This window comes from Flavobacterium melibiosi (genome assembly GCF_048158545.1).
Taxonomy (GTDB): Bacteria; Bacteroidota; Bacteroidia; order Flavobacteriales; family Flavobacteriaceae; genus Flavobacterium; species Flavobacterium melibiosi.
In genome coordinates this window covers 1-57,671 of the sequence record NZ_JBLNKU010000006.1, presented here as the reverse complement: position 1 = coordinate 57,671, position 57,671 = coordinate 1, and the positions used below count along the sequence as shown (strand labels likewise).

Annotated in this window: 48 protein-coding genes and 1 tRNA gene; 17 read left to right on the top strand and 32 right to left on the bottom strand. The window is 33.8% G+C overall.

The genetic code is table 11. The annotated features are described in order from the left end of the window. Window positions 1-222: 222 nt before the first annotated feature. The 4 genes from ACM55F_RS08890 to truA form a co-directional block, all read right to left on the bottom strand. A complete protein-coding gene (locus tag ACM55F_RS08890) occupies window positions 223-708 on the bottom strand; it encodes a hypothetical protein (RefSeq protein ID WP_416853444.1) in 486 nt (161 codons plus the stop codon). A gap of 231 nt (window positions 709-939) precedes the next feature. Next, entirely contained in the window at window positions 940-2,328 is a 1,389-nt protein-coding gene (gene lpdA, locus ACM55F_RS08885; protein WP_416853443.1) for a dihydrolipoyl dehydrogenase, read from the bottom strand. A 548-nt stretch (window positions 2,329-2,876) separates the two neighbouring features. Beyond that, window positions 2,877-4,631, bottom strand: coding sequence for an ABC transporter ATP-binding protein (locus ACM55F_RS08880; protein ID WP_416853442.1), 1,755 nt, complete (start codon window positions 4,629-4,631; stop codon window positions 2,877-2,879). A gap of 101 nt (window positions 4,632-4,732) precedes the next feature. After that, complete coding sequence (gene truA / locus ACM55F_RS08875; protein WP_416853441.1) at window positions 4,733-5,503, bottom strand: tRNA pseudouridine(38-40) synthase TruA; 771 nt, start codon at window positions 5,501-5,503, stop codon at window positions 4,733-4,735. A 249-nt stretch (window positions 5,504-5,752) separates the two neighbouring features. Here truA and ACM55F_RS08870 point away from each other — a divergent pair, with 249 nt between their 5' ends. After that, window positions 5,753-6,250: a metallophosphoesterase family protein gene (locus tag ACM55F_RS08870; protein WP_416853440.1), complete on the top strand. Its 498-nt coding sequence runs from the start codon at window positions 5,753-5,755 to the stop codon at window positions 6,248-6,250. A gap of 3 nt (window positions 6,251-6,253) precedes the next feature. Here ACM55F_RS08870 and ACM55F_RS08865 read toward each other — a convergent pair whose 3' ends face one another. The 3 genes from ACM55F_RS08865 to ACM55F_RS08855 all read right to left on the bottom strand — a co-directional run bounded on the left by ACM55F_RS08865 (window position 6,254) and on the right by ACM55F_RS08855 (window position 9,190). Then, on the bottom strand, window positions 6,254-7,948 hold the full coding sequence (locus tag ACM55F_RS08865) for a tetratricopeptide repeat-containing sensor histidine kinase (protein ID WP_416853439.1): 1,695 nt from the start codon (window positions 7,946-7,948) through the stop codon (window positions 6,254-6,256). 22 nt (window positions 7,949-7,970) lie between these two features. Continuing rightward, a complete protein-coding gene (locus ACM55F_RS08860; RefSeq protein WP_416853438.1) occupies window positions 7,971-8,633 on the bottom strand; it encodes a response regulator in 663 nt (220 codons plus the stop codon). Window positions 8,634-8,776: 143 nt separating this feature from the next. Then, window positions 8,777-9,190: a DUF4293 domain-containing protein gene (locus ACM55F_RS08855; protein WP_416853437.1), complete on the bottom strand. Its 414-nt coding sequence runs from the start codon at window positions 9,188-9,190 to the stop codon at window positions 8,777-8,779. A 181-nt stretch (window positions 9,191-9,371) separates the two neighbouring features. On the opposite strand from ACM55F_RS08855, the gene rho reads away from it, so the two are divergent. Further along, window positions 9,372-11,195 (top strand): transcription termination factor Rho, encoded by a 1,824-nt coding sequence (rho, locus tag ACM55F_RS08850; RefSeq protein ID WP_416853436.1) that lies wholly within the window; start codon window positions 9,372-9,374, stop codon window positions 11,193-11,195. Between the two features lie 98 nt (window positions 11,196-11,293). On the opposite strand, the gene ACM55F_RS08845 is transcribed toward rho, so the two are convergent. From ACM55F_RS08845 to ACM55F_RS08830, 4 genes are all read right to left on the bottom strand, one after another. After that, window positions 11,294-12,550: an RsmB/NOP family class I SAM-dependent RNA methyltransferase gene (locus ACM55F_RS08845; protein WP_416853435.1), complete on the bottom strand. Its 1,257-nt coding sequence runs from the start codon at window positions 12,548-12,550 to the stop codon at window positions 11,294-11,296. A gap of 181 nt (window positions 12,551-12,731) precedes the next feature. Continuing rightward, complete coding sequence (locus ACM55F_RS08840; RefSeq protein WP_416853434.1) at window positions 12,732-14,717, bottom strand: KUP/HAK/KT family potassium transporter; 1,986 nt, start codon at window positions 14,715-14,717, stop codon at window positions 12,732-12,734. Between the two features lie 118 nt (window positions 14,718-14,835). Next, window positions 14,836-16,797, bottom strand: a complete 1,962-nt coding sequence (locus tag ACM55F_RS08835) for a KUP/HAK/KT family potassium transporter (protein ID WP_416853433.1) — start codon at window positions 16,795-16,797, stop codon at window positions 14,836-14,838. Window positions 16,798-16,914: 117 nt separating this feature from the next. After that, complete coding sequence (locus ACM55F_RS08830; RefSeq protein ID WP_416853432.1) at window positions 16,915-18,306, bottom strand: hypothetical protein; 1,392 nt, start codon at window positions 18,304-18,306, stop codon at window positions 16,915-16,917. A 117-nt stretch (window positions 18,307-18,423) separates the two neighbouring features. Between ACM55F_RS08830 and ACM55F_RS08825 the strand changes: the two genes are divergently transcribed. Continuing rightward, a complete protein-coding gene (locus tag ACM55F_RS08825; RefSeq protein WP_416853431.1) occupies window positions 18,424-19,485 on the top strand; it encodes a sialidase family protein in 1,062 nt (353 codons plus the stop codon). A gap of 70 nt (window positions 19,486-19,555) precedes the next feature. On the opposite strand, the gene ACM55F_RS08820 is transcribed toward ACM55F_RS08825, so the two are convergent. From ACM55F_RS08820 to ACM55F_RS08805, 4 genes are all read right to left on the bottom strand, one after another. Then, window positions 19,556-20,014: a sensor of ECF-type sigma factor gene (locus ACM55F_RS08820; RefSeq protein ID WP_416853430.1), complete on the bottom strand. Its 459-nt coding sequence runs from the start codon at window positions 20,012-20,014 to the stop codon at window positions 19,556-19,558. 31 nt (window positions 20,015-20,045) lie between these two features. After that, complete coding sequence (locus ACM55F_RS08815; RefSeq protein ID WP_416853429.1) at window positions 20,046-20,459, bottom strand: hypothetical protein; 414 nt, start codon at window positions 20,457-20,459, stop codon at window positions 20,046-20,048. Window positions 20,460-20,492: 33 nt separating this feature from the next. Then, window positions 20,493-21,035, bottom strand: coding sequence for an RNA polymerase sigma factor (locus ACM55F_RS08810; RefSeq protein WP_416853428.1), 543 nt, complete (start codon window positions 21,033-21,035; stop codon window positions 20,493-20,495). A 62-nt stretch (window positions 21,036-21,097) separates the two neighbouring features. Further along, entirely contained in the window at window positions 21,098-22,288 is a 1,191-nt protein-coding gene (locus tag ACM55F_RS08805) for an SRPBCC family protein (RefSeq protein ID WP_416853427.1), read from the bottom strand. A gap of 292 nt (window positions 22,289-22,580) precedes the next feature. Between ACM55F_RS08805 and ACM55F_RS08800 the strand changes: the two genes are divergently transcribed. Beyond that, window positions 22,581-24,617 (top strand): dipeptidyl-peptidase 3 family protein, encoded by a 2,037-nt coding sequence (locus ACM55F_RS08800; protein ID WP_143388056.1) that lies wholly within the window; start codon window positions 22,581-22,583, stop codon window positions 24,615-24,617. 91 nt (window positions 24,618-24,708) lie between these two features. Here the strand turns inward: ACM55F_RS08800 and ACM55F_RS08795 are convergent, their stop codons facing one another. Then, complete coding sequence (locus tag ACM55F_RS08795) at window positions 24,709-24,897, bottom strand: hypothetical protein (protein ID WP_143388057.1); 189 nt, start codon at window positions 24,895-24,897, stop codon at window positions 24,709-24,711. Window positions 24,898-24,978: 81 nt separating this feature from the next. On the opposite strand from ACM55F_RS08795, the gene ACM55F_RS08790 reads away from it, so the two are divergent. Further along, entirely contained in the window at window positions 24,979-25,368 is a 390-nt protein-coding gene (locus ACM55F_RS08790) for a pyrophosphohydrolase domain-containing protein (protein WP_143388058.1), read from the top strand. Window positions 25,369-26,031: 663 nt separating this feature from the next. Here the strand turns inward: ACM55F_RS08790 and ACM55F_RS08785 are convergent. Next, window positions 26,032-27,099 carry a branched-chain amino acid aminotransferase gene (locus ACM55F_RS08785; protein ID WP_143388059.1) on the bottom strand — a complete coding sequence of 356 codons (1,068 nt, stop codon included), beginning with the start codon at window positions 27,097-27,099 and terminating at the stop codon, window positions 26,032-26,034. Between the two features lie 307 nt (window positions 27,100-27,406). Here ACM55F_RS08785 and mnmC2 point away from each other — a divergent pair, with 307 nt between their 5' ends. After that, window positions 27,407-28,069: a tRNA (5-methylaminomethyl-2-thiouridine)(34)-methyltransferase MnmC2 gene (gene mnmC2 / locus ACM55F_RS08780; RefSeq protein WP_143388060.1), complete on the top strand. Its 663-nt coding sequence runs from the start codon at window positions 27,407-27,409 to the stop codon at window positions 28,067-28,069. Between the two features lie 147 nt (window positions 28,070-28,216). Beyond that, entirely contained in the window at window positions 28,217-28,414 is a 198-nt protein-coding gene (locus tag ACM55F_RS08775) for a hypothetical protein (protein WP_143388061.1), read from the top strand. 36 nt (window positions 28,415-28,450) lie between these two features. Here the strand turns inward: ACM55F_RS08775 and ACM55F_RS08770 are convergent, their stop codons facing one another. Beyond that, entirely contained in the window at window positions 28,451-29,392 is a 942-nt protein-coding gene (locus tag ACM55F_RS08770; RefSeq protein ID WP_416853426.1) for a LysR substrate-binding domain-containing protein, read from the bottom strand. Window positions 29,393-29,700: 308 nt separating this feature from the next. Between ACM55F_RS08770 and can the strand changes: the two genes are divergently transcribed. Continuing rightward, window positions 29,701-30,336 (top strand): carbonate dehydratase, encoded by a 636-nt coding sequence (gene can, locus ACM55F_RS08765; RefSeq protein ID WP_416853425.1) that lies wholly within the window; start codon window positions 29,701-29,703, stop codon window positions 30,334-30,336. Window positions 30,337-30,364: 28 nt separating this feature from the next. Here the strand turns inward: can and ACM55F_RS08760 are convergent, their stop codons facing one another. The 3 genes from ACM55F_RS08760 to ACM55F_RS08750 form a co-directional block, all read right to left on the bottom strand. After that, window positions 30,365-31,567, bottom strand: a complete 1,203-nt coding sequence (locus ACM55F_RS08760; RefSeq protein WP_416853424.1) for an LETM1-related biofilm-associated protein — start codon at window positions 31,565-31,567, stop codon at window positions 30,365-30,367. A gap of 88 nt (window positions 31,568-31,655) precedes the next feature. Next, the gene (locus tag ACM55F_RS08755) at window positions 31,656-32,225 is read right to left on the bottom strand and encodes a YdeI/OmpD-associated family protein (RefSeq protein WP_416853423.1); all 570 of its coding nucleotides are present in this window, start codon (window positions 32,223-32,225) and stop codon (window positions 31,656-31,658) included. An 18-nt stretch (window positions 32,226-32,243) separates the two neighbouring features. Further along, a complete protein-coding gene (locus tag ACM55F_RS08750) occupies window positions 32,244-32,771 on the bottom strand; it encodes a superoxide dismutase family protein (protein ID WP_416853422.1) in 528 nt (175 codons plus the stop codon). 441 nt (window positions 32,772-33,212) lie between these two features. On the opposite strand from ACM55F_RS08750, the gene ACM55F_RS08745 reads away from it, so the two are divergent. The 3 genes from ACM55F_RS08745 (at window position 33,213) to ACM55F_RS08735 (ending at window position 35,319) form a co-directional block, all read left to right on the top strand. Continuing rightward, window positions 33,213-34,130: a YihY/virulence factor BrkB family protein gene (locus ACM55F_RS08745; protein WP_416853421.1), complete on the top strand. Its 918-nt coding sequence runs from the start codon at window positions 33,213-33,215 to the stop codon at window positions 34,128-34,130. 137 nt (window positions 34,131-34,267) lie between these two features. Then, window positions 34,268-34,696 (top strand): META domain-containing protein, encoded by a 429-nt coding sequence (locus tag ACM55F_RS08740; protein WP_416853420.1) that lies wholly within the window; start codon window positions 34,268-34,270, stop codon window positions 34,694-34,696. Window positions 34,697-34,800: 104 nt separating this feature from the next. After that, window positions 34,801-35,319, top strand: coding sequence for a DUF4251 domain-containing protein (locus ACM55F_RS08735; protein WP_416853419.1), 519 nt, complete (start codon window positions 34,801-34,803; stop codon window positions 35,317-35,319). 85 nt (window positions 35,320-35,404) lie between these two features. On the opposite strand, the gene ACM55F_RS08730 is transcribed toward ACM55F_RS08735, so the two are convergent. The 11 genes from ACM55F_RS08730 to ACM55F_RS08680 all read right to left on the bottom strand — a co-directional run bounded on the left by ACM55F_RS08730 (window position 35,405) and on the right by ACM55F_RS08680 (window position 52,306). Further along, window positions 35,405-37,210, bottom strand: coding sequence for an acyl-CoA dehydrogenase family protein (locus ACM55F_RS08730; protein WP_416853418.1), 1,806 nt, complete (start codon window positions 37,208-37,210; stop codon window positions 35,405-35,407). 66 nt (window positions 37,211-37,276) lie between these two features. Beyond that, window positions 37,277-38,458: an acetyl-CoA C-acyltransferase gene (locus ACM55F_RS08725; protein ID WP_416853417.1), complete on the bottom strand. Its 1,182-nt coding sequence runs from the start codon at window positions 38,456-38,458 to the stop codon at window positions 37,277-37,279. Between the two features lie 80 nt (window positions 38,459-38,538). Further along, window positions 38,539-40,929 carry a 3-hydroxyacyl-CoA dehydrogenase/enoyl-CoA hydratase family protein gene (locus ACM55F_RS08720; RefSeq protein WP_416853416.1) on the bottom strand — a complete coding sequence of 797 codons (2,391 nt, stop codon included), beginning with the start codon at window positions 40,927-40,929 and terminating at the stop codon, window positions 38,539-38,541. Window positions 40,930-41,067: 138 nt separating this feature from the next. Then, window positions 41,068-41,547, bottom strand: coding sequence for a MarR family winged helix-turn-helix transcriptional regulator (locus ACM55F_RS08715; protein WP_416853415.1), 480 nt, complete (start codon window positions 41,545-41,547; stop codon window positions 41,068-41,070). Between the two features lie 137 nt (window positions 41,548-41,684). Further along, window positions 41,685-42,071: a hypothetical protein gene (locus tag ACM55F_RS08710; RefSeq protein ID WP_416853414.1), complete on the bottom strand. Its 387-nt coding sequence runs from the start codon at window positions 42,069-42,071 to the stop codon at window positions 41,685-41,687. 163 nt (window positions 42,072-42,234) lie between these two features. Further along, window positions 42,235-43,287, bottom strand: a complete 1,053-nt coding sequence (locus ACM55F_RS08705; protein ID WP_416853413.1) for a proline iminopeptidase-family hydrolase — start codon at window positions 43,285-43,287, stop codon at window positions 42,235-42,237. Window positions 43,288-43,311: 24 nt separating this feature from the next. Then, window positions 43,312-45,087, bottom strand: a complete 1,776-nt coding sequence (locus tag ACM55F_RS08700) for an AMP-dependent synthetase/ligase (RefSeq protein WP_416853412.1) — start codon at window positions 45,085-45,087, stop codon at window positions 43,312-43,314. 184 nt (window positions 45,088-45,271) lie between these two features. After that, the gene (locus tag ACM55F_RS08695) at window positions 45,272-45,709 is read right to left on the bottom strand and encodes a hypothetical protein (RefSeq protein ID WP_416853411.1); all 438 of its coding nucleotides are present in this window, start codon (window positions 45,707-45,709) and stop codon (window positions 45,272-45,274) included. 85 nt (window positions 45,710-45,794) lie between these two features. After that, the gene (locus ACM55F_RS08690) at window positions 45,795-46,556 is read right to left on the bottom strand and encodes a LuxR C-terminal-related transcriptional regulator (RefSeq protein WP_416853410.1); all 762 of its coding nucleotides are present in this window, start codon (window positions 46,554-46,556) and stop codon (window positions 45,795-45,797) included. A 189-nt stretch (window positions 46,557-46,745) separates the two neighbouring features. After that, window positions 46,746-50,411 (bottom strand): phosphoribosylformylglycinamidine synthase, encoded by a 3,666-nt coding sequence (purL, locus tag ACM55F_RS08685; RefSeq protein WP_416853409.1) that lies wholly within the window; start codon window positions 50,409-50,411, stop codon window positions 46,746-46,748. A 368-nt stretch (window positions 50,412-50,779) separates the two neighbouring features. After that, on the bottom strand, window positions 50,780-52,306 hold the full coding sequence (locus tag ACM55F_RS08680; RefSeq protein ID WP_416853408.1) for a hypothetical protein: 1,527 nt from the start codon (window positions 52,304-52,306) through the stop codon (window positions 50,780-50,782). Window positions 52,307-52,444: 138 nt separating this feature from the next. Between ACM55F_RS08680 and ACM55F_RS08675 the strand changes: the two genes are divergently transcribed. From ACM55F_RS08675 to ACM55F_RS08650, 6 genes are all read left to right on the top strand, one after another. Continuing rightward, the gene (locus ACM55F_RS08675) at window positions 52,445-52,882 is read left to right on the top strand and encodes a PaaI family thioesterase (protein WP_416850524.1); all 438 of its coding nucleotides are present in this window, start codon (window positions 52,445-52,447) and stop codon (window positions 52,880-52,882) included. Further along, window positions 52,882-53,958, top strand: a complete 1,077-nt coding sequence (locus ACM55F_RS08670; RefSeq protein WP_416853407.1) for a chorismate-binding protein — start codon at window positions 52,882-52,884, stop codon at window positions 53,956-53,958. The genes ACM55F_RS08675 and ACM55F_RS08670 overlap by 1 nt, the downstream gene beginning before the upstream one ends. A 47-nt stretch (window positions 53,959-54,005) precedes the next feature. After that, window positions 54,006-54,722, top strand: a complete 717-nt coding sequence (bshB1, locus tag ACM55F_RS08665; protein WP_416853406.1) for a bacillithiol biosynthesis deacetylase BshB1 — start codon at window positions 54,006-54,008, stop codon at window positions 54,720-54,722. Between the two features lie 75 nt (window positions 54,723-54,797). Next, a tRNA-His gene (locus tag ACM55F_RS08660) sits at window positions 54,798-54,871 on the top strand. A gap of 309 nt (window positions 54,872-55,180) precedes the next feature. Next, window positions 55,181-56,377: a PAS domain-containing sensor histidine kinase gene (locus ACM55F_RS08655; protein ID WP_416853405.1), complete on the top strand. Its 1,197-nt coding sequence runs from the start codon at window positions 55,181-55,183 to the stop codon at window positions 56,375-56,377. Between the two features lie 231 nt (window positions 56,378-56,608). After that, window positions 56,609-57,493, top strand: coding sequence for a sulfurtransferase (locus ACM55F_RS08650; protein WP_416853404.1), 885 nt, complete (start codon window positions 56,609-56,611; stop codon window positions 57,491-57,493). Window positions 57,494-57,671 lie beyond the last annotated feature (178 nt).

Genomic DNA, 57,671 nt, shown 5'->3' with positions numbered 1-57,671 from the left:
TTTTACCTTATTTTATTAGAATAAGACAAAACGGATTTAGGATTTTAATTCATACGAACTGAATGCACTCAAAAAATAGCGGACTGATGTTGTTATTTATCAGAATTGAAGCCGAGAATTAAAGTTGGAATCGTATTTATTAAGCATTCAAATAGTTGTTTAAAGTTAGAAATGTCATTTTTTTTAAACTGTTATTTACTTATTTTTTAGTTCAGCAGATTTCTAGTTTTTACAAAATGTTGGGAAGTCTTTTTCACCGATGCCATAAATAACATCTTTTTGAATCGTACCGGAGGATTTGTCAATAATTTCCCAATGATCTATTGTTTCAATAAAATTTAATGGGCAATTAAAAGAGATATCGAATTTTAAATTAGCTAAAGTATCGATATAACCATTATTATCTGTTATTGACCAATTCCCTTTATAAGTATTAATTCCGTCTGAGACAGTTAATAGGTTATTTTCCTCAAAACTAAAATTAACCACTTTGAAATCAATTGTTTCATTGGGACTGGAGTCGCAATAAAGATCTATTTTCAAAGTTCCGTCAGTAACAATAATAGTAACACTATTTTGGTTATCTATTGGAGTTACACCATTTGGGAGATAGCCGGTTTTTAAATTATGCATGCTTGGAGCGTAAGCAGAATTTATTTTAATTATTATCAATACCGGCTTTAAACTGAATTGTCTTAGTGTTTTCATAGCAAATAAATTAAATTATTAAATTTTAACATATTTCCATATAAATATCGTACAATACAATCAAAATTACGAATTAATATTAATTAATTTGTTAAAATATTAAAATATTTTTACTATAAATATCATTATTTTCATTTGCTTTAAAAGCATAAAAAAACCGATTTGCTTTCACAAATCGGATTTTATATAATAGTGTAAAGCGCATTACAATGCGTCTCTACTCGTGTTTATTTACAAATGGATTACTTCTCCATAAGCATCGGCAACAGCTTCCATCACAGCTTCACTCATTGTTGGGTGAGGGTGAATTGATTTTAAGATTTCGTGTCCTGTAGTTTCCAGTTTACGAGCCACAACTGCCTCAGCAATCATATCTGTAACTCCGGCTCCAATCATGTGACAACCCAACCATTCGCCATACTTGGCATCAAAAATTACTTTTACAAAACCATCCGGTGTTCCGGCAGCTTTCGCTTTTCCTGAAGCTGAGAATGGGAATTTACCAATTTTCAATTCGTATCCTTTTTCTTTAGCTTGTTTTTCGGTTAAACCTACTGAAGCAATTTCAGGAGTTGCGTAGGTACAACCCGGTACGTTTCCGTAATCGATAGGCTCTACGTGAAGTCCTGCGATTTTCTCTACACAATTGATTCCTTCAGCAGAAGCTACGTGCGCTAATGCTTGTCCTGGTGTAACATCACCAATAGCGTAATAACCAGGAATGTTCGTTTGGTTGTAAGCATTTACCAAAATTTTATCTCTGTCAGTAGCGATACCAACTTCTTCTAATCCTATGTTTTCAATGTTAGTTTTGATTCCAACAGCTGAAAGTAAAATCTCAGCTTCCAGAACTTCTTCTCCTTTTGCTGTTTTTACAAATGCTTTAACACCTGCTCCGGTAGTATCAATTCGTTCAACAGATGAACTGGTCATGATTTTGATTCCTGCTTTTTTCAAAGAACGCTCCATTTGTTTTGAAATGTCTTCGTCTTCTACAGGAACTACATTTGGCATGAATTCTACAATGGTAACATCAGTTCCCATAGAATTATAGAAATGTGCAAATTCTACTCCAATCGCTCCAGAACCTACAATAATCATTGATTTAGGTTGTGTAGGCAAAGTCATTGCTTGTCTGTAACCAATTACTTTTACACCATCTTGAGGCAAGTTTGGCAATTCACGAGAACGTGCTCCAGTTGCAACAATGATATGATCCGCACTGTATTCCGTAACTTTATTGTCTTTGTCAGTAACATCAACTTTCTTTCCTGGTTTTAATTTTCCAAAACCATCAATAACGTCGATTTTATTTTTTTTCATCAAGAATTGAACACCTTTGCTCATTCCGTCAGCAACACTACGACTGCGTTGTACAACAGCAGGGAAGTCTTTGTCAAATGATGAAACAGTCAATCCATAATCAGAAGCGTGTTTTAGATAATCAAAAACTTGAGCTGATTTTAGTAACGCTTTTGTAGGGATACAACCCCAGTTCAAACATACTCCGCCTAAGTTTTCTTTTTCAATCACGGCTACTTTAAAGCCTAATTGTGATGCTCTAATGGCTGTAACATAACCGCCTGGGCCACTTCCTAAAACTATAATATCGTATTTCATTTTTTTTCTTTTTATTTAATTTTTGTAAAATGAATTCGTAAAAACTCATTTCATTTTTTTTATATTTTTTTTTTTAGTTATAAAAATGAAATTTGCAAAAAGCTCATTTCATTTTATGTATGTTTTTACTAAATTAATTGATTGGGCGAATTTAAGGATTTATTCTGTTTTGAGAAAGTTTCAAAGTAATAAAGTGGTAAACTAACAAATTTTCAAAAAAACACCGTTATTTTAAAAAGGCTTGCAGTATTGTCAATACAAATCATTGCATTTACTAAGCGATGAATCTAATGAAGTTTAATTAGGGTTCTCCTGATTTTTTTAAACAGTAAAAAATATAATTTAAACCAAGAATGTAAGTTCATTTAAGCTAATCTATTAAAATCAAAACTTAAATGAACTTACACTTCTTATAAGGTTAAGAAAACCAATTACTTTTTTCAAGTATTCTGTTTACAATTTCCAAAAAAGAAGCGGAACCAAATTTAAAACTTAGCGCCTTTGCGTCTTAGTGGCAAATAAACTTTACAGTCGTTAAAGTAAAAAAACTAATTCGCCACCGAAAACTGGGAATCATACAAGTTCTTGTAATACCCACTTTCACGGTTGATTAATTCCGGATGCGTTCCTTGTTCTACAATCAGTCCTTTATCCATCACGACAATTTTATCAGCATTGACAATCGTTGCCAAGCGATGCGCAATCACAATGGATGTTCTGCCTTTAGTAATTGTTTCCGTAGCACGCTGAATCAATTCTTCAGAATAGGTGTCAATCGAAGAAGTGGCTTCATCCAAAATTAAAATACTTGGATTACTCACATATGCTCTCAAGAAAGCAATCAATTGACGCTGACCGGAAGAGAGCATAACCCCGCGTTCTTTTACATCAAAATCATAATTATCCGGTAAACTCATGATGAATTCATGGACGCCAATTTTTTTGGCTGCAGCCAAAACCTGTTCCCGACTAATTTCAGGATTATTCAAGGTGATATTGTTAAAAATAGTATCGGCAAAAAGGAAAACATCCTGCAATACAACCGCAATTTGTTTTCGTAAGGAACCCAATGTATAATTCTCAATATTGTGATTGTCTATGTAAATAGAACCGCTGTTGATTTCGTAAAAACGATTCAGCAAGTTAATAATCGTAGATTTTCCGGCACCTGTAGAACCTACAATAGCAATGGTTTGACCCGCATTAACCTCTAAATTGATTCCTTTTATCACTTCTTCATCCGGAATATACCCAAAACGGACGTTTTTAAACTGGATGTCTCCCTTAAAGATTGGTGCTTCGATAATTCCGGTATCCTGAATTTGATCTTCGGTATCCAAAATGTCAAAAACACGGTTTGCAGCAATCATTCCCAGTTGCATCTCGTTGAATTTATCCGCAATTTGACGCAATGGATTGAATAACATTCCAATAAACATCGTATACGAAAATAAATCTCCAAAAGTGGTAAAGTTATCTCCGTTTAATATTTTGATTCCGCCATACAATACAATGAAACCAAGGGTTAAAGACGAAATAATGTCGGCAATAGGGAAGAAGATGGAGTTATAAAGAATGGTTTTTATCCAGGCTTTTTTGTGTTTGTCATTGATGCTTTTGAATTTTTCATACTCAATATCTTCACGATTAAAAAGTTGGACAATCTTCATTCCCGTTACGCGTTCCTGCACAAAGGAATTCATATTGGCAATTTGGGTACGCACTTCCTCAAAAGCCACTTGCATTTTTTTCTGGAAAATTCGAGTGAAATAAACTAAAATTGGCATCGCCACAATCACAATCCAAGTCAGTTTCCAGTTCATGTAGAACATAAAAATTAATACGACAACCATTTTCATCAAGTCACTGATAATCATGAACAATCCCTGACTAAAAATTCGAGCAATGGATTCAATATCTGAAACCGAACGTGTCACAAGTTGTCCCACGGGAACGTGATCAAAATATTTCATTCGGAAACTTAAAATGTGGCGAAATAATTTTGTTCGAATGTCTTTTACAATGTCTTGACCGAGCCAGTTCGCCCAATACACAAAGTAAAATTGAGAAAATACTTCCAGTAAAAGTACAATTCCCATCAGGATTACATACATCAATAATCCCTGTTGGTCTTGGGTTGCAATGTAACCATCCACGGTTTGTTTCAATAAATACGGACGTAATGCCGCAAAAACCGATAGTGAAACGGCGAAAATGATCACCCCATTAAAACGCCATTGATAGGGTTTAGTGAATTTTAATATTCGTTTGAATAATCGGGTATCAAATGCTTTTGCTTTCATATTTTTTGGAGCTGTTCCTGCTATTCGTTGCTATTTTTCACTTCAAATGTTTACATTCACTGAACTCCTATAAAAATAAAAGTTTAGTGAAGTAATCAGGGCTATTGCGTAATGTAATCGTATTCTATTTTGGTTAAATATAAACCATGCGCCGGAACCGAAAAACCAGCTTTATCTCGGTTTTTACTTTCTATGATGGCAGTAAAATCAGCCAGTGTAATCTTGTGTAATCCTATGTTTACTAATGTTCCCACAATAGCACGAACCATATTGCGTAAAAAACGATTGGCGGAAATGGTAAAAATTAAGTTGCCATTTTCTTGTTTGTCTGCGCCCTGTTCGGCTGTGCCTCGAGTCCAATTGGCTTCAAAAATTGTACAGTCAAAAGTATTTACATCCGTATTGACTTTTGAAAAACATTGAAAATCAGTATGATTGAATAATAATTTTGCCGCTTCATTCATCAAATCGACATCTAGTTTTTGATGGAAATACCAACTTTGGTCTTGCGAAAAAACATCTTTAAAGGTGTTGATATGGTATTCGTATGTTCTTTTAGTAGCATCAAAACGAGTATGCGCTTCATCATGAACCGGAATAATAGCATAAATCACAATGTCTTTAGGCAAATAGGAGTTTAGTTTGTGCACTAAACTTGGAATGTCAAATGGTGTTTCAAAATCAAAATGAGCATACATCTCTTTGGCATGAACACCGGTGTCCGTTCTTCCGGCTCCCATAAGATTGATGGTTGAATTCAATAGCACCGAAAACGCTTTATTCATCGTTTCCTGAACGGAAGCAGCATTGGGTTGGTATTGCCAGCCGTGATAATGGGTTCCGTTGTATGCTAATTTGATGAAATATCTCAAGTGAATTTTTTTGAAGTCACAAAGATACTTATTAATTTTTTTGCCACGAAGTCGCTAAGGCGCAAAGTTTGTTAAGTTTCAATTTGATTTTTTATTTGGAATTCGAATGTTTAATTTTACCACAAAATCGTAGCCCAGATAGCAGTGGAAATCCTTTTATGTTCCGCCTTTTTGCGGACATAAAAGATTGAAACGAATAGCTGGAAATAGCTCCTAATTACCTTGTGTATAGTAATGACAATTTAAATAATGAAAAAAATACTCCTGCTTTCTGATACGCACAGTCATATTGACGATACGATTTTGAAATATGTCGCACTGGCTGACGAGGTTTGGCATGCGGGCGATATTGGTGATTTGGCTGTAACCGATGCGATAAAAAAGTTGAAACCGTTGCGTTGTGTGTATGGTAATATTGATGATGCCAAGGCGCGATTAGAATTTCCGTTGCACAATCGTTTTATGTGTGAAGGAGTCGATGTTTGGATTACGCATATTGGCGGTTATCCGGGGAAATACAATTCCAATATCAAAGCAGAAATGGATACAAATCCACCAAAATTATTTATTTGTGGGCATTCGCACATCCTGAAAGTCATGTTTGATAAAAAGCATAATTTATTGCACATGAATCCAGGAGCGGCTGGAAAAAGTGGTTTTCATCAAGTGCGCACGATGTTGCGTTTTGTGATAGATGGCGATAAAATAAAGGATTTGGAAATTATAGAGATGGAGAAAAAAGGGTAACTTTTATTTATGTGCGATAGGCACAACAATATAAATTGATGTTCCAGAGTTTTGCTTGGAATCGATAGAAATACCTCCTTTTAAATTGTTTATCCGCGCCTGAATCTGATTGAGCCCAAAACCTTCAAGGGTATTAAAATGAGCGGGATCAAAACCTTTTCCGTTGTCATAAACATGAATTTGTAATGCTTTGTTGTTTTCCTGAATCGTGATTTTTGCGGTGTTTGCCTGACTGTGTTTGGTTATATTATTCAATAGTTCGCTGATAATAAAATAAATTTTCATTTCAAATTCTTCATTATAACGCGTTTTTGTAGGTACCGGACTTGAATATCTAAATTGAATTACAGAGTTTGAATTTTTTTCACTTAAATCTTCCAGTGCATAAAATAAACCAAAACGGGCCAAAAGTGTAGGCATGAGTTCATGCGATAAATCGCGAACTTTATCATGTGCTTCTGCTAATATCGCTTTAGTTTTTAGTATTTCTTGGGGGGATGATTGATTTTGAGAAGTGAAAACATTTAAATGTAATCCCGCAGAAGACAGTAAAGCGCTGATGTTATCATGTAAAAAAGAAGCAATTTTTTTTCTTTCTTGTTCCTGCCCATTTATAGATGCATTGATTATGTTTTCCTGAATTTTGCTTTGCAGGTCTTTGAGTTTATTGTTTTGCTTTAGTCTTGTATTCTGGAATAAAAAGTAAAAAAGAATGATGATTAAAAGTAATAACGAAATGAGTATAATACTAATTTTTTTATTCTTAGACTGCTTTTCTAATAATAAATATTGCTTGGTTTTGTATTTGGTTTCTATGTTATCAATCTCTCTTTTGTACCTGTCGATTTCGAGATTAATTCCTGCAACATTGGCCTTTTTTAGTTTTTCTTCGTAATTAAGTTTAGCGGTAATGGAGTTGTAAAGAGCCAGATTTTCATATGCTTTTTGAAATTCACCATTTTTTAATAAAAACTTGGAATATTCTTGGTGTGAAAATGACAAATCTGATTTCTCTTCTCCGTCATTTCCTAATCGTATAGCATTTTGGAAAAATATATGGGCTTTTTCGGTGTCATTTTTATAGCCGTAATACATGCCGTTAAGCATGTTAAGTGCAACTAGAGTAGATGCATCTCCATATTTTTTGTGGTGTTGATTGATGTAATTTAGATACGGTAATCCCTTGTCAAAATCGCCAATATCAAAATAAGCCCAAGCAATATTGAGTTTTGTAAAAACAGTTTGACCAAAATCATTCGTTTTTTCACAATACTCCAGTGATTTTTTATAGCAAACAATTCCTTTTTCATATTGTTTTTTATCAAAGCAATAGATGTTTCCTAAATTATTATAGAGCCAATTTTTTAATTGATAATTATTGGTCCTATCAGCATAAATTAAGCCTTTGTTGTAATAAAAAAAAGCTTTGTCAAATTCAGTTAATTCATCAAAATTGGCGCCAATTGTGTTGTAAATTGAAGCTATAAGGTTATCATCCTTAATGGTAATGGCATAATGTAAAGCGATTCTGGCTTTAACCAGAGATTTTTCAAAATGGCCTTCCTTCATGTAATGATTTGCCTCTTTTGCCAATAGTGTGATTTCTTTTTTAGAAGGCGTTTTTTCTTGAGCAAAAAATGCAGTACTTAAAAAAAGTAGCACAAACAAAGACACGATATTAATTCGAAATGGATACATAAAAAAACTTTTACTACTTAATTTATGATTTAATCAAATTATTTTTAAGGGCATATTTCACCAGACTGATAGTGTTTTTTAGATCTAGTTTTTTCATTATGTTTTTACGGTGCGTCTCAACAGTATTTATACTGATAAACAATTGTTCGCTAATTTCCTTGCCACTGTATTCTAATGAAATCAAAGTGATAATTTCCAATTCGCGTCCAGTCAAAATCGAATTTGAAACCGATTCGTATTTGTTTAGTTTTGGATTGTTCTTTGTGAAAGAATTAAAGATTTTTTCTCGAATAGGTTTGCAAAAATATTCTTCTCCTCTCGAAATTGCATCAATGGCTTCGACGATATTTTCACCGGCACATTGTTTTGTTAAATAACCACTAGCGCCCAGTTTCATGATTTCTTTTATCAATTTCAAGTCGTCATAACTGGAAAGAATAATAACCTTACAAGGAAATCCTTTTTCTGCAAATTCTTTAATAACCTCAATTCCATCTTTTTCGGGCATATTGATGTCCAATATGAGAATGTCAGATTTGTTATTCGTGACATCATCGTAAATATTGTTTCCATTTAACGAGAAACCCACCACTTCATAATTAGGAATGGTTTGCAGTAAAGTACTGATTCCGTCAATGAGTATTTGATGGTCGTCCGCTAAATGGATTCTGATTTTTGTTTTCATAATGGAATTACCAGGTCCAAATTTATAAAAATTTAATGAATAATTTAGTAAGATTTTTAGTATTTTTTTAGCAACATGCGTACAAAAAAACCCGAACTGTTACATTCGGGTTCTCTTCGCACTAATAAATTAAGTTTATAGGTTTACCTCAATCTGTCCACAGATTTTACAAGATCTTCATCCTTTTTGATGGCCTTATTAGCCAAGACTAATAATACGATAGCAACTATAGGTAGAAACATCCCAATACCTTTCTCTGAAACAGCCAGTGTTTCTCCAGATAAGTTTAGTGAACGATATACAAACAATCCTAATAAAATTAAATTTAATATGATATTCAATCTGCCAATAACAAATTGATTTTGTCTTTTTTTATACGATACGATACTCAATAAAGTAAGCGTTGTGCTTAAACCAAATAAGATTACATAAACTTGATCTTGCATAAAATAATATTCAGAATCATTACTCATTGTCCATAAAGGAATGAAAAAAGGTAAAATACCTGTCACTACAAAAGCAAGAAATAAATAAATGGTTTGAATTCTTTGTATCATGGTTTGAATTTGTTCTACAAAAATATATTTTCTTTTTTATAAATGCTATTGTATGATTAAATTTTATTCGTATTATTGCATAACAATTCCGTAAGCACTTCATACTGCGGTTGATTCAAAATAAAAAAGTTTACTACCTATCTTTACAATTTTCCAAATTAATTAAACTCAAAGAACATTCATGTTTGATATTTCTGCATTAAAAGAAATGAAGCTATCTGAGCTTCAAGAAATAGCTAAATCAGCTAAAACCATAAAGTTTAACGGTGTAAAAAAAGATACTTTAATTAGTCAGATTTTAGAACATCAAGTGGCTTCTAACGTTGATTCATCATTAGACACTAAAACGGAAAGTAATGTTGAAGACGATAAACCAAAAAGAGCGCGAATTGTTCCTGTTAAAAAAGTAGCGATACAAAAAGCGGTAAAAAATACTCTTTTTGAAAAAGAAGAAACTGCAACAGAAATAAATACTCCAGTTGAAGAAAATATTTCCTCAGTTGAACCAGTACCAAGAGAAGAGGAGATTACTCCAATTGCAGAACAATCGGTAGATGGGGAGAAAAAAGTAGGTAAAATTATTAAATTTAATAAATCAGCCTACGAAAAGAAAATTGCTTTAAAAAAGGATAAGGAAGAAATAAAAGAAGCAACCAAAGAGAATATCGAGGTTGCAGATGCAGCTACTGAAGATAAAACGGAAGTTCCTGCCGCACCGGTAAAAAAGATAAATCCAAATCAATTACATAAGCAGAATCCAAATCAAAATCCTAACCAAAACCTAAATCAAAACGGTAATGGAAACGGTAATGGAAACGGAAATGGAAACGGAAATCCAAATCCAAATTTTAAAAATAAGAAAAGTAATTTTGCTGCTTCCGACTTTGAATTTGACGGAATTATAGAAAGTGAAGGTGTTCTAGAAATGATGCCGGATGGATATGGTTTCTTGCGTTCTTCGGATTACAACTATTTGGCTTCGCCAGATGATATTTATTTATCAACTTCTCAAATTAGATTATTCGGTCTTAAAACCGGAGATACTGTAAAAGGAGTGGTTCGTCCACCAAAAGAAGGGGAGAAATTTTTCCCATTAGTACGCGTTTTAAAAATAAACGGACACGATCCTCAAGTAGTTCGTGATAGAGTTTCATTCGAACATTTAACGCCTGTTTTTCCATCAGAAAAATTCAAATTAGCGGAGAAACAAAGCACGATTTCAACTAGAATTATCGATTTGTTTTCACCAATAGGAAAAGGACAACGTGGAATGATTGTGGCGCAACCTAAAACAGGTAAAACCATGTTGCTTAAGGAAATTGCCAATGCTATTGCGGCGAACCATCCTGAAGTGTATTTAATTGTTTTATTGATTGATGAACGCCCGGAAGAGGTTACCGATATGCAACGTAGTGTGCGTGGAGAAGTAATTGCTTCTACTTTTGACAGAGAGCCACAAGAGCATGTGAAAATTGCGAATATTGTTCTTGAAAAAGCAAAACGTTTGGTAGAATGTGGTCACGATGTAGTGATTCTATTGGATTCCATTACACGTTTAGCGAGAGCTTATAATACGGTTCAGCCTGCTTCAGGTAAAGTATTAAGTGGTGGTGTGGATGCGAATGCATTACAAAAACCAAAACGTTTCTTTGGAGCTGCCCGTAATGTTGAAAATGGTGGTTCATTAAGTATTATTGCTACTGCATTGACAGAAACTGGTTCAAAAATGGATGAAGTTATCTTCGAAGAATTTAAAGGAACTGGTAATATGGAATTGCAATTGGATAGAAAAATTGCTAACAAACGTATTTTTCCAGCTATCGATTTGACTTCTTCAAGTACAAGACGCGATGATATGTTATTGGATCAAAAAACATTGCAAAGAATGTGGATTATGAGAAAATACCTTTCGGATATGAACCCAGTGGAAGCGATGGATTTTATTAATGATCGTTTCAAGAAAACTAAAAATAATGAGGAGTTTTTAATCTCAATGAATGATTAGGAAGATTAAAAGAGAATAGAATAAAGAACATAAAAGCGCAAAAAAAATCCTCGATTCGAGGATTTTTTTTGTGAATTTTGGAGTCTAAAATTCCAATTCTATTCTACTTCTTTCTGTACTCTTTTTTCTTTCTGTTCTGAGTTTTCTTTTCTTTCTAACAACGCCATGTAGAATCCATCAAAACCTGACTCTGAAGCCAAGATTTTTTGGTCTTTTACAAAGTTGAATTGTTTTCCAATGTCTGTAGTCAAGAAACGAGCAATTTGCTCTTGATTTTCTGATGGTAATATAGAACAAGTAGCGTATACTAATTTTCCACCCGGTTTTACAATTTTAGAATAACTTTCTAAAACTTCTGATTGAACTTTACGAATGTTATCAATAAATTCCGGTTTCAATTTCCACTTAGCATCTGGATTTCTTTTCAAAACTCCTAAACCGCTACATGGTGCATCAATTAAAACACGGTCTGCTTTTTCATGTAATTTTTTGATGATTTTTGTTGAGTCGATAATGCGGTATTCAATATTGAAAGCACCGTCTCTTTTAGCTCTGATTTTTAATTGCTTCAGTTTGCTTTCATACAAATCCATTGCAATTAATTGTCCTTTGTTTTCCATCAAAGAAGCAATGTGAAGTGTTTTTCCACCTGCTCCAGCACACGTATCAACAACACGCATTCCTGGTTTTACATCAAGGAAAGCTGCTACTAATTGTGAATTGGCATCCTGAACTTCAAAAAAACCTTGTTTAAAAGCGTCAGTTAAGAAAACATTGGCTCTTTCTTTTAGAACCAAAGCATCCGGTTGATTTTTCAACGTTTCAGTTTCAATGTTTAAATCCATCAAAATAGCGCGTAAAGCTTCTCTTGTTGTCTTAAGTGTATTTACTCTTAGAATAACCTTAGCAGGTTGGTTTTGAGCAGTAATTTCAGTTGCCCAAACTTTTTCGCCTAATTCTTTAACTCCTAATTCATCCATCCAGTCTGGAATAGATTCTTTCAAAGCTCTCACTTTTGAAAGTTCGTCAAAACGCCCTTTTATTTTTCGTTCTGGAGTTCCTTCCAGTTGACGCCAATCCGGAATAGGATATCCTCTTAATACTGCCCAAACAGAAAACATTCTCCAAAGATTGTCTCTGTCAAAAGGTTCTTTTACTTCGGCTATTTCTGCGTATAATCTTTTCCAACGTACGATTTCGTAGATGGTTTCGGCAACAAACTTTCTGTCAGAGCTTCCCCAACGTTTGTCTTTTTTTAAGGATCTTGCTACTACTTTATCTGCATATTCGCCTTCATTAAAAATGGCGTTTAAGGCGTCTATTGTTGTGTAAACTAAATTTCTGTGTAATCTCATTTTGAATAATTGAGGTGCAAAGGTAGGTTTTTTTTATGTGAGTTTTTGTATTTGTAGTTTAGGAGTTTACAAGAGTGTTGCTTGAAAATAGTTGTACTATGCATAAAAACAAAAAAGTTTTTTTCTAATAAAGAAAAAAACTTTTTTTAAATAAGATTTGACGAAAAGAAAATGGTAGGAATTACATATTAGGATTAGACTTTTCTATTCTTTTCATGTTGATAATTTCCGGTGGATGCAGTACCATAGGAAACTGTTCTACTTTTACGGAACTATTGTCTAAACCAAAAGCTTTTCCTTCAGACAAACTGAATTTTTTCAAAACGAAATAGGTATTCATTACAATTTTTTCAAAGAAAGTTAAATCACTATCATTGGAAAGGAATTTTTCGGATAACACAAATTTGAAATCACCTATAATATTATTTTTATTTAAGGATTCATATCGGCTAGAAATGTCCATTTCACCTTTGCTAACCATATCCTTGATTACTTCTTTGAACATTAAGTTTATTTTGGTTGGTTCTCTAAAGCCCAAGTAAAAATCAACTCTGTATAGATCATCTTTTAGTATTTCTGTTACTCGGTATTCTTTTCTATATGGTTCGTTTAACACATGTACATGTATAAACCAGTAGATATCAGCTCTCTTTGGTCTTTTTCGAAGGATTGAATACATTACTTTTTCTTCAATTTCATCTGATCTGGTTGCGTTTGTCATGTATACCAAATGGGTCGCATATTTTGGGATTGTTTCATCATGACTTAACTCACCAAGAACTTTTATATAATCGTCAATTTTAACAATTTGGGTGTAATTTTTACTAATTTTTTTTGCTAAAAACCAAGTGCTCATTATGAAAATCATAAATATTGCTACAAATAATGTTACATATCCACCTTCCATAAATTTAGAAACGTTAGCATACAAAAAGCCAATTTCTATAGTACCATATAATGTTATTAAGGGCGTCATGAAATACCATTTGACTCTTTTCATTATCAAATAGAAATTTAATAGCGTTGTTGTCATCATCATCCCTAAAATTATAGACAGACCATAGGCATGCTCCATGTATTTAGATTCCTTGAAATATAAAATGATACCAACACATCCTAGAAAAAGTAACCAGTTTATCGAGGGAATGTATAGTTGTCCTTTTACATCTGTTGGGTAATTGATTCTTACCTTTGGCCAAAAATTCAAACGCATTGCTTCATTAATCAATGTAAATGAACCACTTATTAAGGCTTGTGAAGCAATAATAGCTGCGAATGTGGCAATTACTATTCCAATGGGTTGAAACCAATCGGCCATGATTAAATAAAATGGATTGTGATTGGAACTTCCTAATTGAGCTAATGTTTTTCCTTCGTGCATCAGTAAAAATGCTCCTTGTCCAAAATAATTCAGGATCAATGTTGTTTTTACAAAAATCCAACTGACTCTGATATTACGTCGGCCACAATGTCCCATATCCGAGTACAATGCTTCTGCTCCTGTTGTACATAAGAATACGGCTCCCAGAATTAGAAATCCTTCACCAGCCTTATCTGAGGTTAATAATTTATAGCCATAATAAGGATTGATAGCTTTGAAGATTTCAACATTTTTAAAAATTTGGATGCATCCTAAAATTCCAAGCATAGAAAACCATACTAACATGGTAGGTGAAAAAAACTTACTTACCAGTTTTGCTCCAAATTGTTGAATGCTAAACAGTATAAAAAGTATCGCAATGACAATGGGAATTGTTGGGATATCGGGTTTAAAGATATGCAATCCTTCAACTGCTGAAGAAACTGAAATAGGAGGCGTTATAATACCTTCGGCTAATAATAAACTTCCCCCAATAATGGCAGGGACAATTAGCCATTGTATTTTAGTTTTTTTTACTAAAGAATATAATGAGAAAATTCCACCTTCGCCATGATTATCTGCATTAAGGGTAATGATTACGTATTTTAGAGTAGTTTGTAAAGTCAACGTCCACAATATACATGATAAACCACCTAATATTAACTGCTTGTTTATGGCATGTTCTCCTATTATGGATTTCATTACATATAGTGGCGAGGTACCAATATCTCCATAAATTATTCCTAAAGTAATCAATAAACCTGCAGCAGAAAGTTGACTGTGTATGTTTTTATGCGAAGTGCTCATGAAAAAAAATTATAAAACTTTTCAAATTTACTCTTTTTAAATACATTAGAGCTTTTTCCACCATAAAAAAACACCGTTGAATACGGTGTTTTTAAATAGATTGTATGTTGAAAATAATTTATTTAACTCTGGTCAAGCCTATGTTTTCAGGTGCGTGAAGTACCATTGGGAATTTCTCTATTTTTACGGAGCTACTGTCTAAGCCAAATGCTCTTTCTTCAGATAAACTTAATTTTTTAATTAAGAAATAAGAGTTCATGATTATTTTTTCATGCCATCTTAAGTCACTGTCATTAGAAAGAAATTTTTCGGATAAAACAAATTTGAAATCACCTATGATATTGTTTTTATTCAAAGATTCATACCTGCTGGTTATATCCATTTCTCCTTTTTGAACCATGTCCTTAATAACTTCCTTAAACATCAAGTTAATTTTTGTAGGTTCTCTAAAACCTAAATTGAAATCTACACGATACAAATCATCTTTGACAATTTCGGTTACTTTATATTCGGTTTTATAAGGTTCAGTCAATATATTTACATGGACAAACCAGTATATATCAGCTCTTTTAGGCCTTTTTTGCAAAATGGAATACATTACTTTTTCTTCTATCTCATCCACTCTTCCTGCATTAGTCATGTAAACTAAATGTGTTGCATATTTTGGGATGGATAAATCAGCACTTAATTCGACAAGTACTTTTTTGTAATCTTCAATTTTAACAATTTTAGTATAACTTTTGTTGATTTTCTTAGCTAAATACCAAATAGTCATGACAGATATCAATGTTATAGCTATAAAAAGCGTTACATAACCACCATCAGCGAACTTAGTAATATTCGCTGCCAGAAAACTAAATTCGATTATTAAATAAATGGTAATCAACGGCACAATAAAATATAATTTTACTCTTTTCATTATTAAATAAAAATTCAGTAAAATAGTGGTCATTATCATACATAAAATAATTGCGAGTCCGTATGCATGTTCCATATTGCTGGATTCTTCAAAGTGCAATACGATTCCGACACATCCAAAAAACAGTAACCAGTTTATCGATGGAATGTACAATTGCCCCTTTAATTCGGTAGGATATTTGATTTTTACTTTTGGCCAAAAATTCAATCGCATCGCCTCATTTATCAAAGTAAAAGATCCGCTAATTAATGCTTGTGAGGCAATTACAGCAGCAAGCGTAGCGATTACAATTCCTATAGGTTGAAACCAGTCAGGCATTATTAGGTAAAATGGGTTTCCGTTTTTCCCACCCAAACTTTGTAATGTTTCTCCTTCGTGATGTATTAAGTAAGCCGCTTGTCCAAAATAATTAAGTACTAAAGCAATTTTTACAAAAATCCAACTGATTCTAATATTTTTTCGTCCGCAATGTCCCATGTCTGAGTACAATGCTTCAGCACCAGTTGTACAAAGGAATACAAATCCTAAAACAAAAAAACCTTCTGGATGAATGGTCAATAAATGATACGCGTAATACGGATTAATGGCTTTTAAAACCTCAGCGTGTTGAGAAATTTGAGTGATTCCAAGAACAGCAAGCATTCCAAACCAAATCAGCATCATGGGTGCGAAAAACTTACCAACTAATTTGGTTCCAAATTGTTGAATGGTAAAAAGTACAAATAGAATACCTATAACAATTGGGATTGTGTTTATTTCAGGATAATAGGTCCTGATTCCCTCAACTGCAGAAGATACTGAGATAGGAGGAGTAATAATTCCGTCAGCAAGTAATGCACTTCCCCCAATTATTGCGGGGACTATTAACCATTGGATTTTTGTCTTTTTGACTAAAGCATATAATGCAAAAATACCACCTTCTCCATGATTGTCAGCACTTAGAGTAATGATGACGTACTTTATGGTGGTTTGTAAAGTAAGTGTCCAAAAAACACATGAGATTCCGCCTAAAACAATATCAGCATTAATGATATGATCCCCAAGTATGGCTTTCATTACGTATAAAGGCGAAGTCCCAATATCACCGTAAATTATTCCTAATGAAATTAATAATCCACCTAATGTCCATTTACTATGGAGGTCTTTGTGTGAAGTGCTCATGAAAAATTTTTAAAAAACTGGTCAAATTTACACTTTTAAAATAAAATAGCGCTTTTTATACAATAAAAAAAAACACGGCCGTATGAGCCGTGTTTTTTAAGTTTCTATGGAAGTCTTTTAAGATCTTCTGTTGTCATTTCTTGATGAATTACCTCTTTGAGATTCATTTCTTTGTGGAGCTGATTCTCTTGAAGAATTACCTCTGTTTTGTGACTCTGCTCTTTGTGGAGCCGCTTGGCTAGAAGGGCTGGTTCTGTTTTGAGAGTAATCTCTTTGAGAATTTCCTCTTTGTGGCGCTGCCTGAGTAGAAGGACTGGTTCTGTTTTGAGAGTAATCTCTTTGAGAATTTCCTCTTTGTGGCGCTGCCTGAGTAGAAGGGCTAGTTCTGTTTTGAGAATAATCTCTTTGGGAGTTTCCTCTTTGTGGAGCCGCTTGAGTAGAAGGACTAGTTCTGTTTTGAGAATAATCTCTTTGAGAATTTCCTCTTTGTGGTGCTGCCTGAGTAGAAGGGCTAGTTCTGTTTTGAGAATAATCTCTTTGTGGCGTTGCCTGACTAGAAGGGCTGGTTCTGTTTTGAGAGTAATCTCTTTGAGAATTTCCTCTTTGTGGCGCTACTTCTCTCGAAGGATTGGTTCTGTTTTGAGAATAATCTCTAGACGAACCTGATCTTTGTGGAGTTGCCGCTCTTGAGGAACTAGTTCTGTTTTGAGAATAATCTCTTTGAGTTCCTGTTCTTCTGTTTGAATAACCCACTTCGTTTCTTGGCCCTCTTCTTTGATCTAATTCATAACGGTTTGTTACGTTAACATTTCTTCTCGAGAAGGAATAATTCGGGTGTTGTCTTTCATAATCATTTGAACGTCTTGAATTGTGAAGAACGATTGCGCGCTCACTTCTTCTATAATTAACATAATTGTAATTGTTGTTGATGTTCAAACTAATGTTGATGTTATTTCTATATCTGAATATTGGGAATGGATTCCATGCATAATAATAAGAAGGATAATACCCCCAATTCCATGTAGAATAATAAGGACGATAATTAGGAGACCAGAATGAAGCATAAATTAGTGGAGTGGTATAATATACAGGCTCATAAATATAATTTTGGCCATACATGTATACATCTCCTACGACTTGAACGTGAATGTTATTGTTTCTGTCTTTTTCAACGTCAATTGTAGCTACATCTTGATATACATCAGTATCTATAACAGATTGAATGATAATTACGTGAGTCCGATTTTCGACAGTTTCAATAACTCTTAAATAATCAACCTCATTGTCATTATTCAAATCTAAATTTGATATTTGTAGTTCGGGGTCATTCAGGCGTCGTTCAAAATCTTGTAGATTTCTTGAGTCACCAAAAATAGAAGCAACAGCTCTCAGATCAAGATTGTCACTGATTTCATTATTCATTGCATTTACTGATGTTCTATCCTGCGCCTGTATTTGTGTTGCGAAAACAGAAGTCAATAGACTCAATAGTAGTAGTTTCGTTTTCATAATTAATTGAATTAAGTTTATTCTTTTTTTGATTATCCAATTACTGTGCCAATTAATTTAATCCTGATTTACTGTTATTATTATTAATTGTAAATTAGCCATAAAAATTTATAAAAAATGAGAACTGTTTTTTTGATTCTATTGATTTCAAATGTTTTAATATCCTGTAAAACGCCCGATTTTGCTGTGAAAAATGATGCTAATGCTGAATTTAAGTCCGTTGTAGTAGACACATTATTTCAGGATAAAATAAGTATCAGAGCCATTTTAATTGATGAAAATAAAATTTGGTTTGCTGCTGATAAAGGGAGATTCGGTTTTTTTAATTTGGAAAATAATCAAAAATTTGAAAGCAAAATTATCAAAGATTCCTTAAAGCTTGAGTTTAGAAGTAATGCCAAAACAAAAAAGCATATTTTTATTCTAAATGTTGGAAATCCAGCTTTGTTATATCAAATTTCAAAAGATGGAAAAGAAACGAAATTAGTGTATCAGGAAAATCATGAAAAAGTGTTTTATGATAGTATGCAATTTTGGAATGATAAGGAAGGAATAGCAATGGGAGACCCAATCGCCGATTGTCTTAATATAATTATTACTCGTGATGGCGGAAATTCATGGAATAAAATCCCGTCTGATAAATTACCAAAAGTGATTGATGGAGAAGCAGCTTTTGCGGCAAGCAACACTAATATTATAATCAAAGGGAACAAGACATGGATTGTTTCCGGTGGAAAAAAATCAAGAGTTTTTTATTCTTCAGACAAGGGAAATTCATGGATAGTGTATGATACTCCAATAGTGCAAGGAAAATCAATGACCGGAATTTTTACAGCAGATTTTTATGATGCTCAAACTGGATTTGTTGCCGGAGGGGATTATGAAGTGCGAAATCAAAATTTTTCTAATAAAGCAATAACTAATGATGGTGGAAAAACATGGAAGCTAATAGCAGAAAATCAAGCTTTTGGATATGCTTCTTGTGTACAATATGTTCCTGAAAGTAACGGTAAAGGGCTGGTTACAGTTGGTTTTTCAGGAATTTACTATTCTTCGGATGGTGGTAATTCATGGAAACAATTATCAACAGATTCCACTCTTAATACCATCAGGTTTATAGATAATCATACGGCAATTGCTGCTGGGCAAAATAAAATGATTCGCATCAGTTTTAAATAATGAAAAACACCTAAGTCTAATATAATTAGAGCTTAGGGTATTTTTTTTGAACTAATAAAAATAAAAAATATTATCTTTTTTGACCTTTGTTGCGATATTGTTGCAGCAATTTTCTATTAAAATCTTCTTCAGCTTTTTTAAGTTTAACTATTTTTACGGCAGGTAAAATTGTTCTCACATTTTGCATGAATTTTTTTCGCAATAAAAACAACTCTTCTTCGGTATCTTCTATTTGGGCCAAAAAGGTATTTGCTTCTTTTTCAGTTATTTTATCCAGTGATCCATCACTCATCCTTCTCATGTACGTTTTCATTTTTTGATGTCTCAATTCAAATTGTTTGTCATCAAATGTATTGTAGATTGGCCAGAATCTTTCGGCTTCATTAGTTGTGAAGTCTAATTCAGCCGTGAAAAAAGCTACTTTTAAAGCTTTTATTTGCTCTTTTTTCTCTTTCATACTTTCGCCTTGAGCGTAAAAGTTGAATGAAACAAAGAGTAGTAGTATTGGTAATAATTTTTTTATGTTCATTTTTTATTTATTTATAGCTTTACTGTCTAGTTTATTCTAAAATGAGATTTTCTAAGTTTGAATTTGTTGACAAATGATCTTCTATTGCTTCATCCTCTAAAACTATACCAGTTTTTATGTTATTAATATCTTCGGTTTCTAATACACTTATCAAATCATATTGATTTACATTAGATTGATACGTAATGTAATTTTCTAAAGCTGCAGCATCTAATTCTTTTGTGTTTGTCGAAGAAGGACTTAAAATTGGAATCATCAAAGCAAGTACTAAAACTGCTGCAGCCATCATAATTAAAGTTTTTCTTTTTTGAAAAATAGAAATTACTTTTGGCTCATTTTTAGGCAATTGCTCCATCATTTTGATTGAAAAATTTTCAAAATAATGGTCTGGAGTTTTAAATCCAGTTTCAATTTTAGGTTCGTTCTCTAATTTAAATGTTTTCATAATACACATTAGACTTAATTAAATATAAAAGGTTTAATTTGCCGTTACAAAGGCTTCAATTTTTTTAACGGCATGATGGTAAGATGCTTTCAAAGCGCCTACTGATGTCCCTAGAATCTCTGATATTTCTTCATATTTTAATTCTTCAAAATATTTCATTTTGAAAACTAATTGTTGCTTTTCGGGTAAAACGGCAATGGCTTTTTGTAATTTTATTTGAATTTCATTTCCATCAAAAAACACATCGGCTTTTAGATTGTCAATGGTTTTGTTTTGTAAAGTTTCTGATGATATTCCGTTAATTTTTGCTTTTTGATTCAAGAAAGTCAGGGCTTCATTAGTGGCAATGCGATATATCCAAGAAAAAAGTTTGCTTTCGCCTTTGAAGTTCTTTAAATGTTGAAATACTTTTATAAAAGTATTTTGCAAAACATCATTGGCATCATCATGGTTCAATACAATATTACGAATGTGATTGTACAGCGGTCTTTGGTAGTCCTGCAAGAGCTGTTGAAACGCTTCATTCTGCGTTTTAGGGTTCAATAGTTTTTGAATGAATTCCTTTTCCTCTTGCAAAGCTATTATTTATGAGTTAGAATGGAATTTATCAATTAGGTTTAATCTGTGATGAAAAAAAATTAAAATTCAGATTCTTCTTCTTCCTTTTTTGGGGCAGTTGGTTTTTTTACTACCGGTTTAGGTTTTGCAACTGGTTCCGTTTTTATAGCTTCATCAGTTTTTACAACCGGTTCTGTTTTTAGTACTTCTTCGGTTTTGATAACAGCTGTTTTGTATATTTTAATAGCTTCGACTTTTGGTTTTATTGGATGATAAATTTCAGTAACCCATTTTGATGGATTTTTTATTTCAGTTTTGCTTGTGGAGTAAATTTCTAGATGTGAAAATGTGGCGTCAGGAGCTAGTCGGTTGGTGTTAAGATACTGGGATGTTTTATCCAAAGCTTTTTGCCTGTGGGAATAATCGCCAGTTAAAACGGTTTTTACCGCTTCGAATGCTTCTAGTTTTCCGGAATAAAGATCACTTCCTTCGCTTGTGAAAATTTGATCTTTAATTGGTACACAAATAGATATTTTGGCAAGTCCGTTTACCACATCATAAGTGTGGTATAGTATAAAGGGTTTTCCTGTGATTGTAAGATTATTTTTTTCACAGAAGAGTATTATTTTTGGAGAAACGATTTTGTAATTTTTAATAACACTAGAAATTTTGCTGGTAAAAGTTTGATGCAAATAAAAAGTCTCGGGTTTTTTTACTAAACCTTCCACTTTTACTGAATAAGTATTTATTTCATAATCAAGAGTTTTGTCTAAGTTGGCTAAGCTTTTTTCATATAGGCCACCGATAATTTTTTCAACACCACCATTGAAAGCAGAATATATTTTAAAAAGAAAGCTCATTTTTCCTTTTGTTCTCCAAGTTACTTTAGTTCCTCCGACAGTGTCTTTAAAACTCCAAAAAACATCAGACATCGTACCATCAGAATTCATTTTTTGAGAAATGCTGTCATTTTCTTTTACAAAAATTGTTTTGATTTCACCACTGCCACTTTTTCCTTCCCATGAATAAGAGGCGCCTTTTCCAATAGTATTTTGAGGATACGTTATTTTTATCTCAGGATCTTCTACGGCCCATGAACCAAAGTCTTCCCAATTTTTAAAATCATTGACAAAATTAAACACTGCTGATTTTGGGGAATTAATGACTTTGCTTCTTTCTACAGTAAAATCTCCTTTTTGTGTTGCAATAAAAATGGATAGTGCAACTAAGCTAAGTAATAGTAAAAGAAATAGATATTTTAAAATCCTCATGGTAATAGGCTGTTTTAACTTGTAAAGTTAAAAATTTTATTAATATAGTTGAATAAGTATCAAAAAATTATAAAAGAGGTTCTTTTAGTTCGTTGTAATTTGAATAATTTTTTTGAAACTTAATTTCCATTTTATAAACTCTGAATTCAAAAAAATATTGGATTGAAAGTATAATGGCTATTTTAGTTGCATCGTAATAACGAAAATTTGGGAGATGGTTTTTTATTATTTATTTAAAGAATCTATATATTTGTTGAATAATAGTTCATTTAACCACTAAATATAATTAATAATGAAATTACTTAAAATTTCAAGTGTTTTAATTACTCTTGCTATTTCTGCTATTTGTAGTGCACAAATAACAAAAAAAGTTGAAGTAAAAATGACAGAAAAGGACTCTTTTGATTATGTTGTAGAGCAATTTGCAGACATTAAAGTGTTACGTTATCAAATTCCAGGTTGGGAAAATCTTACCCTAAAAGAACAAAGATTAGTTTATTATTTGACACAAGCCGGAACTTCGGGTCGCGATATAATGTGGGACCAAAATTATAAATACAATCTAAAAATCAGAAAAGCGTTAGAGAATATTTACAAAAATTATAAAGGGGATAAAACCTCCGAAGACTGGAAAAATTTTGAAATTTACCTTAAAAGGGTTTGGTTCTCAAATGGAATACACCATCATTATTCCAGTGATAAAATTAAGCCAGGTTTTTCTGCAGCCTATTTCGATGGTTTAATGAAAGTGACTAAAACAGCTTTGTCACCAGCTATTGCAGTTATTATCTTTAATGATATTGATGCAAAGAAAGTTAATCTTGATGAATCGAAAGGTTTATTGGAAGGCTCCGCAATTAACTTCTACGGAAAAGGAATTTCATTAAAAGAAACGGAAGATTTCTATGCTAAGAAAAAAAGTCCAGATCCTAAAAAGCCATATTCTTATGGTTTGAATTCTAAATTAGTTCGCAATGCAAAAGGACAATTAGTAGAAAAAGTTTGGAAAAGTGGCGGTATGTATGGAGCGGCTATCGATAAAGTTATTTATTGGTTAGAAAAAGCCAAAATTGTTGCCGAGAATAAAAAACAAGCGGATGCTTTAGGATTACTGATAAGTTATTACAAAACGGGTAGTTTGAAAACTTGGGATGACTATAACATTGCTTGGTTGCATGCAACTGAAGGAAATATTGACTATATCAATGGCTTTATCGAAGTGTACAATGATCCATTAGGATATAGAGGTTCTTATGAAGGAATCGTTCAGATAAAAGATTTTGACATGTCGGCAAAAATGGAAGTAGTGTCCAAAAACGCTCAATGGTTTGAAGATAATTCTCCATTGATGCCAGAACATAAAAAGAAAAATGTAGTAGGGGTTTCTTATAAAACGGTTATTGTAGCAGGAGAATCAGGTGATGCATCACCAAGTACACCTATTGGAGTAAATCTTCCTAACGCAGATTGGATTCGTGCTGAACATGGTTCGAAATCCGTTTCTTTAAGTAATATTATTGATTCGTACGCTAAAGCTGCCGGAAAAGGAAAATTAGAGGAATTTGCAAATGACGAAGAAGAAATTGTCTTGGCAAAAAAATATGGAGAAATAGGAGGTAAGATGCATACTGCTTTACACGAAGTAGTTGGTCATGCCTCAGGACAAATTAATCCGGGAGTGGGAACTCCAAAAGAATCGTTGAAAAGCTATGCCTCAACACTTGAAGAAGGAAGAGCGGATCTAGTGGGATTATATTATTTGTATAACCCAAAATTACAAGAATTAGGATTAGTTGATGATTGGAAAAAACTGGGGATGGAGTCTTATAATAATTATATCAGAAATGGATTAATGATGCAATTGGTACGTTTAGAATTAGGTGCTAATATTGAAGAATCACATATGAGAAATCGCCAGTGGGTTAGTGCCTGGGTTTTTGAAAAAGGAAAAAATGACAATGTTATTGAGAAAATTACTCGCGATGGAAAAACGTATTTCAATATTACGGATTATGAAAAACTACATGATTTATTTGGGCAATTGCTAAGAGAAGTGCAACGAATCAAATCAGAAGGTGATTTTAACGCAGGAAAAGCATTAGTGGAAAATTATGGTGTAAAAGTAGATCAGAAATTGCATGCCGAAGTTTTAGCGCGTAATAAACAATTTGCTTCTGCTGCTTATAGTGGTTTTGTAAATCCAGTATTGGTTCCAAAGTTAGATAAAAAAGGTAGAATTATTTCGATAGAAGTACAGCAACCGAAAACATTTGCGGAACAAATGTTGAAATATTCTAAAACCTTTGGGTTTTTGCCTTCGGAAAACTAGAAGTATAGTGTAAATAAAAAATGCTCATTTTGAATTGACCCCAAAAAGTTAGACGCTATTTGAGGTTATTTTTTATTCCAAAATAAAGATTTTAACGTTTAAAAAATATTTTTATCATAAACAGAATTCCAATAAAAATTAAGAAACCTACTAATATCTTGTAATTACCTTTATAAAACTCTTTATGTATTCTTAAATCTTTTCGGTAGGCATAAATTGCTGCAATAACAAAAGCAACAAAAAAACAGCCTGCAAACACTAATTGTCCTTGACTAAACATATTTTAAATTATTTCAGGCAAATTTAGTTAATTGTTTAGAAATAGTTACTAATTTGCCTTTTCATTTAATAAAATAAAAATATGCAAAAACAAATAAACTCAGTTAAGGAATTTCATACTGCATTTAAAATAGGGCATAGTGAAATTCCTACGGCCGATTTAGGAGAAAGTAAGCACACTCTTCGTTACAACTTGATGAAAGAGGAAAACGAAGAATATCTGGAAGCAGTTCAAAATAATGATTTAGTAGAAATTGCAGACGCACTTGGCGATATGATGTATATTCTGTGTGGAACTATTATTGAACATGGCTTGCAACATAAAATAGAAGAAGTTTTTGACGAAATTCAACGCAGTAATATGAGTAAGTTGGACGAAGATGGAAAACCTATTTACCGAGAAGATGGAAAAGTAATGAAGGGGCCTAATTATTTCAAACCAGATTTTTCTAAAATACTGGATAATATATAGCAGTTTACAGATTGCAGTTATGAAACATTCATATAAATAACCAAGTTATGAGCAAGCTTACCAAAAATGCACAGAAAAACATTATCAAGAAATGAAGCTGATGAAATTTATAAAGTATTTATTGAACTTTGCCGGAGTTTGTTTAATGAGTTGGTTTGTGTTTTTATCTTATGCACTTATTGTCAGATTTCCAGATTGCGATAACATTATGAATTTAATTTGGAATATAATCGTAGAACTCATTCCAATAATGATTTTCTATCTAATTGTAATAACGGGTGTTAATTATGTTGCCGAAAGAAAAATCGAAAAGAAGCAATTCTCAAAAGAATTTTTACTCCTTTTTTTAATTAATTTACTTTTGATAATATTGGCTATGATTTATTTTTCCTATGAATTTTACACACATTGTGGAGAAATCAGCTAAAAGAAATGAATAATGCCAACTCATAAAAGCGGTTTTGCCGGATTTGGGTATTAGTTTTTAATTTGAAGTTGGTCTTGTACTTGAATGAAAAGTGATAAACCGAAATATAAATCTGAATTTAATCCAAAACTCGAGTAAAGACACGAAGACATTAACTTTGATAGTTATGCAAAGCATAAAAAAAGCGATTTTCAGTATGAAAATCGCTTTTTTTATAAATCTAGAAATTAGGAAATTTACACTTTAACAGTCCAACCAAAAGTATCTTCCTCCAATTTATTTTGGATATTGGTCAATTTATCTTTTAATTGTAATGCTATAGCGTTTTCAATTTTTGGTAATTCATGATAAACATCTTTATAAGAGAATCCAGAAATTGGACTTACCACCGCAGCGGTTCCGGCTCCAAATATTTCTTTCAAAGTTCCATTTTCAGAAGCTTCAACAAGTTCTGAAACTAAAACGGGACGAATTTCTACATTTATGCCTTCACTTTTTGCTAAATCAATTAGCGTTTTTCGGGTTACACCATCAAGAATTCTTTCGCTTACAGGAGCAGTTAGTAAAGTGTCGTTTATTCTAAAAAATACATTCATTGTACCTGCTTCTTCAAGTTTGGTATGCGTTGCATCATCAGTCCAAATTACTTGTTGAAATCCTTCTTTATTAGCTAAGTCGGTAGGGTAAAACTGCGCAGCATAATTTCCGGCAGCTTTTGCAGCTCCTATTCCTCCATTTGCAGCTCTACTAAAATGTTCCGCAATAAGTACTTTAACATCACCAGAATAATAAGCTGATACAGGAGACAAAATAATCATGAATTTATAATCATCTGATGGATTTGCAATTACTCCAGTGCCTGTAGCAATCATAAACGGTCTAATATACATGGAATTTCCTTTTCCTTTTTTTATCCAAGCTTCATCTAATTGTAACAATTGATTTAGACCATTCATAAATACATCTTCCGGAACTTCTGGCATAGCCATTCTTACAGCAGATTTATTGAAACGGTTGTAATTTTCATCAGGTCTAAAAAGCCAAATGTCATTATTGTCATCTTTGTATGCTTTCATACCTTCAAAAATAGCTTGGCCATAATGAAAAACTCTTGTAGACGGATCTAACAAAAAAGGAGCGTAAGGCTTAATGACCGGTTTTTGCCATTCCCCATTTTTAAAATCACATTCGAATAAATGATCTGTAAAAACAGAACCAAAGCTTAAGTTTTCAAAATCTACTTCATTTATTTTTGAAGTAGGAGCTTTAATTATTTCAATTTTGCTAGTTTGAGTTGTACTCATAATAAGGTATTGTTTATTTTTATTTTTTATAAGTGATATGCTTGAGTATTAAAATCTTTGGTTTTTTACAAAGCGAACTTTAATGTTTGCAAAATTAAATAAAAATCACTGAAATACTTATGATTATTCCATTAATTATAGCATTTAACTGTGATTTGTTTATATTTTAAAAAATGGAAATAAATAGAGTCAATTTATATGAAATTTATAAAAAATATAGATTTTTTGAGACTATTACGTTTTAGTTTTGATTAAATTTGACCGTCTGATAAAGCTATTAAACTAAGAACAACCTCAAATTATAATTTTGAAAAGAGAAATAATCCAAACACTTGACGGTTCCACAACTATTCATTTACAGGAATGGGATGAATGTTATCATTCTAAACACGGGGCAATACAGGAAGCGCAACACGTTTTTATCAAAAATGGATTGTCTTTATTTCAAAACAGACAAATTTCTATTTTAGAAATTGGTTTTGGAACAGGTTTGAATGCGTTTATCACTTTTCTGGAAGCACGAAAAATGAATCAATCGATCGATTATGTAGGAGTGGAGGCCTATCCGATATCAGCAGAGGAAGTTGTATCTATGAATTATGTTGATGAGCTGAATGCGGGCAGTGAAAGTGCTGTGTTTAAAAAAATGCATGAAAGTAATTGGGGAGAACAGATTGTTTTGAGCAATGATTTTTTATTGACAAAAAGAAAACAATTTTTTGAAGAAATTGATGATTTAGAAAAATTTGATTTAATCTATTTTGACGCTTTTGGATATAGAGTTCAGCCGGAATTATGGAGTACCGAAATTTTTAAAAAAATGTATAATAGCCTTAAACCAAAAGGAGTTTTGGTTACTTATGCAGCTCGAGGTGTTGTAAAAAGGAGTATGATAGAAGTAGGCTTTACTGTCGAGAAACTAGAAGGCCCTCCTGGGAAAAGAGAAATGTTTCGTGCCAAAAAAAAATAATAAAACACGGAGATTTATAGTTTATAAATTGCTTTTTTATAGTTGAAAAAAAAAATAAAAAAGAATGTTAATTAGTCATGTTGTGTATTAAAAAAATGTATTTTTACAATAGTTAATAAAAATTGATAACCCAAATCTTAATTTATTATGTCGAAAATTATGTTCGATTACACAAAATCAGTACTTGAAAGAGTAAGTTTTGACCCGATGCTTTTTTGCAAAGAATTAGAAAAAGCGATTAAAACATTATTGCCATACGAAATGGAACAATTGCGAGAGTGGTTACTAAATTTCACGATTGGAAAGCCAGAATTAAAACAATGTTTACTTATCGTAAATTCATAAAAAAAAAGGAACCTGAAATTGGTTCCTTTTTTTATTTTATTTTTTCTGAAGAGGACTAATAATTTGAACATTTTGAAAAACGATTGCTCCTTTTATGACACCTGCAATTGTATTTCTAAGTGCATCAATTATCTGAATCTTTAATTCGCTTTTTGGGAAAATCAAGCTGACTTCTCGTGCAGGTTTTGGTTCCTTAAAATGGCGTAGTTTTATTTTGTCAGATTCTTTCAAATCTAATGTATGTAAATAAGGTAATAATGTAGTTCCTAAGCCTTCATCGGCTAATTTTATTAAAGTTTCAAAACTTCCGCTTTCTATTTGAAAATGATTAATCTCATTTTTACCTGTATTTTTGCATAAGTTCAAAATTCCATCACGGAAACAATGTCCGTCCTGCAATAGTAGAATCTCATCTAAGTTCAAATCAGAGACTTCTATTTCTTCTTTTTGGAAATTATGATGACTCTCCGGGATATAAGCTACAAAAGGTTCAAAGTACAAGACAATTTCTTTAATTTTTTCTTCCATCAAAGGAGTTGCCGCAATAGCAGCATCAAGATGTCCGTTATTGAGTTTTGTAATAATCTCTTCCGTGTTTAACTCTTCAATTATGAGCTTTACTTTGGGATATTTTTTTATAAAATTACTCAAAAACATAGGTAGTAATGTTGGCATAATAGTAGGAATTATTCCTAATCTGAATTCGCCGCCAATAAAACCTTTTTGTTGCTCTACAATATCTTGAATTCTGTCGGCTTCGTTAACAATGTTCTTAGCTTGATTGACAATTTTTTGTCCAATATCCGTAAGCTGGATTGGCTTTTTTGTTCGGTCAAATATTTGAATACTTAACTCTTCTTCAATTTTTTGAATTTGCATGCTCAAAGTAGGTTGCGTTACAAAACATTTTTCGGCAGCAAGAGTGAAATTTTTATGTTCGGCCACAGCCAAGACATATTTTAATTGAGTGATTGTCATGTTTATAATAATTTCTGATGCAAATTTAGTGAAACTATAATTTTTTGCTATAGTGTTTTCGATTAAAAGTGATGCTAAAGTTTACATTTGAACGAAAAATATATAAAAAAAGTACCTGATAACGAAAATAGCTGTTTTAGAAGTAGCTGTTACAGAATCTGAATTAATTGTAACTTTCTCTTGGGGTAAGAATTATAACAATATTAAAGCGAATGTGAAATAATATGAAAAATGGAAAATGTTTTTTTTTAGGTAAATAAAACGATTAATTTTATTTTACATTTGATTTAACAAAGACAGCATTTCTTATGAGCGATTTTTATAAAAAAATATTAGAAAATAATAAAAAATGGGTCGAAACTTCTTTAGCAAGTGATCCGAATTATTTTCAAGATTTGGCCAAAGGACAAACACCACCATTATTATGGATAGGCTGTTCGGACAGTAGAGTTCCCGCAAACGAAATTGTTGGTGCAAAACCAGGAGAAGTTTTTGTTCATAGAAACATTGCCAATATGGTGGTACATTCTGATATGAATATGTTGAGTGTTCTGGATTATGCAGTAAATGTTTTGAAAGTAAAGCATGTACTGGTATGTGGACATTATGGTTGTGGAGGTGTGAAAGCAGCTATGGGAAATGAATCAATTGGCATCATTGACAACTGGATTCGTCATATTAAAGATGTATACCGCTTACATCATGAATATTTAGATTCTATAGTTAATGAAAATGATCGATTTAATGCTTTTGTAGAAATTAATGTCAAGGAACAGGTGTTTGATTTGTCTAAAACTTCTATTGTGCAAGCAGCTTGGAAAAATGGACAGGAATTAACATTACACGGTTGGGCATACGGATTGAATTCTGGATTCGTAACTGATTTAGATGTTAATATCAGTTCTAATAAAGATTTGGATGATGTATATAAATTAAAATTCTAATAAAAAAATCGCTTTCGGGCGATTTTTTTTATTCATTTTCGTCTAGGTTTTCATTAAAAGCCGACGGTAAAAGTGTAGGAATAAATTTTATCAAAATGGGTAATAATAAACTACCGCCAGGAAGTAAAAAGATAGTCAACGAAGGAATCGTTTTGCAAATCTCCAACAACTGTTTTTTTACTTTTTTCTTTTCTTTTTCATCCAAATCCCTGCGAGTGGAATAGGCTAATAAAAGCATTAATTCTTTGCTTTGAACAATTTCCTTAATCAATCTGTTTTTATTACGGCTTATCAGCGTAACAACACTTTGTGTGGTTTGGTCATAAAAGTGTTTGACAGGATTTGAATAATTAAAATAAGGAATCTCTTTTTTATGTTTAGTAATAAATGCATTAGTGCAGTTTATACTCCGATCTACAAAATCATCTGAAACTGATAGAATTTCTGCTAATGAATGCAAAAAGTAGGCTTCATCATTTTCGATTTTGCCATCACTCCACAGTGCCATTCCAGCAATATCTATCAAATAATATTTTTCTAATTCATTTGTAAAATAATCCAGTTGAAGTGTTTCCAGACTTTGGACAGAAACTCTGGAGAATTTGCTATACCTAATTGACGCTTCAAAAAGTTTAATCAACAGATCGTCATATTGCGATTTATTGGACTTAATTTTTAGGGCAAGTGTGACGATATTAACTATCGTTTCTTCAATTTTTTTTAGGTATTTTTCAGGAATTGCTCCATGTATCAAATATTGGCGAAAAGCTAGTATATCAATAAACAATAGAGCATTCGTTACAAGATGGGAGAAATTTTTACTGATGACAGTATCATTGGTTTGGACGCGTTCATCAATTATTTTTTCCAGCGTTAAAGAAAGAGAATGTTTAGGCATTATTTTTTTAAATAAATTAAATCCCTCAGGATTCATTTGATTGTAAAAAGTAACGACCTGCTTAATGAAATTTTCAGAACTAATTTCCTCGTCGGTCAGACAAAAAACGTCGTATAAAGTGTTTAATAATGCAACTTTAGAAATCTCTTCCTTAAACCATCCTTTGGTATTAATTGTATTTACGGTTTCAAATGCAATTATATGGCCGTAAATAAAACCGGTATTTCTGACTTTATGATAAAATGAATCAGTAGTTTTAGAAACAGTTTCCTTAGAAAATTTTTGTTCTATAAAAAATTTATCTATCCAACCTGATGCTGAAGGGTTAATCATTGTTTTAATTTGAAGCTACAAAGCTATGTTTTTTATTATGGTTGCTTAGAAAAGTTTAGGTTAAGTTTTAATTATTTATTGCTAAATATTAATCCCTAGATTTTTTATTTTGAGTGCAAAAGTTTATGATTTCGTTTATCCTATTGTTTCTTGTTTCGGCTCTTTTAGCTTGGTTAAGCCAATAGAGATAACTTTTTCTATAGGAAGGACTAAAATTTTTATAATTTTCGAAGGCGGAACTATTTTTGCTAAAAGCCATTTCCAGATCTAATGGCATAATCAAATTCTCCACCGCATCTAATGAAGTCCAACTGCCGTTTTTTTTAGCAATTTCAATTTTTGCTAACCCACTTTCATGCATTAGATTTTTTTTGATGAGTTTTTCGATATACGTTTTATTGAGTTTACTCCAAACACTTTTATCTTTTCTTGGGGAAAAAACTTGTTTCCGACGCTCCTCGTCCATTTTTCTTACTGTTGAATCAATCCAACCGAAACAAATGGCAACTTGAACAGCTTCTTCCCATCGCATACTTTCAAATTCACTACTCACCTTGTAAAAAATTAGATATACGCCTTTTGAAGAATGATGATTTTGGTCCAACCAATCCCGCCATTCTTTTGTGTTTTTAAAATAGAGGTGCTCTTTATCTTCCAATTGAAATCTAAAAAAAAGCTACTTAATAATAGCAGAACAGGCTACTCTGGCTCCAGCATTACCCGCAGGTTGTGAAACATAATCATCAGCTCCCTGATGAACGATCAGCCCTTTTCCCAGAATGTTTTTAGTTTGATCTTCGGAACCAATGCTCCATTCATTGGTTGTGAAAGTTATAGTTCCATTTCCTTTTCCATCAGCAGTAAAATTTCCTATATCACCTTTATGCGCTTCACCTTCTCCTAATTTTCCGTGTTTTTTGAAAGTTGGATTCCAATGTCCTCCTGCAGAACTTCCATCAGCAGCGGTACAATCTGACTTCTCATGAATATGTATTGCATGAACACCAGGAGTTAATCCGGCTAATTTAGCAACAAAAGTTACTGTGCCATTTTTTTCAACAAATGTGGCTGTGCCTGTAACATTACTGTTACTTTTTGATTCGAAAACGATGTTTAATTTTTTAGAATCACTTGAATCGCTGCTTGTTTTGCAACCAATGACTACAGCAATAAGTAGGGCAAGGGATAAGAATATTTTTTTCATTAGTAATGGATTAATTTTTTATAAAGTTAATGAAATATAATTTGTATTGAAAAAAAGATCTTATTTTTCGGAAACAGTGCGGTTTTCCAAATTAATAAATTGTACAGAAACTATGTTTATACTGGAAAAAGTTTCAATCTAAGTATTTGGATTTAGCTGTTATTGTTTCTATCAGTATAAAAATATTTGGCATATTGGTATATTTTTAAAATGACGTAAGCACATCAACATAATAGGTTGTTGATTTCCTTCAGCATAAAGAATACTACTTCCTTTTTTAAAGGAATTATGTAAAATTCATTTCAAATTGGTAAACATTATCTTCGTAATTTTGAAAGCACCAGAATTTGATAGAGTCATAACATTTGATTGTTATTTTGTAAATAAATGAAAATCAGAAAATCAGAATTCTTTCTTTTGAATGAATATAAAAAAATAAAAATGAAACATAAAGAAATTGCCCTGACAAGTTGGAGTTTACTCAAGCGTACCTATCATGAATTTGACGATGACAATGCCATAAAATTAAGTGCTTCATTGTCCTATTACACTATATTTTCACTGCCTCCATTGTTAATTATTATTTTGTCTATCTTTAGTTTTTTCTTTGGAAGAGAAGCGGTTACCGGAAGATTCTTTGGTCAAATTAATGGAATGGTTGGTAATGAAGCTGCGATTCAAATTCAGGAAACCATTAAGAATATTGAATTGTCCGACAGCGTTACATTTGCAACGATATTTGGAGGAATTATGTTGCTAATAGGTGCTTCGGGAGTATTTGCTGAAATTCAAAGTTCTATCAATTTTATTTGGGGTTTAAAAGCAAAACCGAATAAAGGGATTGTGAAATTTCTTAAAAACAGACTCATGTCCTTTTCTATGATTGCTTCAGTTGGTTTTTTATTGATGGTGAGTTTGATGGTAAATACAGTGATGGACATTGTTAATATACGGTTGCTTGTTTATTTTCCTGACACAACGGTTTATATATTCTATATTTTCAATACATTAATTTTATTTGCGACTACAACAATGTTGTTTTCGATTATTTTTAAAACATTACCTGATGGGGATATTGACTGGAAAGATGCTTTGATAGGATCCAGTTTTACTTCATTTTTCTTCATGTTTGGCAAATTTGCCATTGGTTTTTATTTAGGAAGTTCAACGGTTGCAACCGTTTATGGTGCTGCGGGTTCAATCATTATTATTTTAATTTGGGTGTATTATTCGGCTATAATCTTATATTTTGGTGCGGAATTCACCAAAGTATATGCCAACGCACATGGGAATAAAATTATTCCAAATGCTTATGCTGTTGGAATTAAGGTGGAGGTGATAGAGCTTAAAAAGAAATAAATTATTTATAATTCCTGAGATTTTAGGAATTCGAGAAACGATTTTTAAAACTCTTTATTTTTGTAATATTTTTTTTAACCTAAAAACTGGCAATGTTTTTGTTCTATTTTTGAAGGTATAAAATTAAAACCAATCATATGAAAAAAATAATTTTGGTGCTAACTATGGTATGTTTGGCATTTATTTCTTGTAATTCATTAAAAACAGCAACGAGTAAAACAGCTTCGCTTGAAGGAACTTGGGAGTTAAATTATGTAACAGGACCAAGAATAGCTTTCGAGGGATTATATCCAAATAAAAAACCTACTATCACTTTCGACTTGAAAGGGAACAGCGTTTCAGGAAGCAACAGTTGCAACCGTTATTCCGGGAAATTAAATGTTGATGGAAATGCAATCAGTTTCAAAGATCCAATGGCGGTAACCAAAATGTTTTGTCCCGGAGAAGGGGAGAATATTTACATGGCAACACTTCAAAAAATAGATGCCTATTCAGTTTCAGAAGATGGAAAAACACTGAATTTTATCATGGGCGATATCGCAATGATGCGTTTTGAGAAAAAATAAATTCAGAATTTCATAGCAACCAAATCTTCTTAAATTTTTGAGGATGTATGTAATAGTGTTACCAATTATCAAATACTTATAACTAAATATTAAAAATGGATAACATGAAAACGAAAATGTCAATTTTAGTACTGTTTCTATTTCTGATTGTAACAGCAGGTTATACTCAGGAAAAAAGTAAGAAACAATTAAGAGGGGAACGTAAAATCGAAAAAGAAAAACAAATAGCTGCTTTGGTTAATTCTAAAGAGTTTGTTTTTATTGGAAGAACAGCCTTGCCTCAAGGGTTTAGAACTATAGATTTGACTACGAATCCGAATTACGTGGAATTTAAGCCAGATAAAATTAAGAGTGAAATGCCCTTTTTTGGTAGAGCTTATAGTGGTGTTGCTTATAGCAGGGATGGAGGGTTACATTTTGAAGGAAGCCCAAAAGAATTTACTGTTGAAAAAGAGAAAAAAGCCTATCAGATAAAAACGGTTGTTAAGGGAGATAATGATATATATACACTTTTTCTTTCTGTTTCTTTTGGAGGTAGCGCAACACTTACCATTAGCTCTAATAATCGAAGTACCATTTCTTACTATGGAGAGATAAGACCAATAGAAAAAAAAACAAGTTAAGTAATTTTTATTCAATAAAAAACCGTCTTGTTTTAGCACATGACGGTTTTTTTACAAGTAAATTCAACTAAAAAAGATATCCTAATTAGAAACAATATTCATTCTCAGCTACTAATTTTGAAGTTATAATTTCTCTTAAACCTACAATATTTGGCATATTAGTATATTTTGTAAAACGGCGTAAGCCCATTAACATCATGCGTTGTTCATCGCCTTCAGCAAAAGAAATTACACTTTCTTTACCTTTTTGAGTTACAATATCAACCGCTTTGTATAAGTATAATTTTGCCATTGCAATTTGCTCTTGTACTTTGGCTTCTCCTGCTGTCTTGGCTAATTTTTCGGTTCTAAGAATAGTACTTTCTGCCATGTAAATTTCAATAAGAATATCAGAAGCTGCCATCAATAACTGTTGATGAGCATCTAAATCCGGGCCATATTTTTGAACAGCTCCACCGGCAACCATTAAAAATGCTTTTTTCAATTTGCCAATCATTTCTTTTTCTTCGGCAAATAATTCAGAATAATCCGGAGTATCGAAAGATGGAATTCCCATTAATTCTTCTTGCACTTTTGATGCAGGTCCAAGTAAATCAACGTGACCTTTCATGGCTTTTTTAATCAACATTCCTACAGAAAGCATTCTGTTGATTTCATTCGTTCCTTCGTAAATACGTGCAATTCTCGCATCTCTCCATGCACTTTCCATCGGAGTGTCTTCAGAAAATCCCATTCCACCAAAGATTTGAATTCCTTCATCGGCACAGTTTTGAATATCTTCAGAAACAGCCACTTTAAGGATAGAACATTCAATAGCGTATTCTTCAACTCCTTTTAGTTCCGCTTCTTGATGGGAAGATCCTTCCCCTTCACGAGCCATAATTCGGTCTTCAATATCTTTTGCAGCTCTGTAAGAAGCACTTTCTCCTGCATAACAACTAGTAGCCATTTCAGCTAATTTAGCACGAATAGCGCCAAATTGAGAAATTGCAGTGTTGAACTGGATTCTTTCGTTTGCATATTTCACAGATCCTGAAATCACTCGTCTTTGTGCATCAAGGCAAGCTGCTGCTAATTTGATACGACCTACATTCAAGGCATTCATTGCGATTTTAAAACCATTGCCTCTTTCGGATAACATGTTTTCAACAGGAACTTTTGTTTCACTGAAGAAAACCTGACGCGTAGAGGAAGCACGAATACCTAATTTATGCTCTTCTTCACCCATTGAAATTCCGTTATCTGGTGTGTTTTCAAGGATGAAACCAGTTATGTTTTTATCATCACCAATACGGGCAAAAACGATGAATAAAGAGCAAAATCCTGCATTAGAAATCCACATTTTTTGTCCTGTGATTTTGTAATGCGTTCCGTCTTCTGATAAAACGGCTTTTGTTTTTCCGGAATTGGCATCAGATCCTGCGCCTGGTTCTGTCAAACAATATGCTCCAAACCATTCGCCAGAAGCTAATTTAGGAACGTATTTTTGTTTTTGTTCTTCTGTACCGTATAATGTAATTGGCATCGTCCCAATTCCGGTATGTGCTCCAAATGCAGTTGAGAATGAACCCGTTGCTCCTGAAATATAATCACAAACTAACATTGTAGAAACAAATCCCATTCCTAATCCACCATATGCTTCAGGAACAGCAACTCCTAAAAGGCCCAAATCTCCCGCTTTTTTCATGGTTTCTTGTGTATACGCATAATCTTTTTTCTCAAAACGATCTTTGTGTGCCCATAATTCTTTGTCCACAAACTCTTTTACAGAGTCACGCATCATTAATTGCTCTTCCGAAAAATCTTCCGGAGTAAAAATATCTTCGCACTTTGTTTCTTTAACCAAAAACTGACCGCCACGGGTTACGTTTTTTTCAATTGTATCTGCCATTTTTTTATTTTTTAATATGTTTTTAGTTATAATCTAAATCCTCAATAAACGGATGGAAATCTTTGACTACAAAAGTTCGTAAATTCCTGCAGAACCTTGTCCAGTTCCCACACACATACTCACAATTCCGTATTTACTTCCTCTGTGTCTCATTTCGTCAAATAATTGAACAGAAAGTTTAGCACCTGTACAACCCAGCGGGTGTCCTAATGCGATTGCTCCACCATTGACATTGATGATGTCAGGATTTAGGTTTAACTCACGAGTAACTGCCAATGCTTGTGATGCAAAAGCTTCGTTTAATTCGATTAAATCAATATCATTCAAGGTTAATCCGGCTTGTTTCAATGCTTTTGGAATCGCTTTTACCGGTCCAATTCCCATGATTCTTGGTTCCACTCCTGCCGAAGCGAAGTTTACCAAACGGGCGATAGGAGTAAGGTTCAATTCTTTTACCATTTCTTCGCTCATGATTAGAACAAATGCTGCTCCATCACTCATTTGAGAAGAATTCCCTGCAGTAACGCTTCCGTTCGCTTCAAAAACGGGTCTTAAACCTGCCAAAGCTTCTACTGAAGTTCCGGCTCTAGGTCCTTCATCTTTATTTACGACATACGATTTAGTTTCTTTCTTGCCATTCTCATTGATAAAGGTTTGTTCCACCGTAATAGGGACAATTTGCTTATCAAATCTACCTTCGGCTTGCGCTTTTAGGGCTTTCATATGGGAGTTATAAGCAAACTCATCTTGGTCGGCACGAGATACATTGAATTGTTTGGCAACGGCTTCCGCAGTTAGCCCCATTCCCCAATAGTAATCTTCGTTTCCAGCTTTTGCAACAGCATAATCCGGAGTCGGTTTGTAACCTCCCATTGGAATAAAACTCATGCTTTCGGCACCACCAGCAATGATACAATCCGCCATTCCTGATTGGATTTTGGCTGTTGCCATTCCGATTGTTTCTAATCCTGACGCACAATAACGATTAACAGTTACACCAGGAACGTCCTCGATTTTTAATCCCATCAAAGAGATTAATCGTCCCACGTTTAATCCTTGTTCTGCTTCTGGCATGGCATTTCCTACCATGACGTCATCAATACGTTTTTTGTCGAAATCAGGCAACTCATTCATCATAAACTGAATCGTTTCTGCTGCCAATTCATCTGGACGTTTAAATCTGAACACACCTTTTGGGGCTTTCCCCACGGCGGTTCTGTATGCTTTAACTATATAGGCTGTTTTCATGATTATTATTTTGAATTTTGAATTATAAATTTTAAATGAAGCTCATTCATAATTTATAATTCATAATTTATAATTAAAAATTAATTTCTCAACGGTTTCCCTTTGGTCAACATAAACTGAATTCTCTCCAATGTTTTTCTTTCCGTACACAATGACAAGAAAGCTTCACGTTCCAAATCCAATAAATATTGTTCGGTTACTAAAGTTGGTTCTGATAAATCACCACCGGCCATAACATACGCCAGTTTGTTAGCGATTTTCTTATCGTGTTCTGATATGTATTTTCCGGCTTGCATTTGGTCGGTTCCAACAAGGAACATTCCTAAGGCTTGTTTTCCAAGAACTTTTACATCGCTTCTGCGTATTGGTTGTGTGTAACCGGCTTCTGCCATTAGTAAAGCGTGTTTTTTTGCTTCCGCAATCTGACGGTCTTTATTCACTACGATGATATCTTTTCCTTGTTGTAAAAGTCCGGTATCAAAAGCTTCATAACCTGAAGTAGAGACTTTTGCCATAGCGATTGTCAAGAAATATTCTTGCAATACGTTCAACTCCACATCGTTTTTGTGGAATAAATCGGATGCACGCAATGCCATTTCTTTCGATCCGCCACCGCCAGGAATTACTCCAACACCAAACTCCACTAATCCCATATACGTTTCGGCTGCAGCAACTACTTTATCCGCATGCAAACTCATTTCGCAACCACCGCCAAAAGTCATTCCGTGTGGCGCAACCACAACAGGAATTCCAGAATAGCGCACACGCATCATCGTTTCTTGGAACATTTTGATGGCCATGTTCAGCTCATCGTATTCTTGCTCGACTGCCATCATGAATATCATTCCGATATTGGCACCAACAGAGAAATTCGCTGCTTGATTTCCAATAACCAAACCTTGGTATTCTTTTTCAGATAAGTCGATTGCTTTATTGATAGCTGCCAAAACATCGCCACCAATCGTATTCATTTTAGACTGGAATTCTAAATTCAAAATTCCATCTCCTAAATCTTGTATAATCGCTCCACTATTGCTCCATACTTTTTTGCTTTCGCGTATGTTGTTCAAGATGATAAAGGCATCCTGACCAGGAACTTTAGCTTGCGATTTGGTTGGAATGTTATAGAAAAAAGTAGCTCCTTCTTTAATAGTATAGAAACTAGAACTTTCTGAAGCCAACATATCATTCACCCAAGCAGCTGGCGCTAAACCTTCGGCTTTCATGATTTCGATTCCTTTTTCGACACCAATGGCATCCCAAATTTCGAAAGGACCATTTTCCCATCCAAAACCGGCTTTCATGGCATCATCAATTTTATATAATTCATCTGTGATTTCAGGAATTCTGTTGGATACATAAGCAAACATTCCTGCAAAACTTTTTCTGTAGAATTCTCCCGCTTTGTCTTTTCCTTTTACCAAAACTTTGAAACGGTCAATAGGTTTATCAATCGTTTTTGTAAGTTCTAATGTCGCAAATGAAGCTTTTTTAGCCGGACGGTATTCCAAAGTATCTAAATCCAAAGACAAAATATCCTTGTCGATTTTTTTATAAAAACCTTGACCTGTTTTGCTTCCAAACCATTGCTTCTCCATCATTTTGTTGACAAAATCCGGTAGTTTAAACAAATCATGTTGTTCGTCATTTGGGCAGTTTTCATAAATTCCGTTGGCAACATGTACCAAAGTATCCAATCCAACTACGTCAACCGTTCTGAAAGTAGCCGATTTTGGACGACCAATAACTGGACCAGTCAATTTATCCACTTCTTCAATTGTCAATCCCATTTCTTTTACCAAATGAAACAAACTCTGAATCCCGTAAATCCCGATTCGGTTACCAATAAACGCCGGAGTATCTTTGGCAACGACCGAAGTTTTGCCTAAAAATTTCTCCCCATATATAGTGAGAAAATCTAAAACTTCAGTTGAAGTTTGCGGACCAGGAATGATTTCGAATAATTTTAAATAACGCGCAGGGTTAAAAAAGTGTGTCCCACAGAAATGCTTTTGGAAATCGTCACTTCTTCCTTCATTCATAAAGTGAATTGGAATTCCCGAGGTATTTGAAGTAACTAAAGTTCCCGGTTTTCTGAATTTTTCAATTTGTTCAAAAACTAATTTTTTAATGTCTAAACGTTCCACCACCACTTCAATAATCCAATCAACAGCAGCGATTTTCGCCATGTCATCAGTCGTATTTCCCGTAGTGATTCTGCTGGCAAATTTCTGATTGTAAATAGGGGATGGTTTCGATTTTAAAGAATTGGTCAAATGCTCATTCACCAATCGGTTTCTGACAATTTTGCTTTCTAAAGTAAGGCCTTTTTTAGTTTCAGCTTCGGTGAGTTCTCTTGGAATAATGTCCAAAAGTAAAACTTCAACTCCAATGTTGGCAAAATGGCAAGCAATTCCTGAGCCCATAATTCCGGACCCAATTACTGCAACTTTTTTAATTGTGCGTTTCATACGTAGTTATTATTTGTTTTTTAAAGGAATATGGTATCGCCATTTTTAATTATTGATTATTTTTTTGAATCGTGGCGATTTCATACGTAGTTTTTATTTATTTTTTTAGGAATATGCTATCGCCATGCTGCATTAATTTTAATGTTTTTGAATCTTGGCGATGTCATCATTACTGTTTTCTTGTTGATTAAATATATTTTTATCTTGAATTAATTCATTGATCGTTTCGGCCACTTCAATAAAATGCTGCAGTTTCTCTTCAGAAATGTGGTTTCTCACGGTTTCATTGAATTTCAAAACGGTATTTTTTGATAATTCTCTTTTCTCTTTACCAAAATCGGTCAGGTAAATCAAAACGCCGCGACCATCATAAGGATTTTTCTTCCGGATAATTAAACCTTTATCTTCCATTGATTTTAAGGTTCTGGTCAGACTTGTCGCTTCCATACCCATTTTTGGACCTAAGGCGGTAGAAGGTGTGCCTTTTTCTTTATCCATACTCAGCAGGGTAAAACCTGTTGCCATGGTTGCACCATACTTGGAAGCTTCTTCATTGTACATTCTGGAGACTGCTTGCCAAGTCGCTCTTAAAATATAATCTATTGTTTTATCTTTCATATCTCTAACTATATCGATTTCAAATATAATAAAAAAATACTATGCATGCATAATAAGTTTGATTATTTTTTTGTGATTTTTTGTTTAAACCAAAAAACTCCTCATTTTGTGAGGAGTTTTTTGTGCGTTTTTATATTTTATTTTAGTTTCCCATTAACAAGTGCAATTGTGGCACCAACTAATGCTGACATTACGATAGTGATTACAATATCTAACCCCATGGTTTGATAATTGATTTCGCTTGTCATAGAATTCATAAAGAAATTACTGTAAAGGCCAAAAAACAATCCAATGACTGCGCCGGACATAAAACCAGTAACTACATTTGAAATCCCTGCCCATTTTATAAAGATGTAAGAGACGAAAAATCCAAAAGTCATGCATCCTAAAAATATGAATAGCATGTTTTCATTTCCAGTGGTCTGAAATGCATCTTTAAATAGAATTCCATACAACAACCATCCTAAAAGGAAGTAGGTTATACCGCCTACAATACCTGAAACTAAAAAATTTTTCACATTCATAATGTTTGGTTTTATTGGTTAACATAATAAAGGTATTAAAAAATAACAAAACAACGGCTAAAGTGTTAAATAACAAATGAATGTGAAAAATTTGGAAATGTTCTTGTTTTAGATTTAAAAAAACATCAGCTCTTGATCAGTTTATGATTATTTCTAATAAAGTTTACCCTTTCTTAAACTCCCCATTATCCACATCTTTCAAGAACTTGATTACGCCTGGGAAATAGGTTTTGGGATCATCGTATTGCGAGAGGTGGCTTCCGTTAGGACAAAACAAAAAACGTCCGTTTTGCACTTCGTGGGCAATCCATTTCATGTGTTCGGGATCCATCGTGTCGTATTTTGAACCAATACTCAGTGTAGGAACCGTCAGGGTTTTTAGTCTAGCTTTGACATCCCAATTTTTTAGTGTTGCGTTTCCAGTGATGCCAAATTCACTATGGCCTTGCATATACACATATACATTAGGATTGATGTGCTTGAAACATCTGTTGATGGATTCCGGCCATTTCTCTAGTGGCATTCTTAAAATATGTTCCGTGTAGTAATATTTGAATAGTAATTCGCTGTATTTTGGATTATCAAAATCATTGTTCTTCTCAATATCCTGCAATTGTTTTAGAATTTTCGGATCCATTTGTGGTGCGAGAACGTCTTTTGCGTAGGCATTATATTCCGCTGCGCTCGCCATCATATTGGAGATAATCAAGCCTTTTAGATTTTTTTGGTATTTCAAAGCGTATTCCATAGCGAGAATTCCACCCCAAGATTGTCCCATCAGGTAAAAGTTGGAACTGTCTAAATCTAATGCAATGCGCACTTGCTCGACTTCCTCCACAAAACGGGCATTGGTCCACAAGCTGTTGTCATTGGGTTGGTCGCTGTAATAGGAACCCAATTGGTCGTAATAAATATATTCAATGCTTTCGTTAGGGAAATACCCGTCAAAAGATTCGTATAATTCATGCGTCAATCCAGGTCCGCCGTGCAAGAGCAACACTTTTATTTTCGGATTGTTGCCCACTCGTTTTGTCCAAACGTTGAAAGTGCCTTTTGGTGTTTTAATCGGAATCATTTTGATACCGCCAGTAAGTTGGTCGTCCCTTTTAGAGAAATCTAAATAATTTGCTTTTATGGAATCTTCCTTTGGCTTTTCTTGGCAATTAGAAAAAAAGAATACGCTTATAACGGAGCAAATTAGGACTTTTAGTTTCATGTTCTATATGGATTTTATGAAATGCTAACCGTAGATTTTATGAAATAAATCGATGTATTTATCCATCACTATTTTTCGTTTCAGTTTTAGCGTAGGAGTCAATTGTCCGCCTTCAATAGACCATAAATCAGGAGTTAGCTCAAAACGTTTGATTTTTTCCCAACTACCAAATTTTTCATTTAAGGAATCAATCTCTTCTTGAATTCGTGCAATAACTTTTTCGTTCGATATTATTTCTTCGTTGCTTTTTCCAACATCAATTCCGTGAATAACGGCCCATTCTTTAACAAATTCAAAACTTGGCTGAATAAAAGCTGCGGGCATTTTCTGTCCGTCACCAATCACCATGATTTGCTCAATGAAACGGGACTGTTTCATCGTGTTTTCAATTAATTGAGGTGCAATATATTTTCCTCCGGATGTTTTGAACATTTCTTTTTTACGATCCGTAATTTTCAAAAACCCGTCTTTGTCAAATATTCCAATATCACCAGTGTGGAAATAGCCGTCAGTAATTACTTCATTGGTCAGTTTTTCATCTTTGTAATAGCCCATCATCACGTTTGGTCCTTTACAAAGGATTTCGCCGTCTTCGGCAATTAACACTTCTACATTATCAATTACTTTGCCTACAGTTCCTACTCTGAAACCATGATTTCTCATATCATTAACGGAGATTACCGGAGAAGTTTCCGTCAAACCGTAGCCTTCCATCACCGGAATTTCGGCAGCAGCAAAAATTCGGGCTAATCTGGGTTGTAAGGCGGCACTTCCGGAAACCATCAAATCAAGATTTCCACCCAAACCTTCTTTCCATTTGCTGAAAATCAGTTTGCGGGCAATTTTAAGTTGGAATTCATACCAAGCACCATTTTTGCCATAAGGCTCATAGATTAATCCTAAATCAATCGCCCAAAAGAATAGTTTCTTTTTGATGCCTGTTAATTCAGTTCCTTTGGCGTAAATTTTGTCATATACTTTCTCCAAAAGTCTTGGAACAGCTGTGATTACTGTTGGTTTTACTTCTTTGATATTATCACTGATTTTATCAATTGATTCGCCAAAATATACTGAAACTCCGTAATATTGGTATAAATACAAAATCATTCTTTCAAAAATATGGCAAACAGGAAGAAAGCTCAAGGCACGGGTTTTTCCGGCTTCAAAAGGAATTCTTGAGGCGCTGTCCAACACGTTAGAGACAATATTTTTATGCGAAAGCATAACTCCTTTTGGCTTTCCTGTAGTTCCCGAAGTATAAATTATAGTCGCTAAATCTTCCGTTTTTACGTTGTTTTTACGATTTTCAACTTCACTTTGATTGCCTGTATCTACACCAAGAATCAATAATTCATTCCAGTTTTTACAACCTTCAATTTCGTTGAAGGAATAGACTTCTTTGACGTAAGGAATTTTATCCCGAATTAAATTTACTTTTCGAAGCACTTCTGCATCGGATACAAAACAATAAATAGCACCAGAATGATTTAAGATATATTCATAATCATCTTCGGAAATTGTTGGGTAAATAGGAACGGTTTGCGCACCAGTTTGCAAAACACCAATATCCATAATGTTCCATTCGGTTCTATTATTAGTAGAAATAATGGCAATTTTGTCGTCTTTTTGAACGTTCATTCTTAAGAGCGCTCTCGATACAGCATTGGCTTTAGCGATGTATTCTTGAGTAGATGTTTTTATCCAAACCCCATTTTGCTTTGTTGTTAAAGCATCTGAAATTGAAGTATATTTATCTTGCTGATAATAGGGGAAATCAAAAAGTCTGGTTATAGAAGTCATTATTCTGAAGTTGAATTTTATCGCAAATTAATTAAAAATTAATGATAATTATTATTTTTCAAAAAATTAAATAGAAATTAAACCAGAATTATTTCATTTGACGAAATCGTTTTCTTTAAATTAACATTAAAAGGTTGATTTTAAGTTAAAATAGTACTTGTGCATGGATTTACTAATTAATAGATTACTCTACATAGTCTTTGCTTCTTTCTCCTAAGATGAACATTTTCTTTTTTTGAAAATGGATTGAAAAATGGGAGTTTCTCCAGTCTTCTTTAGCGTCTATTTCTGAATTTGCTTCTTTACTTTTATACCAAAGCGAGTATACCGCATAATTAAATCCTTTTTGGTATTTTGGAGTCCCATCTTCAAAACATTCCATTCCCCAAACGATAGTTGTTTTTGATAAATCATGCAATTGAAAAATACCGGTTCCATCAGGGGCTAATTGTACAAGAGGTTCTGTCAGGCCTTCAAAGAGATAAGTGCCGGTTATAGGATAATCTATGTTTGTGGTAATATAATGGATTCCGTCTTTGGTAATAATTTTTTCTACGTTCTGGGCATAAGAATGCGTTACAGATAGAAATAGGGTGAAAAATAGTAAATTTAGGGATTTCATTATTGTAGGTTATTTATGTTTATTGAATAGCTAAAAGTAAGAGCATGCTTTTTAGAAAATCTAATATAAAAATTGTTATAAGAATTTATAATAAGCCTTGTAATGTACTTTTTCTAATTAATTGGGCAGTATTTCTAGAGCTGGATTTCTTTAAAATATTTTTGCGATGCTGTTTTACGGTATTAACACTGATAAAAAGTGTATTGGCAATTTCATTGTTATCAAAACCTTCTGCAATTAGCTTAATGATATCAATTTCTCTTTTTGAAAATTCTGTAAAGGATTGGGTATCTTCAAAAACATCAATATTCATATAGGAGGGTTCGCCCTTTAACCCTATCATGGAATATTGATAGGTATTATTTTTGGTCAAATGATCGATTCTGGTATGAATATTCAGTGATTTTCCAAATCCGCCTTTTGGATCTAAAGTAAGTATAATGGCTTGATGATTGAGCATGCAATACTCCCCATTTTTCATTCGACTTCTAAAACTGTAATTCATTTTATAGTTAGTCAATTTTTCCGGACCTATAGTGGTATAAAAAAAATTAAGTATTGAAGCTTCGGCTTTTACTATGAAGTCAATATCGTCAGGATGTATTGTTCCAAGAATATCATTAAAACATACGGTTTCCGGGTCAAATCCGTGAATATCAGTTATAGCTGGACTAATGTTAGATAAAGACATGTCATAAAAATCAATGATGTAAAAATAAAACGGACCAGTGCTTATTATTGAACTGGCAATTTCGTCAAACTTTATTTGTGGCAATAAAGTATTCTCGTTGGCTCTTTTTTGAGTACTAATCCAAACCGAATGAAGTTTTTGTAATTCTTGGGTCATGTCTTAGGCTTTTAACATAAAATTTTATTAAAAATACAATTATTTTTACAATTTAAAGAAAAATAAATGAGGTTTTAGTAGGGAATGATACTGAAATTTTCAAATTTCAGTATTGTGAATTTTTATTTACTAACAAAAAAAGCGCTCACCAAAGGCGAACGCTTTTATAAATTTCAAATAAATTTTCGATTATTTTTTATCCATCCATTTTCTGGCATTGACAAAAGCTTCATGCCAAGGCGAAACTTCATCGTCTCTGTCTTTTGGATAATGTGCCCAGTTCCATTGGAACGTTGAACGCTCAATGTGAGGCATCATCACCAAGTGACGTCCTGTTTTATCGCATAGCATCGCAACATCAAAATGAGAACCGTTTGGATTAGCAGGATAGCCTTCATAGGCATATTTAGAAACAATATTATAATTTTCTTCACCCATTGGTAAGTTAAATTTCCCTTCTCCATGCGAAACCCAAACTCCAAGTGTACTTCCTGCTAATGAAGAAAGCATCACTGAATTGTTTTCCTGTACGGTTACTGATGTAAAAATACTTTCGTGTTTGTTACTTTCGTTATGCAACATTTTTCCGTGTACTTCATGTTCGGGATTAATTACTTCTAATTCCATGAACAATTGGCAACCATTACAAATTCCAACAGACAACGTGTCTTCTCTTTTAAAGAAATTATCTAAAGCTGTTTTTGCCTTTTCATTGTATAAAAATGCTCCGGCCCAACCTTTGGCAGAACCTAAAACATCTGAATTGGAGAATCCACCAACAGCCCCGATAAACTGAATATCTTCAAGCGTTTCACGACCTGAAATCAAATCGGTCATGTGAACGTCTTTTACATCAAAACCGGCTAAGTACATCGCATTTGCCATTTCACGCTCCGAGTTACTTCCTTTTTCACGGATGATAGCTGCTTTTGGACGTGGTTTAGAATTGTCGATAACTGGTTTTTTTCCTGTAAAATGTGCAGGGAAAGTATAGTGTAAAGCTTGATTTTTATAATTGTCGAAACGCTGTTGTGCCGTTCCGTTCTTCGATTGTTTTTGGTCTAATAAAAACGAAGTTTTGAACCAAACATCTCTGTATTTAGCAATGTCTAATTTGCAAGGACCAAAATCCAAAGTTGCTTCATTAGTAGCAGTTCCTAATTTATAGAAAGAAACGTTAGTTGCGTTTAATTTAGATTCCACTTCAGCATCCGATTTTGCTTGGAAAACAATTCCAATATTTTCAGCAAAAAGATATTTGATAATATCTTTTTCTTCGAAAACAGAGAAATCTATTTTAGCTCCCAAATTCACATCGGCAAAACACATTTCCAACAAAGTAGTAATCAATCCACCACTTCCAATGTCGTGTCCTGCAAGGATATTGTTGGCTGAAATTAATTCTTGAATTGTATTGAATGCTCTTTTGAAAAATGCAGCGTCTTTAATGGTTGGCACTTCATTTCCAATGGTATTCAACGTTTGTGCAAACGAGGAACCGCCTAATTTGAAATCATCTTGTGACAAATTGATGTAATAAATAGAACCGCTCCCGACGCCTCGGGATTTTTGTAGAACTGGCTCCACTACTTTTCTAATGTCGGTACAATTTCCACCTGCCGAAATAATTACCGTTCCCGGCGCAATTACTTCTTCATTTGGATATTTTTGTTTCATTGAAAGTGAATCTTTTCCTGTTGGAATATTGATTCCCAATTCGATTGCAAAATCGGAACAACCTTGTACTGCTGCATACAAACGCGCATCTTCCCCTTCGTTTTTACAGGCCCACATCCAGTTGGCCGAAAGGGAAATCCCATCTAAACCATCTTTTATTGGAGCCCAAACAATGTTAGACAATGCTTCTGCAATAGCCGTTCTGCTTCCCGCAACAGGATCAATTAATGCTGCAACAGGAGAGTGACCAATCGAAGTTGCAATTCCTTCTATTCCTTGGTAATCTAAGGCCATTACACCACAATTGTTTAATGGCAATTGCAATGGACCCGCACATTGTTGTTTGGCAACTTTACCACCCACACAACGGTCTACTTTGTTTGTCAACCAGTCTTTACAAGCAACCGCTTCCAGTTGAAGTACTTGCTCTAAATACGTGGAGATATTTTTCACAGTATACTCTAAATCTGCATAGTTTCTTTCAATAGTTTTGTCCGTCATCACCACTTTTGGAGAACTTCCAAAAAAGTCTTCCAAGGCAAAATCCATTGGTTTAGCGCCAGTTGATTTTGATTCGAAAGTAAAACGGTGATCTCCGGTTACATCTCCCACTTGATACATTGGTGAACGTTCCCGGTCGGCAATTTTTTGCAATAAATCGATATTTTCCTTACCAATAACCAATCCCATTCTTTCCTGGGATTCGTTACCAATTATTTCTTTTGCCGAAAGGGTAGGGTCTCCCACAGGCAATTTATCTAAATCAATTAATCCACCGGTATCTTCCACTAATTCCGAAAGACAGTTTAAATGCCCCCCAGCTCCGTGATCGTGAATAGAGACAATTGGATTGATATCGCTTTCTACCAAACCACGAATGGCATTGGCAGCACGTTTTTGCATTTCCGGGTTCGAACGTTGGATTGCGTTCAATTCAATTCCGGAACTGAAAGCGCCTGTGTCTGCTGAAGAAACTGCAGCTCCACCCATTCCGATTCTGTAATTTTCCCCACCAAGGATAACAATTTTATCACCTGTTTGTGGTTTTTTCTTAATTGCCTGATCTAATTTTCCGTAACCAATTCCACCCGCCTGCATAATCACTTTGTCGAAACCTAGTTTGCGAGCGTCTTCTTCGTGTTCGAAAGTCAGAATAGAACCTGTAATTAATGGTTGTCCAAATTTATTTCCAAAATCAGAAGCTCCGTTGGATGCTTTGATCAAAATATCCATTGGGGTTTGATACAACCATTTTCTTTCGGTCATACCGTTTTCCCAAGGTCTGTTTTCCTCTAAACGAGAGTATGACGTCATGTAAACTGCCGTTCCTGCCATTGGCAACGAACCTTGTCCACCTGCTAAACGGTCACGGATTTCTCCACCAGAACCTGTTGCAGCTCCGTTGAAAGGCTCTACCGTTGTTGGGAAATTGTGGGTTTCTGCTTTTAATGAAATAACCGAATCAAATTCTTTTACTTCATAAAAATCAGGCTTATCAGCACTTTTTGGAGCAAATTGTTGTACACGCGGCCCTTTTACAAAAGCAACGTTATCTTTGTAAGCCGAAACAATACCGTTCGGGTTTTCCTGAGATGTTTTCTTGATTAATTTGAATAAAGAAGATTCTTTTTCTTCTCCATCAATTATAAATTTTCCGTTGAAAATCTTGTGGCGACAGTGTTCCGAATTGGCTTGTGAGAAACCAAAAATTTCAGAATCCGTTAGTTTTCGTCCTAATTTAATCGCTAAATTATCCAAGTATTCTACTTCTTCCGGACTTAAAGACAATCCTTCTTTTTTATTGTAGGAAGCGATATCATCGATGTCCAAAATAGCTTCCGGAAGTACGTTGATAGTGAAAATATCTTGATTTAACTCGGCATATTTTTGCGAAAGCATAGGGTCGAAATCAGAAAAATCAGCTGTTGCTTTGTGAAATTCTTCAATTCGGATGATTCCGGAAATTCCCATGTTTTGGGTGATTTCCACTGCATTGGTACTCCAGGGCGTTATCATAGTGGCGCGAGGACCAACAAAAAAATCCGTCAACACGGATTTTTCTATTTTATAGGAGTTGGCAAAAAGCCAGTTGAGTTTTGAAATGTCTTGAGCCGAAATTTCGTTTTGCGTTTGCACTGCAAAAACAGTTTTGCTTTGGTTTTCAAAGAAATGGATCATTGTTTTTTAGTTTGTTGTATTGCGATGCAAATTTAGTTTAAATAAATAGTACGAGCAAATGTGAAAAGCAAAGACTTTGAAAAATTAAACAAGTGAAAAGTATAACCCGAATTTACTTTGCCAGTTCACTATCGCTCGGGTCACGAATTAACACAAATTATTTTTTGACACTTTCTAATGCTTTGAAATCATGATTTTTTACAAACTTATATGTTCTTCAATATCTTATATGGTGGAAAAGTATATTAAATGAGTTGACCATATAAGAAATATAAGGGCATATCAGAAAAAAAAGGAAATTGATTTTTTTATGCCAAAAGCGTTTCAAAAGACTCTGTACGTCATAAAAAGTCCTTGTTAGAATAAAATTATTTAGGGAATGGTTTGTTTTGATATGCCCCTAAATCAGGAGGTAAAGTTCGCGTGTTTCCTATAATATCCAACGGAATCAGATATGTAGAATTCCCTTTTGCGAAAGCGGCGGAAGTCTCGTCAATATTGAATTTGTTTAGGGAAACCTTCAGGAATTTAGGGTCTTTATTTAAAATAATTGCTTTGTAATGTGCTGCATCTGTTTCAAATTGATAGTCTGGATTAGTCGTAAACTGATTGGATGTATTGTCAAACTTTAGGAGACAATTGTTGAATTGGTATACAAAAGTAGCGCCTGTTTTTTTGTTCAAAATCATTTCATTCGAGTATGAACCGTAAATAATACAATTATTGAATGTTGCTTCGGTCAAGTCTTTTACTTCCGGAACTTCCCCCAAAATGTAATTGCTCACCAAAACCGCCACTTGTTCCGAGCTATTCCAGTTGTTGTTGAACGTACAATGGGTAAAGTTATAATTCCCGCCATATGAGCAAGCTAAACTGGCTTGTCCTGCATTGTTGATAACCATATTTTCTCCATTTATTTTTGCGGTCTGCGCCAAAATCCCATAATTAGCTGAATTATAGATTTGCGTATTTTTTATAGTGGTAGTCGTTCCGTCATTATTTTGAATCAGTAACCCTATAGTTCCATTTTTGATCGTAGCATGATTCAATTGATTATTGGTGCTGCCATTCGTAAGCCATATTGTTCCCCATTGTCCCGGAACATCTGAATATTCGGGTTCTAAACGATCGCCTTCAAAAATGACTTCTTTTTCCAATTTATCTGTTGTAGATGCGGCTCCATTTATATGTATCGACGCATTATTGGATACGATAAGACCGGAATTAGCATGAAAATGAACTCTGGAACCCGCATCAAAAGTTACCGTTTTCCCAGAAGGAACGGCGGCGTAACCATAAATAACATACGGTTTTGTATTGGTGAACTGCAATTCATTACCATTTACGGGATCATTTACATCGAGATAAAAACCATCAATTTTTTCTTCGCCAATGGGAAGTGTTTCTGTGGTTCCGTCAGCAAAGCGTTTTGGATACAGAAAAACAGCGTCCTGAATGAGCGTCACTAATGCTACTTTTTGCAAATTTTCACCACCATCAAACTGAATTTGGTCGGTGTATAGAAAGTCAGTTGGGTTGGCATCGGCAATATTAGCGGTGGTTTCTATGAAAATATACAAACTGTCTTTGGCTAGAAGATCCACATTATTGAATATTTTTCCATTTGTTCCCTGCATTCCATCGACTGTCATTCTATATTTAGAACTCAACCCTTTTCCTAATTTTATGGTTGGAATGGTGATGTCATTTTTGCTGTGATTGTATACTTTAAGTCGGTACGTGCTGGAACCTATGTTTGTAAAAACGGTGTCTAAGTATATGGTGTCTTTCGAAAAGGTCAAATCTCCCGTGCTGGCTACGGTCTCAAAATCAGAACGACAAGCGCAAACAGATACCAATATTCCAATAAAAAACAATAAAGTTATGGTACGCATTTCGTTAGTTTTTTTGTAAAAATAGGGAAAATCTTATTTGATTGGAAACGATTTTCAAATTTGAATTTAGAATAACAATTGCATTTGCTATTTTGTAACTCATCTTTTATTTAATTTTACATTTTTAAAGCCAAAAATATGACATTCGACAAAGAAAAAATCCTTCAATATTGCAATCAAATTTCAAAAAACACACTGATGCAAACCCTGAATATTGAATATACTGATGCAGGAGAAGATTATTTAGTGGCTACGATGCCGGTAAATCCATCAGTGCATCAACCTTTTGGATTATTACATGGAGGCGCTTCGGTTGCTTTGGCCGAAAGTGTGGGAAGTGCCGCATCGTTGTTGTATGTAAATTCAGAACACAGTGAAGTGCGCGGAATTGAAATATCAGCGAATCATTTGAAAGCAAAACGAGACGGAATTGTAACTGCAACGGCAAGAATAGTTCACAAGGGGAGAAGCATTCATCTTTGGGAAATACGGATTACGGATGAAAAAGATAATTTGATTTCGCTTTGTAAATTGACGAATATGGTTTTGCCAAAAAGAAAAAGTGAAGACAAATAATGGACGTAATTTTAGATAAAGCCAAAAATCAATTAGAGCAAAATTTACCTTTTGTATTGTATTGCAAGCCCAATTCAGATATGATAATTGGACTTTTTCAGCAGAATGATGAATTGTATAAAGTAAATGATTTTAGCGAAAAAGGCTTTGTTTTTGCTTCTTTTGATGGCAATCAAACCTATTTAATTCCTGAAAATCAGTCTGAAATAGTTGGTGTTATTTGGGACAAAAAAAAAGGTGACGTTCTTGAAAGGGAATTTAAGGAGCCAAATGAAGCAACCAAAAATAATTTTGAAAGATTAGTTGCCAAAGGAATTCAAGCCATTGAAAATGGCGAATTCAAGAAAGTGGTTGTATCCCGAAAAGAAACTGTTGATTTGGTTGATTTTGATTTGGCCACAGTATTCGAAAAGTTGGTTCGGTTGTATCCCGCTACTTTTGTGTATTGTTTTTATCATCCAAAAGTAGGAATCTGGTTCGGCGCTACACCCGAGCAATTATTAAAAGCCAATGTGAATGTATTTGAAACAATGGCTTTGGCAGGAACTCAAAAGGATAGTGGCTCGGGGGAAATAGTTTGGGAAAAAAAAGAGAAAGAAGAGCAGCAATATGTTACGGATTATATAGTTTCAGTCTTGCAAGGCGTTGCTTTGGAAGTTTCGGTTACCAAACCCTACAGCGTCAAAGCGGGAAGCGTTTGGCATATAAAAACGGATATTTGGGGAGTATTGAATTCGAACTCCAGTTTGCAGCAAGTAATCAATTTATTGCATCCCACGCCGGCAGTTTGTGGTTTGCCAAAAGATCAATCTAAAGCTTTTATTTTAGAAAATGAAAATTACGACAGGAGTTTTTATACTGGTTTTTTAGGGGAGTTGAACAGCAGTTTTGCAACAGATTCGGTTAGCTCTGATTTGTTTGTAAATTTGCGTTGTATGCAAATTGAGGTTGCTTCGGAACTCGCAATGACCAAGGCGTATTTGTATATGGGTTGCGGCATCACAAAAGACAGTGTACCGGAAAAAGAGTGGAGCGAAAGTATCAATAAATCAATGACGATGAAAAAGGTATTGTAGATTAAAGTTTACAGGAAACAGATAAAAGAATAGTAATAATGAAAAATATGAAATTAGACATACTTGCTTTTGGTGCGCATCCTGATGATGTCGAATTAGGTTGTTCGGGAACTATCCTAAAAGAAATCTCCTTAGGGAAAACCGTCGGAATCGTTGATTTGACCCGTGGTGAATTAGGAACGCGTGGTTCGGCTGAAATTAGAGATGAGGAAGCAAATGCTGCCGCAAAAATTCTGGGTGTTTCGGTACGGGAAAATTTGGAAATGCGTGATGGTTTTTTTGTAAATGACGAAAAACACCAATTGGAAATCATAAAAATGATTCGCAAGTATAAACCCGAAATTGTATTGTGTAATGCCATTGATGACCGTCATATCGATCATGGAAAGGGAAGTAAATTGGTTTCGGATGCTTGTTTTTTATCGGGATTACGAAAAATAGAAACTACAGTTAATGGAGAAAATCAAGTTGCCTGGAGACCAAAATTAGTGTATCATTACATTCAGTGGAAAAACATAGCACCTGATTTTGTTGTCGATATTACAGGTTTTACCGATAAGAAAATTGAATCTATTTTGGCTTATCGTTCGCAGTTTTATGATTCAAATTCCAAAGAACCGGAATCCCCAATAACGAGTAAGAACTTCTTTGAGAGCCTGAATTACCGTTCACAGGATTTAGGAAGGCTTGTAGGAGTCGATTATGCGGAAGGTTTTACGGTTGAAAGATATTTGGCAGTCAATAGCTTAGCAGATTTGATATAATTTTGCTGTAATTTTTTAAAAAAATTATTTGCAGAAGTAAACTTATGTTGTATATTTGCCACCGCTAAGCAAATGGTGGTTGTAGCTCAGCTGGTTAGAGCATCGGTTTGTGGTACCGAGGGTCGCCGGTTCGAACCCGGTCATCCACCCAGAAAGTAAAAGCCTCGAAGAAATTCGAGGCTTTTTTTGTGGGATAAACTTTCGTGGGATTGCCCGTTTTATTTATTGGCTTGAATATTGTAAAAGGGAATAGTATCGCAGTGAAATCAAAGAAGTTATTTAGGATTTCACAATCGAAGAAATTAAGGCAATAACTTTTCGACCATACATTCCTGGTTTTGGGGATGTATTATTTGTTTTACTTTCATCGTATTTTTTTTGTGTATCTTTGAAAGCATTATATAGATAAATCAACCGAAAATAAGTTTTAAAATTTTAAATATTATTTACATAATTTAATGGAAAACGAGCAAATTAATTCTAAAATTCTTAAAAGTAATTACATTCCAACTGCCGAATTTTATAGCCAGATAATTGACAGCTTACAAGATTACTCCATTTTTACTATTGATAATGAATTTATAATAAACAGCTGGAGTTCAGGGGCAACAAAAATTTTTGGTTATGAACCGGATGAAATTATTGGAAAACATTTTGATATAATTTTTACAGCGGAAGATATAAAAAAAGGTATTCCTAAAAATGAAATTGAAACTGCATTAAAAGAGGGAAGAGCAACGGATAATAGATGGCATATTTGTAAAGACAAATGTGAATTTTATGCTTATGGTTTAGTTTTTCCACTTACTGGGATAGATGGAGAGATGCTAGGATATGTTAAAATCCTACGCGACTTAACGGAAAGAAAGAAATCAGAAGATGCTATAAAAAAATATGTAAAAGACCTTGAAGATCTAAATACGCATAAAGAAAGTGTTCTTGCCATACTTTCGCATGATTTGAGAAGTCCATTATCCAGTATTATTGCTACTACAGGATATTTGAAATCAAATTTTGAAAGAATGGATCCAAGCACAGTTAAGGAAATGCTTGAGCTCCTTTACAAAGCCTCAATTGATGAGTTAAACATGTTAGACTACTTAGTCGAGTGGGCAAGAATAAAATATGCTGCGGAAGTATTTTCTCCAAGAAAAATTGAACTGGTTCAGTATGTCCAAAAAGTTTTTGATACTTTAAATGATACCGCTTCTTTAAATACAATAAATCTTCATCATGAAATTGATGAGAATACTAAAGTCTTTGCTGATGGAAAAATGTTACTTTCCGTTATCCAAAATATAGTTTCTAATGCGATTAAGCATTCACTACCTGGAGGGAAAATTGTGGTTTCAGCAAAAATTAAAGATGATAAAATTATAGTTCAGATAAAAGATTCCGGTGTTGGTATGTCTAAAGAAATCCAAGACAAACTTTTTACGCCACAAATGAATATACTTTCAAAAGCAAGGACAGAAAATAAAGGTGCAGGTATAGGATTATTATTAGTGAAAGGGTTTTTAGAAAAAAATGGTGGGGAAATATGGGTAGAAAGTATAGAAGGAGAAGGTTCCTCTTTTTATTTTACATTGCCAATGGAGAAACCATTGAACAAAATAGATAGTGCTGATAAAATTGAGTTTGATGAAAGCGCTTAGATAATGATTCTAAAGTTGAAACATAAAGGATGTGACAGCTATTCAATAAAAGATAACTTTAAAGCCCACATTAGTGGGCTTTTTTTATGGAGTAAATAATTTCTCTAGTGTTTTTTTTTTGGATTTAATTGCTGTTTTGAGGATTGTAAATAATAACATAAATTAGCAGTACTTAAAAGCTGTTGCTAGTTTGTATCTGTCATAAATTAAGCTGTTTATGAATAAAGATATATGACACTAATTATAAAATTAAGAAATATGCCTCAAGACATCTCACCAATTATAAAGCCTGATGAACTAATAAAACTGAACCATAACATTGCGTTAATTCTTATTGATGCCAGTAACGGTAATGGTGCTAAAGAAAATTATAATGTCGAACATTTAGATGGTGCATTGTATGTTGATTTAAACACGCAGTTAGCCAATATAAACGCAGATGTATCGATAGGAGGCAGGCATCCTTTGCCTACACTTGAACAATTTTCTGAAACTTTAATGAGTCTTGGCATAACGCCTACGAGTCACGTAGTGGTTTATGATGATAAAAATGGTTCGAATGCAGCTGCGCGGTTTTGGTGGATGCTAAATTCTGCTGGGCACCAGAAAGTTCAGGTGTTGGATGGAGGATTTCAAGCGGCTATTAAAGCTGGATTTCCAACAAACTCAAAAATAGAAATCCCATTGAAAAAGGAACCGTATAAAATTGAAAATTGGTTGTTGCCGTTAGCTGATATTTACGAAATTGATAAAGTAGCACAAGACACGGATTTTCTGGTTGTAGATGTGCGGGATGAAGAACGATATAATGGGGAGAAAGAACCTATCGATTTAGTTGCAGGACATATTCCGGGTGCCATAAATATCCCTTTTACCACTAATTTAGATTCTAATGGGTTTTTCTTATCACCGGAAGAATTGAAGAATAATTATTTAAAAGAATTTGAAGATAAGGCAGCTAAAAATGTTATCGTTCATTGTGGTTCCGGTGTAACAGCCTGCCATACGCTTTTGGCAATTGCTTATGCAGGTCTAGAAATCCCAAAATTGTATGTTGGTTCTTGGAGTGAGTGGTCCAGAAATAATCGACCAACTGCGACTTCGAAGAAAAAGTAGCGGATTGTTTTCAGTATGTGTAAACAAAACAATAGCTTTGAATTCCTTCAAAGCTATTGCTGTAGTGTGCCCAGCATGGGCGGTAACTCTAGGGTGCAAGTCCCGAACACGCCTTTACAGTGGGAAGTGTTAGCTAAATGCAAGGGTGTCCACTGTGAAGTGGAATCTGAAGGAAGCA

Coding starts and splice junctions, on each gene's coding strand:
- ACM55F_RS08890 (WP_416853444.1), bottom strand. CDS start 708: ATGAAAACACTAAGACAATTCAGTTTAAAGCCGGTATTGATAATAATT.
- lpdA (WP_416853443.1), bottom strand. CDS start 2,328: ATGAAATACGATATTATAGTTTTAGGAAGTGGCCCAGGCGGTTATGTT.
- ACM55F_RS08880 (WP_416853442.1), bottom strand. CDS start 4,631: ATGAAAGCAAAAGCATTTGATACCCGATTATTCAAACGAATATTAAAA.
- ACM55F_RS08870 (WP_416853440.1), top strand. CDS start 5,753: ATGAAAAAAATACTCCTGCTTTCTGATACGCACAGTCATATTGACGAT.
- ACM55F_RS08865 (WP_416853439.1), bottom strand. CDS start 7,948: ATGTATCCATTTCGAATTAATATCGTGTCTTTGTTTGTGCTACTTTTT.
- ACM55F_RS08860 (WP_416853438.1), bottom strand. CDS start 8,633: ATGAAAACAAAAATCAGAATCCATTTAGCGGACGACCATCAAATACTC.
- ACM55F_RS08855 (WP_416853437.1), bottom strand. CDS start 9,190: ATGATACAAAGAATTCAAACCATTTATTTATTTCTTGCTTTTGTAGTG.
- rho (WP_416853436.1), top strand. CDS start 9,372: ATGTTTGATATTTCTGCATTAAAAGAAATGAAGCTATCTGAGCTTCAA.
- ACM55F_RS08845 (WP_416853435.1), bottom strand. CDS start 12,550: ATGAGATTACACAGAAATTTAGTTTACACAACAATAGACGCCTTAAAC.
- ACM55F_RS08840 (WP_416853434.1), bottom strand. CDS start 14,717: ATGAGCACTTCGCATAAAAACATACACAGTCAACTTTCTGCTGCAGGT.
- ACM55F_RS08835 (WP_416853433.1), bottom strand. CDS start 16,797: ATGAGCACTTCACACAAAGACCTCCATAGTAAATGGACATTAGGTGGA.
- ACM55F_RS08830 (WP_416853432.1), bottom strand. CDS start 18,306: ATGAAAACGAAACTACTACTATTGAGTCTATTGACTTCTGTTTTCGCA.
- ACM55F_RS08825 (WP_416853431.1), top strand. CDS start 18,424: ATGAGAACTGTTTTTTTGATTCTATTGATTTCAAATGTTTTAATATCC.
- ACM55F_RS08820 (WP_416853430.1), bottom strand. CDS start 20,014: ATGAACATAAAAAAATTATTACCAATACTACTACTCTTTGTTTCATTC.
- ACM55F_RS08815 (WP_416853429.1), bottom strand. CDS start 20,459: ATGAAAACATTTAAATTAGAGAACGAACCTAAAATTGAAACTGGATTT.
- ACM55F_RS08805 (WP_416853427.1), bottom strand. CDS start 22,288: ATGAGGATTTTAAAATATCTATTTCTTTTACTATTACTTAGCTTAGTT.
- ACM55F_RS08800 (WP_143388056.1), top strand. CDS start 22,581: ATGAAATTACTTAAAATTTCAAGTGTTTTAATTACTCTTGCTATTTCT.
- ACM55F_RS08795 (WP_143388057.1), bottom strand. CDS start 24,897: ATGTTTAGTCAAGGACAATTAGTGTTTGCAGGCTGTTTTTTTGTTGCT.
- ACM55F_RS08790 (WP_143388058.1), top strand. CDS start 24,979: ATGCAAAAACAAATAAACTCAGTTAAGGAATTTCATACTGCATTTAAA.
- ACM55F_RS08785 (WP_143388059.1), bottom strand. CDS start 27,099: ATGAGTACAACTCAAACTAGCAAAATTGAAATAATTAAAGCTCCTACT.
- ACM55F_RS08775 (WP_143388061.1), top strand. CDS start 28,217: ATGTCGAAAATTATGTTCGATTACACAAAATCAGTACTTGAAAGAGTA.
- ACM55F_RS08770 (WP_416853426.1), bottom strand. CDS start 29,392: ATGACAATCACTCAATTAAAATATGTCTTGGCTGTGGCCGAACATAAA.
- can (WP_416853425.1), top strand. CDS start 29,701: ATGAGCGATTTTTATAAAAAAATATTAGAAAATAATAAAAAATGGGTC.
- ACM55F_RS08760 (WP_416853424.1), bottom strand. CDS start 31,567: ATGATTAACCCTTCAGCATCAGGTTGGATAGATAAATTTTTTATAGAA.
- ACM55F_RS08750 (WP_416853422.1), bottom strand. CDS start 32,771: ATGAAAAAAATATTCTTATCCCTTGCCCTACTTATTGCTGTAGTCATT.
- ACM55F_RS08745 (WP_416853421.1), top strand. CDS start 33,213: ATGAAACATAAAGAAATTGCCCTGACAAGTTGGAGTTTACTCAAGCGT.
- ACM55F_RS08740 (WP_416853420.1), top strand. CDS start 34,268: ATGAAAAAAATAATTTTGGTGCTAACTATGGTATGTTTGGCATTTATT.
- ACM55F_RS08735 (WP_416853419.1), top strand. CDS start 34,801: ATGAAAACGAAAATGTCAATTTTAGTACTGTTTCTATTTCTGATTGTA.
- ACM55F_RS08730 (WP_416853418.1), bottom strand. CDS start 37,210: ATGGCAGATACAATTGAAAAAAACGTAACCCGTGGCGGTCAGTTTTTG.
- ACM55F_RS08725 (WP_416853417.1), bottom strand. CDS start 38,458: ATGAAAACAGCCTATATAGTTAAAGCATACAGAACCGCCGTGGGGAAA.
- ACM55F_RS08720 (WP_416853416.1), bottom strand. CDS start 40,929: ATGAAACGCACAATTAAAAAAGTTGCAGTAATTGGGTCCGGAATTATG.
- ACM55F_RS08715 (WP_416853415.1), bottom strand. CDS start 41,547: ATGAAAGATAAAACAATAGATTATATTTTAAGAGCGACTTGGCAAGCA.
- ACM55F_RS08710 (WP_416853414.1), bottom strand. CDS start 42,071: ATGAATGTGAAAAATTTTTTAGTTTCAGGTATTGTAGGCGGTATAACC.
- ACM55F_RS08705 (WP_416853413.1), bottom strand. CDS start 43,287: ATGAAACTAAAAGTCCTAATTTGCTCCGTTATAAGCGTATTCTTTTTT.
- ACM55F_RS08700 (WP_416853412.1), bottom strand. CDS start 45,087: ATGACTTCTATAACCAGACTTTTTGATTTCCCCTATTATCAGCAAGAT.
- ACM55F_RS08695 (WP_416853411.1), bottom strand. CDS start 45,709: ATGAAATCCCTAAATTTACTATTTTTCACCCTATTTCTATCTGTAACG.
- ACM55F_RS08690 (WP_416853410.1), bottom strand. CDS start 46,556: ATGACCCAAGAATTACAAAAACTTCATTCGGTTTGGATTAGTACTCAA.
- purL (WP_416853409.1), bottom strand. CDS start 50,411: ATGATCCATTTCTTTGAAAACCAAAGCAAAACTGTTTTTGCAGTGCAA.
- ACM55F_RS08680 (WP_416853408.1), bottom strand. CDS start 52,306: ATGCGTACCATAACTTTATTGTTTTTTATTGGAATATTGGTATCTGTT.
- ACM55F_RS08675 (WP_416850524.1), top strand. CDS start 52,445: ATGACATTCGACAAAGAAAAAATCCTTCAATATTGCAATCAAATTTCA.
- ACM55F_RS08670 (WP_416853407.1), top strand. CDS start 52,882: ATGGACGTAATTTTAGATAAAGCCAAAAATCAATTAGAGCAAAATTTA.
- bshB1 (WP_416853406.1), top strand. CDS start 54,006: ATGAAATTAGACATACTTGCTTTTGGTGCGCATCCTGATGATGTCGAA.
- ACM55F_RS08655 (WP_416853405.1), top strand. CDS start 55,181: ATGGAAAACGAGCAAATTAATTCTAAAATTCTTAAAAGTAATTACATT.
- ACM55F_RS08650 (WP_416853404.1), top strand. CDS start 56,609: ATGACACTAATTATAAAATTAAGAAATATGCCTCAAGACATCTCACCA.